The 57,067-nt window shown below is 62.8% G+C and carries 49 protein-coding genes, 1 tRNA gene and 1 pseudogene (1 of these 51 cut by a window edge); 27 read left to right on the plus strand and 24 right to left on the minus strand.

The genetic code is table 11. The annotated features are described in order from the left end of the window. Nucleotides 1-150 precede the first annotated feature (150 nt). The 4 genes from NKH63_RS23870 (at nucleotide 151) to NKH63_RS23885 (ending at nucleotide 4,148) form a co-directional block, all read left to right on the plus strand. Nucleotides 151-588, plus strand: a complete 438-nt coding sequence (locus tag NKH63_RS23870; RefSeq protein ID WP_023718398.1) for an NAD(P)H-binding protein — start codon at nucleotides 151-153, stop codon at nucleotides 586-588. A 177-nt stretch (nucleotides 589-765) separates the two neighbouring features. Then, entirely contained in the window at nucleotides 766-2,925 is a 2,160-nt protein-coding gene (locus tag NKH63_RS23875; protein ID WP_352483642.1) for a transglycosylase domain-containing protein, read from the plus strand. Nucleotides 2,926-3,022: 97 nt separating this feature from the next. Continuing rightward, on the plus strand, nucleotides 3,023-3,607 hold the full coding sequence (locus tag NKH63_RS23880) for a DUF1214 domain-containing protein (protein ID WP_023718400.1): 585 nt from the start codon (nucleotides 3,023-3,025) through the stop codon (nucleotides 3,605-3,607). Then, nucleotides 3,600-4,148, plus strand: a complete 549-nt coding sequence (locus NKH63_RS23885) for a DUF1254 domain-containing protein (RefSeq protein ID WP_023718401.1) — start codon at nucleotides 3,600-3,602, stop codon at nucleotides 4,146-4,148. Before NKH63_RS23880 ends, NKH63_RS23885 begins: the two co-directional genes overlap by 8 nt. A 14-nt stretch (nucleotides 4,149-4,162) precedes the next feature. Here NKH63_RS23885 and NKH63_RS23890 read toward each other — a convergent pair whose 3' ends face one another. Continuing rightward, the gene (locus tag NKH63_RS23890; protein ID WP_031193791.1) at nucleotides 4,163-4,354 is read right to left on the minus strand and encodes a hypothetical protein; all 192 of its coding nucleotides are present in this window, start codon (nucleotides 4,352-4,354) and stop codon (nucleotides 4,163-4,165) included. Nucleotides 4,355-4,541: 187 nt separating this feature from the next. On the opposite strand from NKH63_RS23890, the gene NKH63_RS23895 reads away from it, so the two are divergent. Then, entirely contained in the window at nucleotides 4,542-5,552 is a 1,011-nt protein-coding gene (locus NKH63_RS23895) for a DUF2336 domain-containing protein (protein WP_023718402.1), read from the plus strand. Nucleotides 5,553-5,556: 4 nt separating this feature from the next. Here the strand turns inward: NKH63_RS23895 and NKH63_RS23900 are convergent, their stop codons facing one another. The 3 genes from NKH63_RS23900 to NKH63_RS23910 all read right to left on the minus strand — a co-directional run bounded on the left by NKH63_RS23900 (nucleotide 5,557) and on the right by NKH63_RS23910 (nucleotide 8,486). Next, nucleotides 5,557-5,904 carry a DUF1491 family protein gene (locus tag NKH63_RS23900; RefSeq protein WP_023718403.1) on the minus strand — a complete coding sequence of 116 codons (348 nt, stop codon included), beginning with the start codon at nucleotides 5,902-5,904 and terminating at the stop codon, nucleotides 5,557-5,559. Between the two features lie 94 nt (nucleotides 5,905-5,998). Next, a complete protein-coding gene (locus tag NKH63_RS23905) occupies nucleotides 5,999-6,766 on the minus strand; it encodes a peptidoglycan-binding domain-containing protein (RefSeq protein WP_023718404.1) in 768 nt (255 codons plus the stop codon). Then, nucleotides 6,741-8,486, minus strand: coding sequence for an ATP-binding protein (locus tag NKH63_RS23910; protein ID WP_023718405.1), 1,746 nt, complete (start codon nucleotides 8,484-8,486; stop codon nucleotides 6,741-6,743). Before NKH63_RS23910 ends, NKH63_RS23905 begins: the two co-directional genes overlap by 26 nt. A 519-nt stretch (nucleotides 8,487-9,005) precedes the next feature. On the opposite strand from NKH63_RS23910, the gene NKH63_RS23915 reads away from it, so the two are divergent. Together NKH63_RS23915 and NKH63_RS23920 are read left to right on the plus strand one after the other, a co-directional pair. Next, nucleotides 9,006-9,374, plus strand: coding sequence for a DUF5330 domain-containing protein (locus tag NKH63_RS23915; RefSeq protein WP_352483674.1), 369 nt, complete (start codon nucleotides 9,006-9,008; stop codon nucleotides 9,372-9,374). A 113-nt stretch (nucleotides 9,375-9,487) separates the two neighbouring features. Continuing rightward, entirely contained in the window at nucleotides 9,488-9,916 is a 429-nt protein-coding gene (locus NKH63_RS23920) for a SufE family protein (protein ID WP_023718407.1), read from the plus strand. 113 nt (nucleotides 9,917-10,029) lie between these two features. Here NKH63_RS23920 and NKH63_RS23925 read toward each other — a convergent pair whose 3' ends face one another. Together NKH63_RS23925 and NKH63_RS23930 are read right to left on the minus strand one after the other, a co-directional pair. Next, nucleotides 10,030-10,455, minus strand: a complete 426-nt coding sequence (locus tag NKH63_RS23925) for a Ros/MucR family transcriptional regulator (protein WP_023677844.1) — start codon at nucleotides 10,453-10,455, stop codon at nucleotides 10,030-10,032. A gap of 413 nt (nucleotides 10,456-10,868) precedes the next feature. Beyond that, complete coding sequence (locus NKH63_RS23930; RefSeq protein WP_023718408.1) at nucleotides 10,869-11,240, minus strand: SH3 domain-containing protein; 372 nt, start codon at nucleotides 11,238-11,240, stop codon at nucleotides 10,869-10,871. Nucleotides 11,241-11,355: 115 nt separating this feature from the next. On the opposite strand from NKH63_RS23930, the gene NKH63_RS23935 reads away from it, so the two are divergent. From NKH63_RS23935 to NKH63_RS23945, 3 genes are all read left to right on the plus strand, one after another. Beyond that, entirely contained in the window at nucleotides 11,356-13,467 is a 2,112-nt protein-coding gene (locus tag NKH63_RS23935; protein WP_352918904.1) for a S9 family peptidase, read from the plus strand. A gap of 79 nt (nucleotides 13,468-13,546) precedes the next feature. Further along, complete coding sequence (locus NKH63_RS23940; RefSeq protein WP_352483644.1) at nucleotides 13,547-14,173, plus strand: LysE family translocator; 627 nt, start codon at nucleotides 13,547-13,549, stop codon at nucleotides 14,171-14,173. Between the two features lie 142 nt (nucleotides 14,174-14,315). Then, nucleotides 14,316-14,699 carry an SET domain-containing protein gene (locus tag NKH63_RS23945; protein ID WP_023718410.1) on the plus strand — a complete coding sequence of 128 codons (384 nt, stop codon included), beginning with the start codon at nucleotides 14,316-14,318 and terminating at the stop codon, nucleotides 14,697-14,699. A gap of 12 nt (nucleotides 14,700-14,711) precedes the next feature. On the opposite strand, the gene NKH63_RS23950 is transcribed toward NKH63_RS23945, so the two are convergent. The 4 genes from NKH63_RS23950 to NKH63_RS23965 all read right to left on the minus strand — a co-directional run bounded on the left by NKH63_RS23950 (nucleotide 14,712) and on the right by NKH63_RS23965 (nucleotide 17,873). Then, on the minus strand, nucleotides 14,712-15,662 hold the full coding sequence (locus NKH63_RS23950; RefSeq protein ID WP_352918906.1) for a cytochrome c: 951 nt from the start codon (nucleotides 15,660-15,662) through the stop codon (nucleotides 14,712-14,714). 9 nt (nucleotides 15,663-15,671) lie between these two features. Further along, entirely contained in the window at nucleotides 15,672-16,115 is a 444-nt protein-coding gene (locus tag NKH63_RS23955) for a c-type cytochrome (RefSeq protein WP_023718412.1), read from the minus strand. 174 nt (nucleotides 16,116-16,289) lie between these two features. Next, nucleotides 16,290-16,886: a superoxide dismutase gene (locus NKH63_RS23960; protein WP_023718413.1), complete on the minus strand. Its 597-nt coding sequence runs from the start codon at nucleotides 16,884-16,886 to the stop codon at nucleotides 16,290-16,292. 108 nt (nucleotides 16,887-16,994) lie between these two features. Beyond that, a complete protein-coding gene (locus tag NKH63_RS23965; protein ID WP_023718414.1) occupies nucleotides 16,995-17,873 on the minus strand; it encodes a branched-chain amino acid aminotransferase in 879 nt (292 codons plus the stop codon). Nucleotides 17,874-18,024: 151 nt separating this feature from the next. Here NKH63_RS23965 and NKH63_RS23970 point away from each other — a divergent pair, with 151 nt between their 5' ends. Beyond that, on the plus strand, nucleotides 18,025-18,687 hold the full coding sequence (locus NKH63_RS23970) for a haloacid dehalogenase type II (protein WP_352483645.1): 663 nt from the start codon (nucleotides 18,025-18,027) through the stop codon (nucleotides 18,685-18,687). Between the two features lie 175 nt (nucleotides 18,688-18,862). Next, nucleotides 18,863-19,687 (plus strand): L,D-transpeptidase, encoded by an 825-nt coding sequence (locus NKH63_RS23975; protein ID WP_352483646.1) that lies wholly within the window; start codon nucleotides 18,863-18,865, stop codon nucleotides 19,685-19,687. 436 nt (nucleotides 19,688-20,123) lie between these two features. Here NKH63_RS23975 and NKH63_RS23980 read toward each other — a convergent pair whose 3' ends face one another. Further along, nucleotides 20,124-20,930, minus strand: coding sequence for an alpha/beta fold hydrolase (locus tag NKH63_RS23980; protein ID WP_023718418.1), 807 nt, complete (start codon nucleotides 20,928-20,930; stop codon nucleotides 20,124-20,126). A gap of 554 nt (nucleotides 20,931-21,484) precedes the next feature. On the opposite strand from NKH63_RS23980, the gene NKH63_RS23985 reads away from it, so the two are divergent. After that, nucleotides 21,485-22,066, plus strand: a complete 582-nt coding sequence (locus NKH63_RS23985) for a dienelactone hydrolase family protein (RefSeq protein WP_023718420.1) — start codon at nucleotides 21,485-21,487, stop codon at nucleotides 22,064-22,066. Between the two features lie 608 nt (nucleotides 22,067-22,674). On the opposite strand, the gene NKH63_RS23990 is transcribed toward NKH63_RS23985, so the two are convergent. Next, on the minus strand, nucleotides 22,675-24,207 hold the full coding sequence (locus NKH63_RS23990; RefSeq protein ID WP_023718421.1) for a helicase HerA-like C-terminal domain-containing protein: 1,533 nt from the start codon (nucleotides 24,205-24,207) through the stop codon (nucleotides 22,675-22,677). Nucleotides 24,208-24,483: 276 nt separating this feature from the next. Between NKH63_RS23990 and NKH63_RS23995 the strand changes: the two genes are divergently transcribed. From NKH63_RS23995 to NKH63_RS24010, 4 genes are all read left to right on the plus strand, one after another. Beyond that, complete coding sequence (locus NKH63_RS23995; RefSeq protein ID WP_352483647.1) at nucleotides 24,484-25,926, plus strand: methylmalonyl-CoA mutase subunit beta; 1,443 nt, start codon at nucleotides 24,484-24,486, stop codon at nucleotides 25,924-25,926. Continuing rightward, a complete protein-coding gene (gene scpA / locus NKH63_RS24000; RefSeq protein WP_352483648.1) occupies nucleotides 25,923-28,046 on the plus strand; it encodes a methylmalonyl-CoA mutase in 2,124 nt (707 codons plus the stop codon). The genes NKH63_RS23995 and scpA overlap by 4 nt, the downstream gene beginning before the upstream one ends. Before the next feature lie 73 nt (nucleotides 28,047-28,119). Continuing rightward, the gene (locus NKH63_RS24005) at nucleotides 28,120-28,341 is read left to right on the plus strand and encodes an AbrB/MazE/SpoVT family DNA-binding domain-containing protein (protein ID WP_095496758.1); all 222 of its coding nucleotides are present in this window, start codon (nucleotides 28,120-28,122) and stop codon (nucleotides 28,339-28,341) included. Further along, complete coding sequence (locus tag NKH63_RS24010) at nucleotides 28,338-28,727, plus strand: type II toxin-antitoxin system death-on-curing family toxin (protein ID WP_023718426.1); 390 nt, start codon at nucleotides 28,338-28,340, stop codon at nucleotides 28,725-28,727. Before NKH63_RS24005 ends, NKH63_RS24010 begins: the two co-directional genes overlap by 4 nt. Here NKH63_RS24010 and NKH63_RS24015 read toward each other — a convergent pair. Next, nucleotides 28,724-29,197, minus strand: coding sequence for a GreA/GreB family elongation factor (locus tag NKH63_RS24015; protein ID WP_023718427.1), 474 nt, complete (start codon nucleotides 29,195-29,197; stop codon nucleotides 28,724-28,726). The genes NKH63_RS24010 and NKH63_RS24015 overlap by 4 nt on opposite strands. Nucleotides 29,198-29,319: 122 nt before the next feature. Between NKH63_RS24015 and NKH63_RS24020 the strand changes: the two are divergent. Next, nucleotides 29,320-30,695: pseudogene (locus tag NKH63_RS24020) on the plus strand (TIGR03808 family TAT-translocated repetitive protein). Here the strand turns inward: NKH63_RS24020 and NKH63_RS24025 are convergent. Next, the gene (locus NKH63_RS24025; protein ID WP_023718429.1) at nucleotides 30,688-31,692 is read right to left on the minus strand and encodes an asparaginase; all 1,005 of its coding nucleotides are present in this window, start codon (nucleotides 31,690-31,692) and stop codon (nucleotides 30,688-30,690) included. The pseudogene NKH63_RS24020 and the gene NKH63_RS24025 overlap by 8 nt on opposite strands. A gap of 130 nt (nucleotides 31,693-31,822) precedes the next feature. Next, nucleotides 31,823-32,989, minus strand: coding sequence for an acetyl-CoA acetyltransferase (locus NKH63_RS24030; protein ID WP_352483649.1), 1,167 nt, complete (start codon nucleotides 32,987-32,989; stop codon nucleotides 31,823-31,825). Between NKH63_RS24030 and NKH63_RS24035 the strand changes: the two genes are divergently transcribed. Genes NKH63_RS24035 through betB form a run of 6 tightly spaced genes read left to right on the plus strand, consistent with a single transcriptional unit; the run spans nucleotide 32,988 to nucleotide 39,511 of the window. Continuing rightward, nucleotides 32,988-33,167 carry a hypothetical protein gene (locus tag NKH63_RS24035; RefSeq protein WP_352483650.1) on the plus strand — a complete coding sequence of 60 codons (180 nt, stop codon included), beginning with the start codon at nucleotides 32,988-32,990 and terminating at the stop codon, nucleotides 33,165-33,167. The two genes, NKH63_RS24030 and NKH63_RS24035, sit on opposite strands and share 2 nt — an antisense overlap. A gap of 43 nt (nucleotides 33,168-33,210) precedes the next feature. Then, nucleotides 33,211-33,801: a choline-binding transcriptional repressor BetI gene (gene betI / locus NKH63_RS24040; protein ID WP_023718431.1), complete on the plus strand. Its 591-nt coding sequence runs from the start codon at nucleotides 33,211-33,213 to the stop codon at nucleotides 33,799-33,801. After that, on the plus strand, nucleotides 33,798-35,327 hold the full coding sequence (betC, locus tag NKH63_RS24045; RefSeq protein WP_023718432.1) for a choline-sulfatase: 1,530 nt from the start codon (nucleotides 33,798-33,800) through the stop codon (nucleotides 35,325-35,327). Before betI ends, betC begins: the two co-directional genes overlap by 4 nt. Continuing rightward, nucleotides 35,327-36,334 (plus strand): threonine/serine dehydratase family protein, encoded by a 1,008-nt coding sequence (locus tag NKH63_RS24050; protein ID WP_023718433.1) that lies wholly within the window; start codon nucleotides 35,327-35,329, stop codon nucleotides 36,332-36,334. Before betC ends, NKH63_RS24050 begins: the two co-directional genes overlap by 1 nt. 3 nt (nucleotides 36,335-36,337) lie before the next feature. Continuing rightward, nucleotides 36,338-37,990: a choline dehydrogenase gene (betA, locus tag NKH63_RS24055; protein WP_023718434.1), complete on the plus strand. Its 1,653-nt coding sequence runs from the start codon at nucleotides 36,338-36,340 to the stop codon at nucleotides 37,988-37,990. Nucleotides 37,991-38,047: 57 nt separating this feature from the next. After that, nucleotides 38,048-39,511, plus strand: a complete 1,464-nt coding sequence (gene betB, locus NKH63_RS24060) for a betaine-aldehyde dehydrogenase (RefSeq protein ID WP_023718435.1) — start codon at nucleotides 38,048-38,050, stop codon at nucleotides 39,509-39,511. Here the strand turns inward: betB and NKH63_RS24065 are convergent. After that, complete coding sequence (locus NKH63_RS24065) at nucleotides 39,475-41,745, minus strand: AGE family epimerase/isomerase (RefSeq protein ID WP_023718436.1); 2,271 nt, start codon at nucleotides 41,743-41,745, stop codon at nucleotides 39,475-39,477. The genes betB and NKH63_RS24065 overlap by 37 nt on opposite strands. A gap of 15 nt (nucleotides 41,746-41,760) precedes the next feature. After that, nucleotides 41,761-43,275: a phosphomannomutase/phosphoglucomutase gene (locus NKH63_RS24070; protein ID WP_502896356.1), complete on the minus strand. Its 1,515-nt coding sequence runs from the start codon at nucleotides 43,273-43,275 to the stop codon at nucleotides 41,761-41,763. Between the two features lie 205 nt (nucleotides 43,276-43,480). On the opposite strand from NKH63_RS24070, the gene NKH63_RS24075 reads away from it, so the two are divergent. Beyond that, nucleotides 43,481-43,557, plus strand: a tRNA-Pro gene (locus tag NKH63_RS24075). 70 nt (nucleotides 43,558-43,627) lie between these two features. On the opposite strand, the gene NKH63_RS24080 is transcribed toward NKH63_RS24075, so the two are convergent. From NKH63_RS24080 to NKH63_RS24095, 4 genes are all read right to left on the minus strand, one after another. Beyond that, the gene (locus NKH63_RS24080; RefSeq protein ID WP_023718438.1) at nucleotides 43,628-45,247 is read right to left on the minus strand and encodes an ABC transporter ATP-binding protein; all 1,620 of its coding nucleotides are present in this window, start codon (nucleotides 45,245-45,247) and stop codon (nucleotides 43,628-43,630) included. Between the two features lies 1 nt (nucleotide 45,248). Further along, on the minus strand, nucleotides 45,249-46,367 hold the full coding sequence (locus NKH63_RS24085) for an ABC transporter permease (protein ID WP_023718439.1): 1,119 nt from the start codon (nucleotides 46,365-46,367) through the stop codon (nucleotides 45,249-45,251). Next, nucleotides 46,360-47,283 (minus strand): ABC transporter permease subunit, encoded by a 924-nt coding sequence (locus NKH63_RS24090; protein WP_023718440.1) that lies wholly within the window; start codon nucleotides 47,281-47,283, stop codon nucleotides 46,360-46,362. Before NKH63_RS24090 ends, NKH63_RS24085 begins: the two co-directional genes overlap by 8 nt. 166 nt (nucleotides 47,284-47,449) lie before the next feature. Next, complete coding sequence (locus NKH63_RS24095; RefSeq protein ID WP_023718441.1) at nucleotides 47,450-49,042, minus strand: peptide ABC transporter substrate-binding protein; 1,593 nt, start codon at nucleotides 49,040-49,042, stop codon at nucleotides 47,450-47,452. A gap of 373 nt (nucleotides 49,043-49,415) precedes the next feature. On the opposite strand from NKH63_RS24095, the gene NKH63_RS24100 reads away from it, so the two are divergent. Next, nucleotides 49,416-49,895, plus strand: coding sequence for a TadE family protein (locus NKH63_RS24100; protein WP_084642568.1), 480 nt, complete (start codon nucleotides 49,416-49,418; stop codon nucleotides 49,893-49,895). 1 nt (nucleotide 49,896) lies between these two features. Beyond that, nucleotides 49,897-51,681 (plus strand): pilus assembly protein TadG-related protein, encoded by a 1,785-nt coding sequence (locus NKH63_RS24105; protein WP_023718443.1) that lies wholly within the window; start codon nucleotides 49,897-49,899, stop codon nucleotides 51,679-51,681. A gap of 13 nt (nucleotides 51,682-51,694) precedes the next feature. On the opposite strand, the gene bglA is transcribed toward NKH63_RS24105, so the two are convergent. The 3 genes from bglA to NKH63_RS24120 form a co-directional block, all read right to left on the minus strand. Further along, nucleotides 51,695-53,323, minus strand: coding sequence for a beta-galactosidase BglA (gene bglA, locus NKH63_RS24110; RefSeq protein ID WP_352483651.1), 1,629 nt, complete (start codon nucleotides 53,321-53,323; stop codon nucleotides 51,695-51,697). After that, the gene (gene glgX, locus NKH63_RS24115; RefSeq protein ID WP_023718445.1) at nucleotides 53,313-55,316 is read right to left on the minus strand and encodes a glycogen debranching protein GlgX; all 2,004 of its coding nucleotides are present in this window, start codon (nucleotides 55,314-55,316) and stop codon (nucleotides 53,313-53,315) included. The genes bglA and glgX overlap by 11 nt, the downstream gene beginning before the upstream one ends. A gap of 253 nt (nucleotides 55,317-55,569) precedes the next feature. Then, nucleotides 55,570-57,067, minus strand: the 3' portion of a protein-coding gene (locus NKH63_RS24120) for an alpha-D-glucose phosphate-specific phosphoglucomutase (protein WP_023718446.1). Its footprint extends 131 nt past the window's final position; 1,498 of the gene's 1,629 nt are visible here — the last part of the coding sequence; its start codon lies off the right edge, out of view — the gene reads right to left on this strand; its stop codon occupies nucleotides 55,570-55,572.

Consider the following 57,067-nt stretch of genomic DNA (forward strand, 5'->3'; position numbering starts at 1 on the left):
CCGAAGCCAAATGCAGCCACGAAGACCAAAGTGGCAGAGGAAAGCCGCTTCGATCGCATTCGCAGGCTTGCCGACAAGCACAGGAAAGCCGACGCCGGCACGATAGGCCGCGACCCGAAAAAGATCGCGGACAAGCGTCCCATGTGACGATTGCCAATCCTCGGCACCCCGCGCAAGCGCGGCACCAGACCCTTATCGCGTCTCGTCGCTGATCAGCGCCAGCTGAATGCGATTCTTGCCCGAACGCACAAGCGCCGTCAGTGCCTGCATGGTGCGGTCAAGCTTATCTCCGAGCGGCGGCAACTGGGGCCGCTACTTGGCGGCGTCATCGTACCGTTGGTTCTGCGCCATGAGGTGGCGGACCACGAGGTGAAGGAAAGCCTGATCGTTCAATCCAGGCTCGACTGGACCATCGTGGAGCCGCCCAGGTTGAGCAATGGAGCGGCAACGGGCGAATTCCGCCACGGCAACGGCATCCGGTCGGCGTCGCTGCTGCCGACGCTGGCGCGTGCCGACGTGGCGGCCTTCATGCTCGCCCAACTCGACGGCACCACCTACTCGCGCAGGGTAGCCAACATCCTGCGCTGACGCCTCGCAGGAGCCGTCTTCCCCTCGACGAAGCGCCCGCTATATCTTCATCGTCCTTACCTTCATCGCCCTTGTCGGCAGCACCAAAATGGACGAATAGTCTTGCAAGGTGCGCCGCCGTGAAATTGCCGGCATGCGGTTTCTCAGTTGGCGGCATCGCCGCAGCCGGATCCTGGAATGGCTAGTCCTTTGGAACCACGCAAGAGAAGAGGTCCGATCGCCGCAAGGCTGCTGGCGGTGGATGCGTGGATCGATTCCTCGGTCTACGAAATCGGCTTCAGGGCGCGTCAGTTCTGGGAAGCGGCGACCATCTTCTCGCGGCGTTTCCGCGTCGGCGGCTGGCGCCGCGGCATGATTGAACTGTTGAGTGAAGGATTTACGCTCGGTGCGGGCGGCATCGTTGTGCTTTTGGCGCTGGCCTTGCCGGCCTTTCAGATAACCGCCGGCGACTGGCGCACGCAGGGCGACTTCGCCGTCACCTTCCTCGACCGCTACGGCAACGAGATCGGCCAGCGCGGCATTATCCAGCGCGATTCGGTGCCGGTCGACGAGATGCCCGACCATGTCATCAAGGCGGTGCTGGCCACCGAGGACCGGCGCTTCTTCGACCATTACGGCATCGACGTGCTCGGCCTGTCGCGGGCGATATTCGAGAACGTACGGGCGAATTCTGTCGTCCAGGGCGGCTCGAGCATCACCCAGCAGCTGGCCAAGAACCTGTTCCTGACCAATGAGCGGACATTCGAGCGCAAGATCAAGGAAGCCTTCCTGTCGCTATGGCTCGAAGCCAATCTGTCGAAGAAGGAAATCCTGCAGCTTTACCTCGACCGCGCCTATATGGGCGGCGGCACCTTCGGCATCGAGGCGGCGGCAGATTTCTATTTCGGCAAGAGCGTCAAGGACCTGAACCTTGCCGAGGCGGCGATGCTGGCCGGCCTGTTCAAGGCACCGACCAAATATGCGCCGCACATAAACCTGCCCGCCGCCCGGGCGCGCGCCAATGTCGTGCTGTCCAACCTGGTCGATTCCGGCTTCATGACCGAAGGCCAGGTGCTGCAGGCAAGATTACACCCGGCCGAAATCGTTGATCGCGGCGAGCAGAAAAGCCCCGACTACTATCTCGATTGGGCCTTCGAAGAGGTCAAGAAGATCGCCGCCAAAGGCGGCCCGCACTCGCTTGTCGCCCACACCACCTTCGACGCCAACATCCAGAAGGCGGCCGAAGAATCGATGGAGTTCCACCTCCGCCAGTTCGGCAAGGAATACAACGTCACCGAGGGCGCCATCGTCGTCATCGAGACCAACGGCGCGGTCCGGGCGATCGTCGGCGGCCGCGACTACGGCGCCAGCCAGTTCAACCGCGCCACCAAGGCACTTCGCCAGACCGGCTCCTCGTTCAAGCCCTATGTCTATGCGACGGCGATGGAGCATGGCTTCACGCCGGATTCGGTGGTTTCCGGCGGACCCATCTCCTGGGGCAGTTGGTCGCCCCACAATTACAATGGCGGGTCGGCCGGCAAGGTGACGCTGATCACGGCGATGGCCAAATCGATCAACACCGTGCCGGTGCGGCTGGCCAAGGATTATCTCGGCATCAAGCCGATCAAGGCGATGGCCGAGGCGATGGGCGTCGAGTCGCCGCTGGAATCACACAAGACCATGGTGCTCGGCACGTCGGGCATGACCGTGATGGACCAGGCGACGGGCTACAGCGTGTTCGCCCAGAACGGCTTTGCCGGAACCCGGCACGGCGTCAGCCAACTCATCACCCGCACCGGCGAGGTGGTCTACGACTTCGCCAAGGATGCGCCGCCGCCGCACCGGGTGCTGTCGGAGCAGGCGCTCAAATACATGAACACCATGCTGGCCGCCGTTCCGGTGATCGGTACGGCCCGGCGCGCGGCCCTTCCAAACATCGTCGTCGCCGGCAAGACCGGCACGACCCAGTCCTACCGCGATGCCTGGTTTGTCGGCTTTACCGGCAACTACACGGCCGCCGTCTGGCTTGGCAATGACGACTTCACCGCGACCAACAAGATGACCGGCGGCACCCTGCCGGCCATGGTGTGGCAGCGCCTGATGCTCTATGCGCACCAGAATATCGACCTCAGACCGATCCCTGGCCTCGATCACCCCTTCGTCGATGCCGAAATCGCTGCCAAGGCCGAGGAAGCGGAAAAGAAGAGCGCCGAACAGGCAGCAGCCGATGCCGCCGCCGAGCGTCCGCCGGTGCTGTCCAGCCGGACCACCCAGACCCTGAAGGAACTCACCAAGCTGTTCCAGGCGGCACCCGTGCTCGACGCGCCCGCTGCACCGGAGACCCTCTCGGCGCTCTGAGCGGTCAATTCCACAGGGCCGCTTGCCACAAGCCCCCGCACCGCGATATCCCGAGCGACAGTCTTTCAGTCCCCGGCCTTCGGTTCCCCGGCTCCTCATGCTCAAGAATGCCTTCCTGACACTGCTTTCGCTTGCCATCGCCGTCGTCGGCGGTGGCGGCAGCGTCTGGTATGCACTGAAGCTGCAGGACGGCGTCGGCGCCATCAGGATCGGCCAATGGACCGCCTTCCCCGATATCGGCACGCCGACGGCGGATCCTTATTCGAAGGCCCGCGTGGCGCGCGAAGGCGTGCTGGCGCTCGGACAGGCGGAAGGACTGTCCTTCATCGCCGAGCGCGATTCCGGCGGCGAGCAACTCAAGCGGCAATGTGCCTACAAGATTGCGGGCGGCTTTCCCACCGCCCGGTTCTGGACCCTCTATGCCGCAGATCGGTCGCTTGGCGTGATCGAGACCGGCAAGCCGAGGCTGGCTGCGCTGCAGTCCTATCAAGTGCTGCGCGAGGCCGACAATTCGGTGATCATTTCCGTCGGCAGCCGCCCGGCGCCCGACAACTGGCTGCTGACCAGCGGCGCCGGCGGGATGTACTTCGTGCTCACGTTCTATGACACGCCGATCGCCAGCAGCACCGGCCTCTCGGACGTCACGCTGCCGCAGATCCAGAAGGTCGGCTGCAATGCGTAGCCTGCTGCATGCCGTGCTGCTCGGCCTGCTTGGCGGCGGCATCGTGCACATCATCGTGCTGCTGCTCGTCCCCGAGTTTTCCGAACGCGACGCCTGGTCGCGATTGGCCATGGCTTCGGATCTCTACAAGATGACCAGGCTCGACGCGGAAGCCGGCGGCGCGCCGGTGGTGAAATCGGTCGATCCGCTGTTTTATGCGGCGGCTTGCCGCTTCGACCTTGCCGAGGGGATGGTGCGGGTCAAGGCGCCGGGAAAGGTGCCGTTCTGGTCGATATCGGTCTATGACCGCGGCGGCCACAACATCTACTCGTTCAACGACCGCAGCGCGACCGCAGGCGTGCTCGACACCGTGGTGCTGACGCCGGCGCAGATGATCGAGGTCCGCAAGAATCTTCCCGCGGAACTGCAAGGGGCGATCTTCGTCGAAGCGCCGATAGCGGAAGGCATGTTCGTCATCCGCTCGTTCGTGCCCGACGACAGCTGGAAGCCGATCGTCTCGCGGTTTCTCGAACAGAGTTCCTGCGAACTGCAGGATTTTTAACCCACTTCCGATGCTCAGTGATGCGGTACCGGCAATGTCCCCGAAGGTCCCGGCTTATCGGGGCCGACCGGCCGCGTCTCGCCGGTCAGCGGCCGCTGCTCGTAGCGGACCCCGGGAAAGATGATCACCGCCGCCGGCGTTCCCGCGGTTTGTTGTGCTCGATTGGTTGCCGCCGTTCGCGGCACGAAAGACAGTACCATGCCCATGGTTCGCGTATTCCTCTCGGTTGCTCCGGAGCACAACGCAACGCCTCCATAGTCGATTAAGGAGGCAGTAGGTTAACGGAGCGCTAACGGATCGCCGCTAAATTGATCTTTGTTCTTGGGAAACGCGAAACCGGTACAGCCCGGCAGAGCGCAGTCCAGATCGTGTCGAGTGTCGGGCGTATCCTTCGTGTCAGCTTCGGATTTCAGGCAAATCGCAGCAGGAGCTGAATCGGGAAAGGCCGAGAGGCTGTTCCGCGCCGCGGTGTCGGCGTTCTGTTCGCTCACCCGACCTTCACGCCGCGAGATCGCGCAGCTCGAAGACCTGACGCTGCCGCTTTTCGACAATGTCTCGGTCGAATCGCGCCGCTACGTCGCGGCAGCCCTTTCCGAATGCGAATATGCACCCGCCGCGCTGGTGCGGCGGCTTTGCCAGGAGCGGGTCGATATCGCCGCTCCGCTGCTCATCCGCTCGCGTGCCCTCAGCGACGTCGACCTCATCGCGCTGATCGGGCGCCACGGGCTGCCGCATGCCCGTGCCATTGCCCGCCGTAAGGATCTCAATCAAACGATCGCGGATCTCATCAAAGTGCTCGAAAGGCCGACGCTGGTGCGGTCGCAACAGCAGCCGGAAACAACCGCCAAAGCCGCGTCCGAAAACGCCGAAGTGGTTGCGAGCGATGCCAACAGGCAAGAGGCTTCCGATGCCGCCGAAACAGTACGCCGCCGGTTGCGATCCATGATGCGCGCCGAGAGCGGCACCGCTATCGGTCCGTTCGTCGAGCCGCAAACCTATGTCAAGCTGCGCGAGACCGCGCTGACCGGCAATGCGGCATTCTTCCAGACAGCGCTCGCCGATGCGCTCGAAGTCGATTTTTCAACGGCGCGGACGCTCACCACGAGCCAAAATTACACACCGCTGCTGGCCGCCTTGCGCGCGCTCGACCTCAGCGAAGACAAGGCGTTCCTGATCACGGCCACCATCTATCCGACCGAGTTTCCGCACCCGCAGGCGATCCGCATCTTCCTCGACCGCTACCGCCTGCTGCACCGCGACGCGGCGTTGGACAGGCTCCGCGGCTGGAAGGCCGACACCGTGTCGAAAATCGTTCGCAAGCCCGGGCGCGTCGCCGCAAACGCCGACCTGCGCAAGCCGAACAGCGCCGATGTTGCCGCTGTCCCAAAGGCCCGTCGCGTCTGAAAAGTTACGGCAACTTGACCGAGATAAGCTCCTCAACGGGAATGGCGCCCGCCTCGACCTCGACCACCCAGATATCGGGATCGAATTTCTTCTCGCGCTCCAGCCGCGCGTCGAAGATGGCGGCATCGTCGCCCTCGCCGAGAAGGCTGAAGAAACGGTCGTCCGGCCTAGCCGAATCGTAGCTCGTCTGCGGCGCCGGCCCGAACAGCGCCATCTCCCCCAGCCTGCCCCGCGCCAGCACGAAAACCGCGCCGGCTTCCGTCGCGCCGCGCTTGACCACGGCGGCAAAGCCGCCGGCGCTGAAAACCCGACGCAACAGCGCCGATACCCACAGGTCGGTGGTTACCCGCATGGAGAATTCCTGGCCATGCGGCGGTCCTTACAGCATTGGCCGGAAGACTGTAACCGGTCTTTGCCGAGCGACCGGCGTGCGGCCGTCACGACCCTCAGTTGGTCAGGCCGATCTCGCGCATCTTGACGTAGACGATCTCGTCGGGCTCGCCGGTCTCGGGCAGGCCGAAAAGCGCCTGGAATTCCTTGATCGCGGCCTTGGTGCGTGCGCCGACGACGCCGTCCAATTGCATGTCGTCATTGCCGAAAGCTTTCAGTCCGGCCTGGATCTTGACGATGCGGGGATCAGGTGCCGCCGCATTTGCCGGTGCGGACGCTGGAATGGCGGCTGGAACAGCGGCCGTTTCGACCGGCCGCGGCACGGGATGCGGCACCACGGCCGCGGTCGTCGGCGTGGCACCCAGTTGATCCAGCAGAATGCTGTCGATCTCGCCGGAGGCATTCAATCCGACCTTCTGCTGATAGGCCTGGATGGCCTTGCGCGTATTCGGTCCGGGAATGCCGTCGACGGTGCCGGAATAGAAATCGAGATCCTTCAATATGCCCTGGACCTGCTCGACGACCGGGTCGCTCTTGATCGGCGCAGCCGCCGGACGCACGATGTTGATGGTGGTTTCGGGCTCGTCGCTGTCCGCCCGGGGAAAGCGCTCGATGCTCCTGGTGACGAAAAACGCGCCGGCGTGCGGAAAGGGCTGGTACCAAAGAGCGTTCGCCGAGACGTAGAACAGCGTCACCAGGAATGCGGTGGAGCCGCCGACCACAACTGGGTTGCGCGAGATCAGGCTGCCCAGAGCCATCGCTCCGTGCTCGAAGGCATTGCCGCGGCGTTTGACCGCCTTAGGCTGTTTTGCGGAGCGACCCATTGCTCTCCCCTTTGCCACCGTCCGCTCTGGCTTTGGCCGCGGACATCGGCACCACGCCGGTCTTCTCCGCCGAGTGGCCCGTCGGGCCGTTCACGGGAAGGCTGATCGTTACCGTGGTGCCCTCGCCCGGCATGCTTTCGATCGACATGGTGCCGTCGTGCAGCGCCACCAGCCCCTTCACCAGCGAAAGCCCAAGCCCGGTGCCTTCGAACCGACGGGTATAGTCGTTCTGTATCTGCATGAACGGCTTGCCGAGATTGGCAAAATCTTCCTCGGCGATGCCAATTCCGGTGTCCCGGACCCAGAAATGCAGCCGCGAGCCGATCCGCTTGGCGCCGATGACGACGTTGCCGCCTTCGGGCGTGAACTTGATCGCGTTGGAGACGAGATTGATCAGGATCTGCTGCACGGCGCGACGGTCGGCATTTATTTCACCTGCGTCCGGCGCGATCTGGGCCTGCAGATCAATGGCTTTTGCCTCGGCTTGCAGGCGCATCATCGACTGGCACATCTCGACCGCTTCGCGGAAGCGGAACGGTTCCGGTTCGGTCGCATAGGCGCCCGATTCGATCCGCGATACGTCGAGTATCGAGGTGACGACGGCAAGCAGGTGCTGGCCCGAATCCCGTACCAAGCCGACATATTCCTTCTGGCGCGGATCCTTGAAGGTGCCGAACATCTCGTGCAGCAGCATGTCCGAAAAACCGATGATGGCATTGAGCGGGGTGCGCAGCTCGTGGCTGACGACGGCAAGGAAGCGTCCTTTCGCCACCTCGGCCGAGGCAGCCGCTTCATTGGCGGCGGCAAGCTCCTGGCGCAGTCCGGCCAGTTCATCATTCTCGCGCAGAACGAGCGTGAAGACAGTCTCCTGCCCCGGCGCGCGCATCATCTCGAGCGAGAACGGCCGGTAATTGTCGGCCGTCACGCCGCTGTTCTGCGGCAGCCGGACGCGAAGGTCGAGCCGGCGCGACAGAGCGCCATCGCGCATATCGGCCAGCGCGCTGAGATACGGGACGCGATCGGACAGATGGATGCGATCGAAAAGCCCGGCGCCGAAAAGCAACTCCGGCGGCAGCCTCAGCATCGTGCGCGCCTTGGTCGAGGCGTCCAGAACCTCGCCATGCGCCGCTATTCGCAGCACGACAGCGTCGATCAGGTCTTCGAGCCGGTCGCTGCCGGCAGGATCGAGCTGTGCGTTGGCGGCGCCACGAAGTGGAGCGACACGCGGAAAGAGCGTGAGCGCCCAGGCCAGTGGTACCAGCCAGTGCCATGCGGCGATTTCGGTCTGGCCGAGCGGCAAGACGGAACCGGCGAAAGGCTGCAGCAAGACTGCGACAAGGGCCGATATGGCGCCCCAGATCACGGCACGGCGCGACTGGCCGATCCACCAGGCTTCAAACGGCAGCGCCACCGCAAGCACGGCAACCGGCGAGGCCACACCGCCGGCGGCAGCGACAAGGGCACCCAGGGCAACACTGCTCACGACCAAGGCTAGTTGGCCGGCCAGGGTGATCTTACCCGATGCAGCCACCAGCAGGGCGGCGAACCAGCAAAGGCCGAACGCGGCAAAGATCGCAGCCACAGTCACGGCCGCGCCCATGCCCGACGTGACCAGCGTCACCGCTGCACCTGCGCTGAAGAACGGAGCCGCCAGCATGACGCCAATGAACCGGCTGTGGCGGCGGCGGTCGTCCTGGCCGAGGACGGACGGATGAACCATCCGTTCGCAACCGGCGGCTATCGCGCCCGGCAACTCGGCGTATCTGGCCTTGATCGCACTCAACTCAACGCACCCGGTCGTGAACGGCCCTGCTTTGCAGGTGGCTTTTGTCGATCCGAAACTCGCATCCAGCGTTTAAGGAATGGATAAGGCTGGGCCGATCGTCCCCCGGCCGGCTGCAAATATCGGGATACCGGCGGCGAAAAACCGGGGCAATTGCCGCCATAGTAAACGGAGCGTTATCCGGACCGCCCGCGCCTGGACCTGCGGCCGAGGCCGCCAAACTGTCGCCGGTTCAAAAAATGAGCAGGAAAAACAACAGGTTGGATGGTTACCCTTTGCTGAATAAAATCTAAGTCGTTCGAGGCAAATGAATTTCAAAACGCTTCGTTTCGAATCTGCCTAAAATTTGAGGAAAACTGTTGCTTTCGGGACAAGCCGTCCTTTGCGCGTCCGTGCCAATATCGCCGTACAGGGGTCGTGCGGTTCGGATGCATGACCGTCATAAAGGACAGACAGATGGGCTTTCTGATAAGAGCTGCTTTCTGGTTTTCGCTGGTGCTTCTGGCGCTGCCGCTGGGTGTCGGCTCCGATGATGCGGGCCGTGAAAGCGTCGGACCGCTCCAGGCGCTGTTTGCCGCGCGCGAAGCCGTCGGCGACATCGCCGGCATCTGCGAGCGCAAGCCGGACGTGTGCGAGACCGGCAAATCGGCAATGCACACCATCACCGCCCGCGCAAAGGAGACCGCCAAGATCGCGACCGCCATGCTGGACGACAAGGCCGCTGAACCCGATACGGTGACGACCACCGGCAGCGTGCCCGAGGAAATCGTCTTGCCGGCGAAAGTCGATTTGCCGGCGAAAGTGCACTTGCCGGCAAAGAACTGAGACTGTTTCGGCCGAATCCATCGCTAAACCGCAGGGCGCCCCGCTCTCGGCGCCTGCGGCGTTTCTCCTCTTTTTCCGTGACGCGGCCGCGCCGGATGACTATATCCGGGGAAATGACCACGACGATCCAGACCATCCGCGACGACTTTTCCCTGCTCGACGAGTGGGAAGACCGCTATCGCTATGTGATTGAACTGGGTGAAGCGCTGCCGCCATTTCCCGACGAGCAACGCATACAAGCCAACAAGGTGCCCGGCTGCGTCAGCCAGGTCTGGCTGACCACCGAGCAAGGCGAGGGTGCCAATCCCGTTATTACCTTCAAGGGCGATTCCGACGCCCATATCGTGCGCGGCCTGGTTGCCATCATGCTGGCGCTGTTTTCGGGACGGCCCGCCAGCGAAATCCAGAGGACCGACGCAGAGGCAACGCTAAAGGCACTCGGACTTGACGAGCACCTGTCGCCGCAGCGCGCCAATGGTCTTCGCTCGATGGTCAAGCGTATCAAGCGTGACGCCGAGGCAGCGCTGAAGCAGACCGCCTGACCGGACGGCAATTACCAGCAGTATGAAGAACTGGCGGCCCGAGCTTGGTCTCCCCCCAATACAAAACGGCGCCCGAAGGCGCCGCTTGAGTGTCAAACCGGAAGAGCCGCTTGTCAGCGTCCCTTGCGCTTGCGACCGAGACCCATCTTCTTGGCGAGCTGCGAACGGGCGGCCGCATAATTGGGCGCAACCATCGGATAGCTCGGGTCCAGGTTCCACTTTTCGCGATACTGGTCGGGCGTCAGATCATAGTGGGTCATCAAGTGACGCTTGAGCGACTTGAACTTCTTGCCGTCTTCGAGACAGATGATGTAGTCGTCATGCACCGAACGCTTCGGATTTACCGCCGGCTTCTGCTTGTCGGCAGGCGGCTGCTCGGCGGCCCCGCCGACGCGCCCGAGAGCGGCATGGACATCGGCGATGAGGTTCGGCAATTCGCCGACCGGCACGGGATTGTTGCTGACATAGGCGGCCACCACATCGGCGGTGAGCTCGATCAGCGCGTCACTGTTTCTGGAAGGTGTTTCGGTAATATCCATGGCGTTCAGGCCCCAACGAGAATTGTTTCTGTTTGCGCCCGTTTCGATAGTTGGGCATCGCGCGAACTTGTGCAGGAAAAAGCCTCCGCGATTCGCGTCGCGCCATCTTAATGGGCCTGAGCGTCAAGTAAGTCAATTCGCTTCTTGCGCTCTATTCAGCGATACAAGTCAAATCTTTCATATTCAGCTTCACTCTTTCGTGCAGAGTGTAACTTTGCCGTTTTTTCTGGTCAGACCAGCATCGACTGACGCCGCGGCAAGCAGCCATTACACAGACGGCAGCAGGTAAATAGAGCTCAATGCTTGATCCTGCCCGCAGCATTACAGCCTGGCCGATCGGCGGATTCAGTAAAATCATAGGTTGCGAAGCGTTACTGTTGCTCGTGAGCCGTCGGCCGGAGCGGCGTGCTGCGTCACTGAAACGGGGTGATGTATTTTCCGTAGACCCAGCCGGTGACGAACTGGCCGCTCTGTGCCGGATCGTGCCAGACTTCGCACCAGCGATGGCGGATCTTCTGTTTCTGCTGCCAGTAGGTTTGGCTGGTCATGTCGAGCAGGTTTATCCCACCGGTGCATTTGCCGGTCATCTGCAGAACCGTCCCGTTGGGATAGGCGGCCTGCTTCTGCGAAGTTCCTGAAGGATATTTGCGCACATTGAGCGTGTCGCCGAACGGCACATTGGCCACTTGCCAAGCCGCAAAGGCAGTTGCATGAGATTGACCGGCATTGGCCAGGGTCATCGCAGCGACGGCGAGGGCCGCGGCAGTCCGAGAAAAAATATTCATTGTCCTCTCCTCCAGCCCGTCCTCTTGAGCCACCACGACAATAGATCGTAGCCCTTGAACCCGCGCTGATCGGCGTGTTCATTCGCCATTCAAGTAACTTCCACAGCGAGACGCAATGACCAGAACTCCAGTGTTTCCGACCGCCACCCCGCCGCAGCCGGAGAAGCGGCCGATCTTCGACACGCATCACGGCATGACGCGGACGGACGACTATGCCTGGCTGAGGGCCGTGAATTGGCAAGAGATGTTCAGGGACCCGTCGCTGCTCGACGGCCAGATCCGCGCCCACCTCGAAGCCGAGAATGCTTACCAGGCGGCGCTGATGGCCGATACGGTCCAACTGCAGAAACAGCTTTTCGCGGAAATGAAGGGACGCATCAAGGAAGACGATTCTTCCGTGCCGATGAAGGACGGGCCTTACGCCTACGGCTCCTCCTTCAAGCTTGGCGGCCAGCAGCCGCGTTATTTCCGCACGGCGCGCGACGGCGGCGACAAGCAGATCTTGCTCGACGGCGATGCCGAGGCCGAGGGCAAGCCCTATTTCCGCCTGGGCGGCGTCGATCATTCGGACGACCACCGCAAGCTGCTCTGGGCCTTCGACGACAAGGGTTCCGAATTCTACACGCTGCGCGTCCGCGATTTCGCCGGCGGCAACGATCTGACGGACAGGGTCCCCGACACCGGCGGCGGCGGTGTGTGGGATGCCGGCAATGACGGTTTTTTTTACACCCGCCTCGACCCCAACCACCGTCCTTCCAAAGTGCTGTTCCATGCGCTTGGCGATAGTCCTGAAAACGACCGGCTGATCTACGAGGAAACCGATCCGGGCTTCTTCATGGATGTCGGCGGCACACGCTCCAACGAGTGGATCATGATCGGCATCAACGACCATGAGACCTCGGAATATCGCATCATGAACGCCAACGAACCGTCCGCAGAGCCGAAGCTGGTTGCGGCACGCCAGACCGGCTTGCAGTACGACCTTGAGGAAGGCGGCGACATCTTCTTCATCCTCACAAATGCCGACGGCGCCAAGGACTTCAAGATCATGACGGCGCCGGCCCATGATCCGGTGCGCGCCAACTGGCAGGAACTGGTGCCGCACGAAGCGGGCCGGCTGATCCTTTCGGTAATCGGCTTCAAGGACCACATGGTCCGGCTGGAGCGCAAGGAAGGCCTGCCACGCATCGTCGTGCGCGATCGCAAGAGCGGCGAAGAGCACCTGATCTCCTTCGACGAGGAAGCCTTCTCGCTCGGCCTGTCCGGCTCCTACGAATACGACACCGAAATCATGCGCTTTTCCTATTCGTCGATGACGACGCCGGAGCAGGTCTTCGATTACAACATGCGCACCCGCGAGCGCGTGCTGCTCAAGACCCAGGAAGTGCCGTCCGGCCATGACCCGGAGCACTATGTCACGCGCCGGCTGATGGCGCCTGCCGCCGACGGCGAACTGGTGCCGATCTCGCTCCTCCACCACCGCGACACGCCGCTCGACGGATCGGCGCCTTGCCTGCTTTACGGCTACGGATCTTACGGCATAGCCGTACCCGCCGCGTTCAACACCAATTTGTTTTCGCTGGTCGACCGCGGCTTTGTCTACGCGATTGCCCATGTCCGCGGCGGCAAGGACAAGGGCTATGGCTGGTACGACGACGGCAAGCGGGCGAACAAGATGAATACGTTCACCGATTTTGTCGCTGCCGCCCACCACCTCGTCGCCGAACGCTATACGCAGCATGACCGCATCGTCGCGCAAGGCGGCTCGGCCGGCGGCATGCTGATGGGCGCGGTCGCCAACATGGCGCCGCAATGCTTCGGCGGCATCGTCGCCGAGGTTCCCTTCGTCGACGTGCTCACCACCATGCTCGACGCAAGCTTGCCGCTGACGCCGCCGGAATGGCCGGAATGGGGCAACCCGATCGCTTCGGCGGAGGATTACCGGACCATCGCCGCCTACTCGCCCTACGACAATGTCGCCGCACTCGACTATCCACCGATCCTGGCGCTGGCCGGCCTGACCGACCCGCGCGTCACCTATTGGGAGCCGGCCAAATGGGTGGCGCGGTTGCGCGACCGCAAGACAGGGGGGAATCCGGTTCTGTTCAAGATCAACATGGATTCAGGCCACGCCGGCGCCTCCGGCCGGTTTTCCAGGCTGGAGGAAATCGCGTTCACCTATGCCTTCGCGCTCAAGGTAACAGGCAAGGCCGAACCAGCCGCGTGAAGTCGGGGGAGAGCGGTCATTGCCTTCCGTTCCGAGACGTGGCTTTCATTCGCGGTAAGAGTTGCGGAGACGCCCACCAATGATCGATCTCGCCACATTGATTGCGTATGTCGCGGTTGTGCTTGGCTTTGTCTTCATCCCCGGTCCGGCCACCCTTCTGACCGTGGCGCGGGCCACCAGTTCCGGAACCAGGGTTGGCATCGCCACCGGCGCGGGGATCGCGGCCGGCGACGTGGTTCACACCTTCATGGCGATCGTCGGCATTTCGGCGATCATTGCCACGTCGGCGGCGCTTTTCAGCATCGTGAAGTACATCGGCGCAGCCTACCTCATTTATCTCGGCATTCGCGCGATCATCGAGAAAACGCCTGCCTATCCGGCCGCCGGCGCACTTGCGATCCCCGCTACCAAAGCATTTCGGCAGGCTGTTTTGACCGAGGTTCTCAACCCCAAGACCGCGCTTTTCTTCCTTGCATTTCTTCCGCAGTTCGTGCGGCCTGAAAACGGATCGGTGATGCTTCAACTGGCGACATTGGGCGTGATCTTTGTTCTGTTGGGCCTCATCAGCACGCTGGTTTTCGCCGTGGGTGCGGGCGGCCTCGGTGCATTCCTGCGCCGAAACCCGACGGTGCTGAGATGGCAAGGCAAGGCTGTCGGCGGCATCTATTGCGCCTTGGGCATCCGGCCGGCGCTGCAACAGCGCTAGGACCTCGACAGGCGACGCCGTATGAGGCTTCGGATAATGGGCAGGCACAGCTGATTTTCCGCTCGCAATTGCAAAGGCCGCGCGCTACCCAGTGCGCGGCTTTTCACAGCCGCGCCAACACACAATCACCCAGGGATCTGCCATGTTGCTCGTCGATGTCTATCTCGACAAATCGCCCATCCAGGGCATCGGCGTCTTTGCCAAAAACCACATTGCCCGCGGCACGCTGGTCTGGAAGCTCGACCCGAAATACGACCGGCGCATCGAGGTGGAGACCTACGAGCGGGAAACCGGGCCGGTCAAAACCTATCTCGACCGCTACGCCTATCCGGACCGGCGCGACCCGAATTACATCGTCTTCGAAGCCGACGATGCGCGCTACATGAACCATGCCGACAGCCCGAATTGCGACGTCTCGCAGCCGGAGGAGACCTATGCCTTGCGCGACATTGCGCCCGGCGAGGAAATGACCTGCGACTACAATCACTTCTTCGAAACCGGCTTCGACTTCCTCGGCGACCGCTGACCCAACGGCCCGTCAGCTCGCCGGCTTCTTGCGCGCCGGATAGCCGTTGGGATGCGGCGGCACGGCTTTCAGATAGGCGGCGATCGCCGCGCGGTCCTCCCGGGTCAGCACGGCCATGTTCCGTTGCACGTCGACCATCGCGCCGCCGACCGTATCGAAGTCCGGCGTGAAGCCGGTTTCGAGATAGTTGGCGATGTCGGCTTCCGACCAGTCGGCGATGCCGCCCTCGCCCGACGTGATGTTGGGCACGATGCCGCTGCCTTCCGCGGCCGCGGCGCCTGCCAGCCACTGGCTCTTCCTGGTACCGCCGGTAAGGTCCCGCGGCGTGTGGCATTCGCCGCAATGGCCGGGGCCTTCGACCAAATAGCGGCCGGCCTGCACCGGCTGTGGCGTGCCTTCGGGAAAGGAAACGACCGACTTGTCGCTCAGATAGAGCAATTTCCACAGACCAAGGCCGCGTCGGACGTTGAAGGGAAACCCCAGCGAATTGGCGGGTGCCTTGCCGGCGACCGCGGGCAAGGTCTTCAGGAACGCATAGAGATCGGCAATGTCGGCCGGCTTCATGCGCGCGTATGAAATATAGGGAAATGCTGGATAAAGATGCTCGCCCGACGGCGACACGCCCTTCAGCATGGCGTTGGCAAAGTCTTCGACCGACCAGGCGCCGATGCCGTCCTTGGTATCCTGCGAGATATTCGGCGGCACGAAGGTGCCGAATGGCGTCTTGAGCTCGAGGCCGCCGACCAGCTGAAGGCGAGCGTCGCCTTGCGAGCCAGGCTTGGCATGACAGGATGTGCAGCCGCCAGCGTAGAAGATGCGCTTGCCCCTGTCAGCGTCACCGGGGCCAAGCTGCGCCAGCGTGGCGGCACCGAGCCTGACCGGAGCCGACAGGAACCAGCCGGCAATCGCGGCGACGCCGCCCAGAACGAGGGCGGCGCCGACGAGTTTCTTCAGCAAGGGCATTGCCCGCTATCAGCCTTTTTTCACCCTGTAGCTTTGATGACAGTTGCCGCAGCCGCCGCCGATGGTGTTGAACTGTGCCTTCAACGCGTCGGCATCCGCAGGTGCCGCGGCGACCGCCGCCTTGACGTCGGCGAGGTACTTGCCTTCAGCCGTCTTGAAGCCGGCCATGTCCTGCCAGATCTTGGGAGACGCCGTGGTGTCGCCGATGTCGCTGCCCGCCGGGAACAGCGCGTCGACGCCGGCATGGAATTTCTCGGCATTGGCCTGCAGTGCCTGCAACGCCGTCAGCACCGAAGCTGCGTCGTAGGGCGTCTCGCCCTTGACCACTTTCGACAAGCCGGCGGCGATCTTGCCACGTTCCTTCATCAGGGCCTGCCGGTCAGCGACCGGGTCGGCAAATGCCGCCGAACCGGCGAAGGCGAGCATCGAGATGGCGAGGATAAGCTTTCTCATTCACTTGGCTCCATGTTGAAGGCAATTCAGGGTGCGGTCCCACCCCGATGACAAACGGCAAGGATGGCTTAAAAATTCCGACGCTTCGCCTCACGCTTGCGTGAAATTTTTGCAACTGTCGTTCTGATGCTGAAAAAGAAAAGCCCCGGTTCTGCCGGGGCTTTCTGGAACGGATCAGGCCTTTTCGTAGAGTTCGAGCACATAGTCCCAGTTGATGAGACTGTCGACGAAGGCTTCGAGATATTTCGGCCGGGCGTTGCGATAATCGATGTAGTAGGAATGTTCCCAGACATCGACGCCAAGGATCGGCGTCGCGCCATGGACGAGCGGGTTCTCGCCATTCGGCGTCTTCGAGATCGCCAGCTTGCCGTCCTTGACCGAGACCCAGGCCCAGCCCGAACCGAACTGGGTGGTGCCGGCGGCGATGAAGTCGGCCTTGAACTTGTCGTAGCCGCCAAGATCGCTGTCGACCGCTTTTTGCAAGGCGCCCGGCAGCTTGTTGCCGCCGCCGCCCTTCTTCATCCATTTCCAGAAATGGATATGATTGTAGTGCTGGGCGGCATTGTTGAAGAGCCCCGCATTCTTGCCGAAGGACTGTTTGACGGCCTCTTCGACCGACAAATCGCCCAGGCCCGCCTCGGCGGCCAGCTTGTTGCCGTTGTCGACGTAGGCCTTGTGGTGCTTGTCGTGATGATATTCCAGCGTTTCCTTGGACATATAAGGCTGCAAAGCCTCGTAATCATAGGGCAAGGCGGGCAATTCAAAAGCCATCGGTCGTACTCCCTCGTGGAAAAATCCGGTGTCGATACCGGACTAACATAGGACTGGATTGGTCTGGAACAACTCCGGAAACGAAGCGCCGGGCCGCTTTTTAGCGGGTCAGCCGGGCGAAGTCGAATGCGCCCATTCCCAATAGAGTTCGCGCGCCTTCTTGGCCACCGGCCCGGGCTGCAGATTGCGATCCTCGATACGGGTGACCGGCACGACCTTCGAGTGGTTTCCGGTCGAGAAGATTTCGTCCGCCTCCAGGAAATCGCGGATCGACAGCGTCTTTTCCGTCGTCGTGAAACCGTACTCGCCAAGCAGGGCCATGGTGCGCGCGCGAGTGATGCCGGACAGGAAGGTGCCGTTCGGCGCCGGCGTCAGGACATGGCCGTCCTTGACCAGGAAAATATTCGAGGTCCCGGTCTCGGCGACATTGCCCAGCATGTCGAGCACGAGCGCATTGTCGAAGCCGCGCATCTTGGCTTCGAGGATGGCCCTGCCGTTGTTGGGATAAAGGCAGCCGGCCTTGGCGTTAGTCGGCATGGTTTCGATTGTCGGGCGGCGGAACGGCGACACCGTCACCGAAAAACCCGCTGGCGAGATCATCGGCGATTCATAGAGGCAAAGGCAGAAACGCGTCGAGGCCGGGTCGGCCGGCACGCCCATATAGCCGCCATGCTCGGCCCAATACATCGGCCTGATGTAGACCGCTGTGTTGCCGTCGAACTTCTTCAGCCCGTCCCAGGTCAGGCCGACGATCTTGTCGGTGCTCATCGTCGGTTTCAGGCCGAGCGCGATCGCCGAGGCGTTCACCCTTGCTGCATGGCGATCGAGGTCGGGAGCGACGCCCTCGAACCAACGGGCGCCGTCGAACACGCTGGTGCCGAGCCACATGGCATGGCTGCGCGGCCCGAGGATGGCGACGTTGCCCTCATACCAGTCGCCGTCGACGAAGGTCCATGTCGCGGATTGCGCCGCAGTCGCCAGTGTCATTGCCAGGTTCCGTTCGATGCTTGTTGCGGCGCATTGGAAGATGCTTTGGCGGCCGCCGTCAACCGGTTTGGCTGAGATTTGTTGAGGCCAGCGGGCTGGCGGACTGCAATCAGCGCTTGCGCCTTGCCTTGCGCAGCCTCAAAACTGTCGCATGCACCATGCAGCTTACGTTTTCGACGCCTATGGCACGCTGTTCGACGTGCATGCGGCCGTGCGCCGTCACGCCGACCAGATCGGGCCGGACGGCCAGTTGCTGTCCGAGATCTGGCGCGCCAAGCAGCTGGAATATTCCTGGGTCAGGACGCTGATGGGGGCCTATGCCGATTTCTGGCAGCTCACCGAGCAGGCTCTCGATTTCGCCCTGCGCAAGGTTCCATCCGCCGATGCCGGGCTGAAAGCGAAGCTGCTCGAGGCCTATTGGCGGCTGGACTGCTATCCGGAGGTGCCGGCCGTGCTCAAGGCGCTCAAGGCATCGGGAGCAAGGCTGGCGATCCTGTCCAACGGTTCGCCTGAAATGCTGGAGGCGGCCGTCAAGTCCGCCGCCTTGGACCAGGTTCTGGACGACGTCTATTCCGTCGACAGCGTCAGGCGCTTCAAGACCGACCCGTCGGTCTACGACATGGTCACCACGGGCTGGCGCCTCTACCCGGACGCGGTCTCGTTCCAGTCCTCCAACCGCTGGGACGTCGCCGGCGCCACCAAATTCGGCTTCAGGACGGTGTGGATCAACCGCACCAACCAGCCTGAGGAATACCGGGATTTCCCACCGGCCCTGATCCTGCCATCCCTCGATGGTCTGATCTCCGGGGTTTGACGCCGGACATGTTGCCTGGGCGCAACAGTGACGATCCAGTCACAGCTTTGCCTTTGTTTGTCCACCCTGCGGCCAGAATTGGAACCGCCTATCGCGCCGGGCATTGCTCGGGCAACCGCGCGCAACCGGGCGCATTCATGCTTTGTTGCGATTTGAGACTTAAAAAAAGGCAATCATGTTCACACCCCCATCGTCCTCTCTGCGCCTTAGCCGTCGCGGTTTCCTCAACGCCGCAGCCCTTGGCGCCGCCTCGGTCGCGGTCTCCAGTTGCACCACGCTGTCGCAACAACCGGTCGAGCCACCGCCGCCGACCTATGTCGAGCCGGCGCTCGGCGACTATGTGACGATGTATGGGCCGATGTCGGATGGCGGCTTCGAGCTGCCGGCCATACCGGTCGACAAGATCGACCCGCAGTTCCTGCGCCAGATCGTTGACGATCCGACCGGGCAGCAGCCAGGCACCATCGTCGTCGACACCACCAATCACTTCCTCTATCTGGTGCGCCCGGGCGGCCAGGCTATCCGCTACGGTGTCGGCCTCGGCCGCGCCGGTTTCGAATGGTCGGGCGATGCCGTGGTCCAATGGAAGCAGAAATGGCCGAAATGGACGCCGCCGGACGAAATGATCTCCCGGCAGCCGGAGTTGAAACCCTACAGCGCCGAGAATGGCGGCATGCCCGGCGGGCTCAAGAACCCGCTTGGCGCGCGGGCGCTCTATCTCTTCCAAGGCAACCAGGACACGCTCTACCGCTTGCACGGTTCGCCGGAATGGCGGTCGATCGGCAAGTCGGTGTCGTCAGGCTGCGTGCGCCTGATGAACCAGGATATCATCGATCTCTACGACCGTGTGCCGAACAAGACGCCGGTCGTGGTGACGGCCGATATCGGCCAGCCGATGGTGGCGACCGCAAACCGCAAAGCCATTCCGATCGACGCCGGCGTGCCGGAAGGATCGATCCTGCTCGGCCCGATAAAAGCGGTGACGAACTCGATCTTCTGAGCTGACGGAAGCACGGGGGCGCGATTGGCTCACGGCTCCTGCTGGTTTTGCCGAGCCTCGGCTTGCCCGTGCCGGTGCCCGCCTTCAGGTCCGATGTTTACGCCGAGCAGCGGATTTTGCCGCGCTCTGTGCAGACGCCGCCGGTGGATAGCTCATGATCCAAATACGTCTTCCGAAGGCCAAGCGGTCGGATGACCGCTTTGCGCCTAATCTCGGCCGTATAGATTCGCTTTGCCGTTTCCTGAAAGCTGACGTCGCAGGCGACCGCGCTGGAGGTCGTGGTGGCGCCAGGAGCTGCCATTCCCGGCGCTTCTCCAAAACTGACCTTCGCGCTACGGCTTGAGTCGGCCCTTCTCTGCCCCTCCTGCGGAGCAGTCCTACGGCAAGCCGTGACCCGAAAGCGGACTTGCGAGCCGCCGCCGAGCGTCATCTTCCTTCAAGAAAGAACCTTGCCGAGGAAAGCACGCATCACGCCGTTGAATTGCTCTGGTCTTTGCAGGGGTGCGAAGTGGCTCACGCCGGACAGGATGATCAATTCCGCTGCCGGAATGCTCCGCGCGAGATATGCGGCATGTTCGGGCTTGATGAACTCGTCGTGCTCGCTTTGCACGATCGCAACGGGCACATGGACATGGGTCAAGTCGCCTGCAGAATAGTTAGGTTCGCTCTTCATCATCTTGCCGACCGCTTCGACAAATACATTGAATTGGTCCGGCGTGGCCGATTGGTCGGCATAGTCCTTGGCGTGCCGTCTGAAACACCGGTCGACGGTCGGAGTGGGCTCGAATTCCTTTGTGCCGCTGGGGTCCATGTTGCAGCCAAAGAAGAATACACCGGCAACCCGCTCGGGTGCGTTCATTGCGAGGATTAAAGCGATGCACGCGCCGTCGCTCCAGCCCACAACGGCCGTCTTTTCCAACTGCAGCGCGTCCATCACGGCGAGCACGTCGGATGCCATCAACTCATATGTAAAAGGCCGCTGATCGCGCGTGCTGCGGCCGTGGCCGCGGCTATCAATGAGCACGGCGCGATAGCCAGAGCTGACCAGCGTTGAAACTTGATAGCCCCAATTACCGCTATGGCCGAGGCCACCATGCAGCAGGATCACGGGAGAGCCGGACCCGTATGTCGCGTACCAAATTCGAGCGCCGTCGTGATCCACGAAGCCCTGATCGCTCGTAACGGGCAGAGGCGCAGCGCCATGGGCCTCGAAATTCTTAAGGTCGTCGTCGTGTGATTCCATGCTGATGTGACTCCAAGTAAACAGAAAGGCCTGCAAACTGCCGCTGATGCAGATCAAACCAACCGCTGACAGGAGCCAGTTGCCCAAGCGACATAACACCGAGCGACTAACTGGATCAATGTCCGCTTCGGTGCGCGCTTGCGTCATTCGTGTGTCTGCTGGGAATGACGCATTCCCACCCCAGCCAGTCCTTCGCCGTCGATTTCGGTCGTTCGGTAGCTTAGGGTTCTTGAACGAACGGACGCGCTTAAAGCGACTTTCATGGCGCTCCTTCAAGCTGCCTTTCGCGCATCGGCCGGAGTCGACCTTGGCGGAAATTCGAACCAAGACACTACCGCCGCGGTGCGTCCGTCTGGCGGACGTGGGCGCCGGAAGCATTTTCGTCGCCGCCTATCTGTTGGTGTAGATCGGCCCCCGCGTCGTCACGCCGGGAAAGACGATGCGCCGAGGCTTGTCATCATTTGGAAGTTCTTCGATGCACAGCGAAATCGCTTGCAGTTCTGCGAAGCGATTCGCAATTATCGCCGCAATCCACGTCCCACCTGGAGGCTCCCATGGCCGAGGTCCTGCTGTTCCACCACGCACAAGGGTTGACTCCCGGCGTGCGCGCGTTCGCTGACGACCTGCGGGCAGCCGGGCACACCGTGCATACGCCGGACCTGTTCGACGGACGCACATTCCAGAGTATTGACGAGGGTCTCGCCTACATCGGTGAGATCGGGTTCGACGACATGCGGGAGCGCGGCGTCCGCGTCGCCGGCGAACTGACCCCCGAGCTCGTTTACGCCGGATTCTCGTTCGGCGTGCTGCCGGCGCAGAAGCTCACACAGACACGACCCGGTGCCTGCGGAGCCCTGCTCTTCCACTCCTGTCTGCCGATTAGCGGCGAGTGGGCCTTCGGACCCTGGCCGGACGGCGTCCCGGTCCAGATCCACGGTATGGATAACGACCTGATCTTCGTCGGCGAGGGCGACATCGACGCCGCTCGCGAGATCGTGGAGAAGGTCGAGGACGCGGAGCTGTTCCTCTATCCCGGCGACCAGCACTACTTCGCCGACAGCTCGCTCCCGTCGTACGAGGCGGCTGCCAGCGCGCTGCTCACGCGGCGGGTGCTCGAGTTCTTGGACCGTGTCTAACCATGTCGGCGAGGGCCTTATTGAGGAGCAATGGCAGCTCTCGTCAAATCTCCCATAGGGTCGAAACCGCGATCACCACCCGCGGGTTCGTTCCCTGGAGGGCTTCCGGACGCCGGCCCCGGCGCACGGCACCTCCCACAGAAGGCCGGCATCTGTAATCCTCCACAAGATCTGCCAAGGCATTTACTCGAGCAAGTGGCTGCTTTGGGGTCTCGGTGCTGGTTGCCGTGAATGTCAGCTATCAGGCAGCGTAATATGCTGATGAAGGGCGGGTCAGGGTCAGGTCACGACGATGTTCGCGACGACCTGAATGTCGGCTCTCGTGTATCCCAGCCTAAGGCGGCCTGTCCGCAATCGGCCCAAAGGCCGCAGGCTGCAATGCCCGCATGTCGGTCGCTGAAGGGGCGGTAGCCGCATCCCAGAGGCGGACACTAGAGCGAGCAGGCGGGGTGGCATGTTCACTCCCAAGTCTCGGGCGCATCCCGGAGGCTCTTTACCTTATCCGCCAAATAGACGGGAGCATAGCCGCCGCCCGCTGTCCTCCAGATCTGGCTACTGGCGCTTGATGCCAAGACAGCATTTGTCAAACTCGGTGGCCCGATGCTCCCTCACCGCCCCCTGGCCAAACTCCCCAGAATACCCCGCACGATCGCCCGTCCGACCGACGAGCCGACCGAGCGCACCACGGATTTGATCGCCGCCTCCGCCACCGTCTGGCGGTTGGAAGGCCGCGGCGCGCGGCGGCCGCCAGCTGGCTGGGGATCATCATTGCCGAAGCCGGGAATGGTCCAGCGCGAACGGCCGCTCTCCTGCTGCTGCGCTTGTGCCTCCTGGGCGTCCTTGGCCTTTTTTTGCAGCATCTCGAAAGCCGATTCGCGATCGACGGTCTGGTCGTACTGTCCCGAAACCGGGCTCTCAGTGATCAGCTTGCGGCGCTCTTCGGGCGTGATGGGGCCAAGCCGCGAGGATGGCGGGCGGATCAGCGTGCGCTGTACCATGGACGGCACGCCCTTGGCTTCCAGCGTGGAGACGAGTGCCTCGCCGGTGCCGAGTTGCGTGATCACGGTTGCACAGTCGAAATCGGGATTGGGCCTGAACGTCTCGGCCGCCGTCTTGACGGCCTTCTGTTCGCGCGGCGTATAGGCACGCAGTGCGTGCTGCACGCGGTTGCCCAACTGCGCCAGCACCGTTTCAGGGATATCCAGCGGATTTTGCGTGACGAAATAAACGCCGACGCCCTTCGAACGGATCAGCCGGACCACCTGTTCGACGCGGTCGATCAGCACCTTCGGCGCGTCGTCGAACAGAAGATGCGCCTCGTCGAAGAAGAAGACCAGCTTCGGCTTGTCCGGGTCGCCGACCTCGGGCAGTTCCTCGAACAGTTCCGACATCAGCCACAGAAGGAACGTCGCATAGAGCCGCGGATTCATCATCAGTTTGTCGGCGGCGAGCACGCTGATGGCGCCGCGTCCATCGCGCGTGGTGCGCATGATGTCGGCGATCCGCAATGCCGGCTCGCCGAAGAAATTGGCAGCGCCCTGCTGCTCCAGGACCAGCAGCGTGCGCTGGATCGCGCCGACCGAAGGTTTCGTCACATTGCCGTAGCGGGCGCCGATCTCTTCGGCGCGGTCGGCGATGTTGGCAAGCAGTGACTGCAGGTCCTTCAAGTCGAGCAGCAAAAGGCCTTCCTCGTCGGCGATGCGGAAGGCGATGTTCATAATGCCTTCCTGCGCCTCGGAGAGGTTCATCAGCCGCGACAGAAGCAGCGGCCCCATCTCCGAGATGGTGGCGCGGATCGGGTGACCCTGCTCGCCGAACAGATCCCAGAAGATGACCGGAAATTCCTGGAACTCATAGGGATCGAGCTTGACCTGCTCGGCCCGCTTGACCAGAAAATCCTGCGCTGTGCCCATCATGGCGATACCCGACAGATCGCCCTTGATGTCGGCGCAGAATACCGGCACGCCGGCATTGGAGAAACCCTCGGCCAATATCTGCAGGGTCACCGTCTTGCCGGTGCCGGTCGCGCCGGTGACCAGGCCGTGACGATTGCCATATTGCAGCAAAAGCCGTTCCGGCCGCTGATAGCTGTCGTCCGGCTTGCGGCTGGCTCCCATGAAGATACTGGTGTCGTCGGCCATGTGTCCGGTCTCCGCAAACCTATAGGGTTGAATGCCCTGATCCCCTTGAAGAAAAGGGAGGCCCGCCGCAGGTATAGTGAGGCCATTGCGCAGCGACAATGGGCATCCTCGAAAATGGCTTTTGGAGCTTGCGGAACCTGCCCATGTTTGGCAATCGGTTGACGGTCACCGTCACGGAAGGCGAGTTGCACGGCATGTGTGCTGCATTGTGATATGGGACCGGGGACCGTAGACTGACATAGTAGGCTGACACGGCCACTAGAACGAGGAGAACGGATGGGCGCCGGTGCCTTGACCCATGATGCCGACCTTCCGAGCGCCGACCGGCAACGATGGCTGGCGCTGGCGGAGAAGGCGCTGGCCGGCGGTTCCTTCGAGGAAAAGCTCGTCTCGCATACGGACGACGCCATCCGCATCGAGCCGCTCTACGAGCGTTCGGTGACCGTCGAGCCTGTCGTGCGCGCCAACCCGGGATCACCGTGGATCGTCAGCCAGCGTATCGACGATCCGGACATAGGCCGCGCCAGGGCGCAGGCGCTGGAAGACGTCGCGCAGGGTGCTACCGGACTGTCGCTTGTCTTCGAAGGCGCGCCGAACGCCTTCGGCTATGGCTTGCCGAGGACGGCCGAGGCGCTGGAGAGCGTGCTCGACGGCGTGCCGCTCAACCGCATCCAGATCCGCATCGATGCCCATCCCTGGAGCCGCGCCGTGGCCGACTGGCTGGTGGCGTTCTTGACCAAGCGCCGCTCCGACCCGGCAAAGCTCAACCTCTCCTTCGGCATCGATCCGGCGGCGATATTTGCCGGGACCGGCAGGCTGCGCATGTCGATCGAAGCTTTGCAGGCATCGATGCCGCAGTCGCTCGCACATTTCTTTTCGATGGGGGTGCCCGGCGTGCTGCTGGAAGCCGACGGGCGGGTGTTCCACAATGCCGGCGCAACCGAGGCGCAGGAGCTTGGCACGATGCTCGCCTCGGCAGTCTCCTATTTGAGGCTGTTCGAGAAGGCGCGCCAGCCGCTTGTCTATGCGGCGCCGCATATCGGTTTTGCGCTCAGCGTCGACCAGGACCAGTTCGTGTCGACGGCCAAGGTCAGGGCGTTGCGGAGACTGTGGGCGCGTGTCCAGGAGGCCTGCTCGATACCGCCCTCCACCGCCAGCATCCATGCCGAAACCTCCTTCAGGATGATGACGGCGGCCGACCCGGAAACCAACATCCTGCGCACCACCATCGCCGCTTTTGCCGCTGCCGCCGGCGGGGCGGATTCGATCGCCATCCTGCCGCATACCATCGCGCACGGCCTGCCCGCGGGTTTTGCACGCCGCGTTGCCCGCAACGCGCAACTGATCATGGCCAATGAAAGCCACATCGACCACGTCGCCGATCCGGCTTGCGGTTCGGGCGCCGTCGAAACCCTGACTGCGGAGCTCTGCGCGGCGGCCTGGCAGGAGTTCCAGCAGATCGAGGCGGAAGGCGGCGTGCTGACCAGCCTCGAACAAGGCCACGTCCAGAGACGCGTGCAGGCAGCTTCCGCCCGCCGCAACGCTGCCTACCAGGCGGGCGAACGGGCGATCGTCGGCACGACGCTGCACCCGTCGAAGACCGAGCGTCCGGTCGAGACGCTGGCGGCGGAGCGGCGGCCTGCCTTCACCGAAGGCGTTGCGGTGTGCGAGCCGCTGTTTCCGATCCGCATCGATCAGTCGATCGGAGCCGTGCCATGATCCCGGATTTCAGCCAGATCGCCTGGTCGCCGCCACGGCGGGCGCCGGTCGAGGTCAAAGGCCAGCGGATGACGCCGGAAGGCATCGCCGTCAAGCATCTCTACAACCAGGGCGATCTCAAGGGCTTGCCGCATCTCGATACCTATCCGGGCCTGCCGCCCTTCGTGCGCGGCCCCTATCCGACGATGTATGTCCAGCAACCCTGGACGATCCGGCAATATGCCGGCTTCTCGACGGCCGAAGAGTCCAACGCCTTCTACCGGCGCAACCTTGCCGCCGGCCAGAAAGGCCTGTCGGTCGCCTTCGATCTCGCCACGCATCGCGGCTACGACAGCGACCATCCGCGCGTCGCTGGCGATGTCGGAATGGCCGGCGTCGCCATCGATTCCATTCTCGACATGCGCCAGCTGTTCGAGGGCATCCCGCTTAACGAGATGACGGTATCGATGACGATGAACGGCGCGGTGCTGCCGATCATGGCGCTCTATATCGTGGCGGCGGAGGAACAGGGCGTCGCGCAGAAGGACCTCACTGGGACCATTCAGAACGACATCCTGAAAGAGTTCATGGTGCGCAACACCTACATCTATCCGCCCAAACCTTCGATGCGGATCGTGTCGGACATTTTTTCCTACACGTCGACGCATATGCCGAAGTTCAATTCGATCTCGATCTCCGGCTACCACATGCAGGAGGCGGGAGCGACGGCGGACCTCGAGCTCGCCTACACGATTGCCGACGGTATCGAATATGCCCGCGCCGGCGTCGCGGCCGGCCTCGACATCGACCGTTTCGCGCCGCGCCTCTCGTTTTTCTGGGCGATCGGCATGAATTTCTTCATGGAAGTCGCGAAGCTGAGAGCAGCGCGCCTTTTGTGGGCCAGCCTGATGCTGAAGAACTTTTCGCCGAAGGACGAGCGCTCGCTGTCGCTGCGCACCCATTGCCAGACTTCGGGCTGGTCGCTGACGGCGCAGGACCCCTACAACAACATCATCCGCACCATGATAGAGGCGATGGCGGCGACTCAAGGCCACACGCAGTCGCTGCACACCAATTCCTTCGACGAGGCAATGGCGCTGCCGACCGATCATTCGGCCCGCATCGCCCGCAACACACAGCTCATCCTGCAGAAGGAATCCGGCACGACCCGGAGCATCGACCCGTGGGGCGGCTCTGCCTATGTCGAGCGGCTGACGCATGATCTGGCGGCGCGCGCGCTCGCCCATATGGAGGAGGTCGAGAGCCTCGGGGGCATGGCCGCGGCGATCGAAAAGGGCCTACCGAAGCTGCGCATCGAAGAGGCTGCCGCGCGCACCCAGGCGCGCATCGATTCCGGCGAACAGATCGTGGTCGGCGTCAATGCCCACCGTCCCGGCACGGACATCGAAGTCGACGTGCTGAGGATCGACAACGCGGAAGTCAGGGCGCGGCAATTGTCGAAGCTGCAGCGGCTGAAAGGCACGCGTGACGTCGCCGCCGTCGAGAGCGCGCTCGATGCGCTGACCCGTGCTGCCGGGAGTAACGAAAACCTGCTGGAATTCGCCATCCGGGCGGCGCGCGCCAATGCCACGGTCGGCGAGATTTCGCTGGCGCTGGAAAAGGTCTTCGGCCGCCATGTCGCCTCGGTGCAGACGATCTCCGGCGTCTATCGCAACGCGCTTGGCGACAATCCGGTGGTCGACCGGTTGCAGGACAAGGTCGTAGCGTTCGAGGAGAAGTCCGGCGGCAAGCCGCGTATTCTGGTCGCCAAGATGGGGCAAGACGGCCATGATCGCGGCCAGAAAGTGATCGCCACCGCCTTTGCCGATCTCGGCTTCGACGTCACCGTTGGGCCGATGTTCCAGACGCCGGACGAGATCGCCAAGCTGGCGGTCGAGCATGACGTGCACATCGTCGGCGCCTCGTCGTTGGCGGCAGGCCATTTGACGCTCATTCCCGAACTCAAACAGGCGCTGAAGAAGCTCGGCCGCGACGACATGCTGATCGTCGCCGGCGGCGTCATTCCACCGAAGGATTACGATGCAGTCCGGCAGGCAGGCGCAGCGGAGATCTTCCCGCCCGGCACGGTCATCCCGGAAGCGGCGGAGCGGCTGATGGATCGGCTGCTGCAGGCGGGCTGACGCTTTGTTATAATGCCCGTTGCAACGACCGACACGCTGAGTTATAATCGGCGTTGCAACAGGATGTCTCACCATGAACACGACCATTCGCAAGATCGGCAATTCCGAAGGCGTGATCCTACCGAGGGAGCTTCTCGATCGTCTGAACCTGAAGGCCGGCGACCAGCTTCAAATCGTTGAAACAGGTGACGGTCTTGCGCTGAAGCCGGTGGACGACAGCTTCGAGCGGCAAATGAAAGCTGCCCGCGAGGTCATGGACAAATACAAGGTCGCGCTTCAGAAGCTCGCCGAATGAGCTGGGAGTTTCTGACGCGGCGTGCAGTCGAAGCGATGCACGCCGAGCAGTTGCGCCGACACGGCGGAGCACAAGGCTTGAGGGATGAAAATGCCATTGAATCGGCGCTCGCCCGTGCGGAGAACAAAGCCAACTACGGAGACCCGTCGGTTGAAGAACTCGCCGCCGTCTATGTCTTCGGCATCGCCCGAAATCATGCCTTTGTCGACGGCAACAAACGCACCGCCATTGTCGCTGCCGGCGCATTTCTGATTGTGAATGGTTATGCCCTGTCGGCCAATGACGGCATGCTTTACGAATTCGTCATGGGCGTCGCCGCCGGCGAAATCGACGAGGCCGGTGCCGCGGCGTTCTTCCGCGACCATGTCGTCAAGCTCGAAGACTAACTATCGGAGAGCTTGACGATCTCCCATTCCTTGCCGTTAACCACGGCAATTTCGCCGACCTTCTTGCCGAACAGCGCCATCGCCATCGGCGACATATGGGAAATTGACCCTTTGGCCGGGTTGGCCTCATCCTCGCCGACGATCTTCCAGTGCACCTTCTTGCCGTCGTCGCTCTCCAGTGTGACGCCCATACCGAAGCGAACCATGTCGCTGCCCGGTTCCGGCACCGAAAGCTCGGCGCTTTCACGCCGCGCCGTCCAATAGCGGAGATCACGCGACACCAGCGCGATGCGCTCGCGGTCGGCCCTCTTTTCGGCTCTGCCCAGTTCGTCGCGCAGAGCGGCCACCTCCGCATCGATCAGCGCCAGGCCGTGTTCCGTCACCAGATTGCGGTGATGGCTGATCGGCCGCTCGCCGATGCCGGCAATGGCGTTTTCGCTGTCTTCCTCGCGGGTGAAGGCCCTGCTCATCCGATGAACTTAGGCCCGGCGCGACGACTCCACAAGCCATAGCCGGCAAACCCGACCTCGGGGCCGATCCCGTCTGGCACGAATCCTGCCGCGTGAGCGTTGGACGCAAGGGATCTGTGCCGATGTTGAACAGAAGAACGCTGCTTACGCAGACCGCCGGCTTTGCCGTCATGGGGCTTTCGCTCGGCAAGGCAGCGGCGGAAAACCTGCCCGGCATCGACAAAGCCGCGATGCGCGGGGCGATCAATGCGACCGATCTCGGCGTCCGGCCCGGCGCGCTTGAGGACCAGAGCAAGGCTTTCACCAAGCTGCTGCGCGAAGCGCACGTTCGCGACATGCCGGTGTTCCTGCCGCCGGGGACCTATATCGTTTCCAACCTGTCGCTGCCCGGCCGCGTTCGCCTGTCCGGCGTGGCGGGCGCATCGCGGATCGTCTATGGCGGCAACGGCCATCTCATCATGGCGGAACAGGCCGAGCATATCGAACTCAGTGGACTGGTGTTCGACGGCAGCAACCACTGGATGGGCGATTATACGCAAGGCCTGCTCGATCTGCGCCGCATCGCCCATCTCGTCGTCGACAATTGCCAGCTTACCGGCAGCGGCAAGAACGGTCTGGCGCTCGAACACGCCTCGGGCCGTATCGAACGCTCGGAGATATCCGATGCGGCCGATGCCGGCATCTATTCGGTCGAGGCCGATGGCCTGGAAATATCAGGCAATAGCGTCTCCGACTGCGCCAATGGCGGCATTCTGGTGCACCGCTGGCAGGCGGCGGAAGATGGTACCATCGTCAGCGGCAACCGCGTCGAACGCATCCAGGCGCGCAGCGGCGGAACCGGCCAGAACGGCAACGGCATCAATGCCTTCTGCGCCGGCAATGTCATCATCTCCGGCAATATTGTTTCGGATTGCGCGTTTTCGGCTATCCGCGCCAACAGTGCCAGCAATTTGCAGATCACCGGCAACACCTGCTCGCGCTCGGGCGAAACGGCCGTGTATTCCGAATTCTCATTCGAAGGCGCCATCATCAGCAACAACATCGTCGATAGTGCTGCGAACGGTATTTCGATCGTCAATTTCAACGAAGGCGGCCGCATGGGGGTCTGCTCCGGCAACATCGTCCGCAACCTGTCGACCAGCGGCCCCTACCCTGCCGATGCGCCCGGCTTCGGCGTCGGCATCAGCGTCGAGGCAGACACCACCGTTTCCGGCAATGTCGTTGAGAATGCGCCGCTCTACGGCATGCAGATCGGCTGGGGACCGTTCATGCGCAATGTGGTCGCCACGGGAAACGTCATCCGCAAGGCGGGGACCGGTATCGTCGTCACCGTGGTCGAAAGTGCCGGGACGGCAATCATCTCCGACAATGTCATCGACGGAGTCCAGAACGGCGCGATCGTCGGCCAGCGCTGGGCCGAGCCGGTGACCGGCGACCTCGCCGCGTCAGGCAATGCCGGCTATGCGCATTTGACCGTGAGCGCAATCACGTCAGTTGAGGGCGGCGGTGGGCCGGAGCGCGCCGACTTTGGCGCCGATCCGGCTTTCGATAGGCGGATTTGCCTGTTCGATCAGCTTTGCCGCCAGCGGCTGGTCTGCGTGCAAAAGCTTTAACAGCACGGCCGCGAGCATGACTTCAGTTGCGCGGCCGGCGCCGTCGTCGCATTTCAGCGCGATGCCAAGGCCAAGCTCTGGAAGGGCGGCACAATGGACGCCCTCGGCGCCCCCCTTGGCAAAGATCCGGCCAGGCGCGGCCTCCATCATCGCGACGTCGGACCTGCCAGTGCCGGCGACGAAAAACGGCTCGGCCATGCAGGCGGAAAGCAGCCGCTTCGCCGCCCGGGCGCGCACCGGCTCGAAGCTGGCGCCTGTCGCCATGCGGGCAAAGCCAAGCGCAAAGCTGCGCAGCGGCACGGCATAGGTCGGAATCGAGCAACCGTCAGTGCCACGGTGATCGGCGTCATGGGCAGCACCGGTCACCGCCTGCATCGCTTCGCGCACCATCTCCTGCGAAGCATGGCCAGCCTTGACGTAACCGCGATGGGCGATGCCGCTGTGAACGCAGGTGCATAGGAAGCCTGAGTGCTTGCCGGAACAATTGTTGTGCAGCGCGTTCGGCACGCTGCCGGCGCGGGCAAGCGCCAGCGTCGCCCCATGGCTCGACGGCCAATGCGCGCCGCATTCGAGTGCCGTCTCGTCCAGGCCGGCCTTCGCCAGCATAGCCCTCGCGAGCTCGACATGTGGCGGCTCGCCGGAATGCGAGGCGCAGGCCAGTGCCAGCTCCCGGTCACCGAAGCCGTAGCCATCGGCAGCGCCGCTCTCGACCAGCGGCAACGCCTGGATCGCCTTGACCGCCGAACGCGGGAACACCGGTTGTGCCGTGTCGCCGATCTCCCAGACAGGCTTGCCGTCGGCGTCGAAGACGGCAACAGCGCCGCGATGCGCGCTCTCGACGATAGCGCCGCGCAAAACTTCGACCAGAACCGGATTTGTCATGAATTCCCCGCTAGCGCATGATCTCGAAACTCGGAATCAATTTTCGAAAAGGATCATGCGCAAAATCAAAGCGATATAGCGCCCTTTTGCGCGCGCGAAGCGGCGCGCGCGCTGTAATGCGGGGCCGCTTTTATCTGATCCGGTCGAGAATGGAAACGTAGTTGGCGACCGCCGCGCCGCCCATGTTGAAGATGCCGCCGAGCTTTGCTCCCGGCACCTGGATTCCGCCCGCCTCGCCGACGAGTTGCATGGCGGTAAGCACATGCATCGATACGCCGGTGGCACCGATCGGGTGGCCCTTGGCCTTCAGCCCGCCGGACGGATTGACCGGCAGCCTTCCGTCTTTCGCCGTATCGCCATCCAAGGCCAGCTTGGCGCCCTCGCCCGGCTTGGCCAGGCCCATCGCCTCATACTCGATCAGCTCGGCGATGGTGAAACAGTCATGCGTCTCGACGAAGGACAGGTCGCCGAGCGTCACGCCGGCCTGCTTCAGCGCCTGATTCCAGGCCTGCTCGCAACCTTCGAACGCGAGGATGTCGCGCTTCGACATCGGCAGGAAATCCTGCACATGCTCATTGGCGCGGAAGGCGACGGCGCGGCGCATCTTCAGCGCCGTCGCCGTGTCGGCGAGGACAAGGGCGGCGGCGCCGTCCGAAACCAGCGAGCAGTCTGTGCGCTTCAGCGGACCGGCGACGAAGGGGTTTTTTTCGCTTTCCTGCCGGCAGAACTCGTAGCCGAAATCCTTGCGCATCTGCGCGTAGGGATTGTCGACGCCGTTCTTATGGTTCTTGGCGGCGATCATCGCCAGCGCATCCGACTGGTCGCCGTAGCGCTGGAAATAGGCTTGAGCGATCTTGCCGAAGACGCCAGCGAAGCCTGCCGGCGTGTCACCATCCTCCGGCAGATACGAGGCCTTGAGCAGGTTCTTGCCGATCTCAGGACCGGGCGTCGTCGTCATCTGCTCGGCGCCGACCACCAGCACGATACGGGCGGCATTTGCGTCGATGGCGCGGATGCCTTGCCTGACCGCCGCCGAGCCGGTGGCGCAGGCGTTCTCGACGCGGGTCGCCGGCTTGAAGCGCAGCCGGTCGTCTGCCTGGAGGACCAGGCTCGCGGTGAAATCCTGGGCGGAAAACCCGGCGTTGAAGTGGCCGAGCACGATCTCGTCGACGTCATCTGGACCGATGCCGGCATGATCGAGCGCCTCGACCGCCACCTTGGTGATCAGGCCCTCCAGCGTCTCGCCTTCGAGCTTGCCGAAGCGCGAATGCGCCCAACCGACGATGCATGCTGTCATGGCGATCTCCATCCTGCAGGCCCGGCTGCGCGATGTCGCGGCCGCTCGGCATTGTTCAAGGATGAACCGTTCCGCCGGTTTCGTGAAGGGGCCAGAACCGCACAATCGCTTGATCTTGATATCTGGTCATAACGCCTGGCATTTGCCAGCAAATCAGGCTGAATTTTTTGTTGATTGATGCGTCAATAAAAAATAAACTTACCCAACAGGCCGGAGCAAGAATGCCGAAACTCGGAATGGAGCCGTTGCGCCGCAAGGCGCTCATCGACGCAACGATCTCGGCGATCGGCGAGCGCGGTTCGCTTGATGTCACGATGTCGGAAATCGCCGGGCGCGCCGGCGTGTCCTCGGCGCTTGCCCACCATTATTTCGGCGCCAAGGACGAATTGCTGTTGGCGACGATGCGGCACATCCTGAGCGGGCTCACCGCCGATACGCGGCGCGCGCTTCGCACGGCCGGCACGGCGCGCCAGCGCGTCTCGGCAGTGGTCGCGGTCAATTTCTCCGACGTCCAGTTCCAGCCGGAAACGATCGCCGCCTGGCTCGCCTTCTATGTCGAGGCGCAGAAATCGGCAGCACTTCGCCGGCTGCTCAAGGTCTATGCACGGCGGCTGCATTCCAATCTGCTTAGCGGGCTGACCGGTATCCTGCCGAGAAGCGAGGCCGACCGGGTTGCCGAAGCGACGGCGGCGCTGATCGACGGGCTCTATATCAGGCGCGCGCTGAAGGACGGCGTGCCCGATGCCGCGACCGCGATCGCACTGGTTGAGGACTATCTCGAAATGAAGCTTAGCGGACGGCAGAAGCAGTGACATCCAAGCGACCCAACATCCTGATCGTCATGGTCGATCAGCTCAACGGAACGCTGTTTCCAGACGGGCCGGCAGACTTCCTGCACGCGCCACATCTGAAGGCGCTCGCCGCGCGTTCGGCGCGTTTTTGCAACAACTACACCGCCTCGCCGCTCTGCGCGCCGGGCCGCGCCGCATTCATGAGCGGCCAATTGCCGTCACGCACCGGGGTCTATGACAACGCCGCCGAATTCACCTCGTCGATCCCGACCTTTGCCCATCATCTGCGCGCCGCCGGCTATCACACCTGCCTCTCTGGCAAGATGCATTTCGTCGGGCCGGACCAGTTGCACGGCTTCGAGGAACGGCTGACCACCGACATCTATCCGGCCGATTTCGGCTGGACGCCGGACTATCGCAAGCCCGGCGAGCGGATCGACTGGTGGTATCACAATCTGGGCTCAGTGAGCGGTGCCGGAACTGCCGAAATCACCAACCAGCTGGAGTATGACGACGAGGTCGCCTTCCATGCGGTGCAGAAGCTCTACGATCTTGCCCGCGTCTCCGACGACGTCGCACATCGGCCCTGGTGCTTGACGGTTTCCTTCACCCATCCGCACGATCCCTACGTCGCACGGCGGCGCTACTGGGACCTCTACGAGGATTGCCCGGCGCTCGAGCCCGAGATCGGCTTCATTCCCTACGACAGGCAGGACCCGCATTCGCAGCGGCTCTACCGCGCCAGCGACTATGATAGCTTTGACATCACCGCGGAGCAGATCCGCCGCGCGCGGCGCGGCTATTTCGCCAATATCTCCTATCTCGACGACAAGCTCGGCGAGTTGCTGTCGGTGCTCGAGCGCACGCACATGCTCGACGACACGGTCATCCTGTTCTGCTCGGACCACGGCGACATGCTCGGCGAGCGCGGCCTATGGTTCAAGATGTGCTTCTTCGAAGGTTCGGCGCGGGTGCCGCTGATGATCGCCGGCAAGAGCATACGCACCGGGCTGATCGACACGCCGGTCTCCAACCTCGACGTGACGCCGACGCTTTGCGATCTCGCCGGCATCGACATCAGCGCGATTGCGCCGTGGACCGACGGCCAGTCGCTACTGCCGCTGCTGAACGGAAGGAAACGCTCCGCGCCGGTGCTGATGGAATATGCAGCCGAAGGCTCGAACGCGCCGATGGTGGCGATGCGCGAGGGCCGCTACAAATTCATCCATTGCGAGATCGATCCGCCGCAACTGTTTGATCTTGAATCGGATCCGCTGGAATTGACCAACCTCGCCGCCGATCCGGCCAATGCGGCTTTGGTCGCGGCTTTCACCGGCAAGGTGCGGGAGCGCTGGGACATGGCGGCGTTCGATGCCGCGGTGCGTGCCAGCCAGGCACGCCGCTGGGTGGTCTACCCGGCGCTGCGCAACGGCACCCACTACCCTTGGGAATTCCAGCCGCTGCAGAAAGCATCGGAGCGCTACATGCGCAATCACATGAACCTCGACCTGCTCGAAGAGCAGAAGCGCTTTCCGCGAGGCAAATGATGGCAGACAGTCTCGTCCCCTCGCTCGACCATCTCAGGCAGGCCTATGCCGCCACCTCCAAGGCGACGCAGATCACGCCGCTGCTGGAATCGGCGGCACTCGCCCGCGAGACCGGCGCCGCCCGCTTCTTCGTCAAGGCCGAGTCGCTGCAATGGGCAGGATCGTTCAAGGTGCGCGGCGCCTACTGGCGGCTGAAGCGGCTGTCGCCTGACGAAGCCAAAAAGGGCGTCGTCGCCTATTCCTCCGGCAATTTCGCGCAAGGGCTGGCGGCGGCGGGCCAGGCGCTCGGCATTCCTGTCACCATCGTCATGCCGATCGACGCGCCGGCCGCCAAGCGCGACGCCACATCGGGCTACGGCGCGCACGTCGTGCTGACCGACCATGGCGAGCGCGCGCGTGAGGAAGTCGCTGCCGCCAGGGCGCGCGAGATCGCCGCGAGCGAAGGCCTGGCGCTGCTGCACCCGTTCGACGATCCGGAGATCGTCGCCGGCCAGGCCGGTGCCGGGCTGGAGGCACTCGACCAGCTCGCCGCCAGGCAAACCGAGGCCGATCTCTTGTTCTGCTCGGTCGGCGGCGGCGGCCTGATCGGCGGTGTTTCGCTGGCCTTCCACTACCTGTCGCCAGCCACGAAGATCATCGGCGTCGAGCCGGAAGGTTTTGACGGCATGGGCTCGTCGCTGGCACATGGCGCCATCGAAACCATGCCGATCGGGCCGAAATCGATCTGCGACGGGCTGATGTCGCGGCGGCCTGGCGACGCGCCGTTCGCAGCGGTGAAGACCGCCGGCGTTCGCGGCGTCACCGTCGACGATGCTTCGGTGCGGCGCGCTATGCGGATCGCCTTCGAGCGGCTGAAGCTGGTGCTCGAGCCTTCGGGCGCTGCTTCACTCGCGGCGTTGCTCGGCGGCAAGGTCGACGTGACCGGCAAGACCGTTCTCGTAGTGGCAACCGGCGGCAACGTCTCGCTGGCCGATTTCATTGCGCATATGAACCATGGGCGCGCATGAACCATGCTTGAAGCGGATTTCGTCATCATCGGCTCCGGCTCGGCCGGCTCGGCCATGGCCTACCGGCTGTCGGAGGACGGCAAGCATTCGGTGATCGTCATCGAATATGGCGGCAGCGATATCGGGCCGCTGATCCAGATGCCGTCGGCGCTGTCGATCCCGCTCAACATGAGCCTCTACGACTGGGGCTTTGCCAGCGAGCCGGAGCCGCATCTCGGCGGCCGCGTGCTGGCAACGCCTCGCGGCAAGGTCATCGGCGGCTCATCCTCGATCAACGGCATGGTCTATGTGCGCGGCCATGCCCGCGACTTCGACCATTGGGCCGAACAGGGCGCGGCCGGCTGGGGCTTCGCAGACGTGCTCCCGTACTTCAAGCGAATGGAGGACAGCAATGGCGGCGAGAATGGCTGGCGCGGCCATGGCGGCCCGCTGACTGTGCAGCGCGGCTCGCGGACCAATCCACTCTACGGCGCCTTTGTCGAGGCAGGCCGTCAGGCCGGTTTCGAGCTAACCGATGATTACAATGGCGCGAAGCAGGAAGGTTTTGGGCCGATGGAGCAGACCATTCGTGGCGGTCGCCGCTGGTCGGCGGCGAGCGCCTATCTCAGGCCGGCACTCAGGCGGAAAAATGTCAGCTTGGTCAAGGGGTTCGCCCGACGGGTAATCATCGAGAATCAACGCGCCACCGGAGTCGAGATCGAAGCGCGCAAGCGGATTCAGGTGATCAGAGCGCGGCGTGAGGTGATCGTTGCCGCGTCCTCGATCAACTCGCCCAAGATCCTGATGCTGTCCGGCATCGGCCCCGGCCAGCACCTCAAAGAGAACGGCATTCCGGTGATTGTCGACCGGCCCGGCGTCGGCCGCAATCTGCAGGACCACATGGAACTCTACATCCAGCAGGAATCGACAAAGCCGATCACGCTGAACTCCATCTTGAACCCGTTCTCGAAGGCATTGATCGGCGCGCAGTGGCTGTTCTTCAAGTCCGGCCTCGGCGCCACCAATCATTTCGAGGCGGCCGCCTTTGTGCGCTCGCGCGCCGGCGTCGATTATCCCGATATCCAGTATCACTTCATACCGGCAGCAGTCCGCTATGACGGCAAGGCGGCGGCGAAGGCGCATGGCTTCCAGGCGCATGTCGGGCCGATGCGGTCGAAGTCGCGCGGTTCGGTCACGCTGCGCTCGCCCGATCCCAAATCGAAGCCGGTGATCCGCTTCAACTACATGTCGCATCCGGACGACTGGACGGAGTTCCGCCACTGCATCCGGCTGACCCGTGAGATCTTCGGGCAAGCGGCCTTCGATCCTTACCGCGGCAAGGAACTGTCGCCGGGTTCGCACGTACAATCGGACGACGAGCTCGACGCCTTCATCCGCGACCACGCCGAAAGCGCCTATCACCCTTGCGGCACCTGCAAGATGGGCCGTGCCGACGATGCGATGAGCGTCGTCGATCCGGAATGCCGCGTCATCGGCGTCGAAGGGCTGCGGGTCGCCGATTCCTCGATCTTCCCGCGCGTCACCAATGGCAATCTCAACGCGCCGTCGATCATGACTGGCGAGAAGGCCGCCGACCACGTTCTCGGGCGCTCGCCGCTGGCGCCGTCCAACCAGGAACCATGGATCAATCCGCGCTGGCAGGCGTCGGACAGATAGGCCATGATCCGGCGGACGCACATTCCGCCTGCCGCGAAAGACGATTGGAGAACAGTCATGCGCGCCCAGCCAACGGCATCGCATTATGTCAACGGCCGCTATATCGACGACGAGCGCGGCGCGCCGCTGCCGGTCATCTATCCGGCGACCGGCGAGACCATTGCCATGCTGCGCTCGGCGACGCCGAACGTGCTTGAACTCGCGATCGAAGCCGCGCGTGCGGCACAGCCGGCCTGGGCACGGCTGAAGCCGGTCGAGCGCGGCCGCATACTGCGCCGTGCCGCCGACATTTTGCGCGCCCGCAATGCCGATTTGGCGCGTATCGAGACGCTCGACACCGGCAAGCCGATCCAGGAGACGCTGGTTGCGGACGCCCCTTCGGCGGCGGATTGCCTCGAATATTTCGGCGGCGCGGTCGCCGCCTTTAATGGCGAGGCCGTCGATCTCGGCGGTCCCTTTGCCTATACCAGGCGCGAGGCGCTCGGCGTCTGCGTCGGCATCGGCGCGTGGAACTACCCGATCCAGATCGCCGGCTGGAAATCCGCACCCGCCCTCGCCATGGGCAATGCGATGGTGTTCAAACCGTCGGAAAACACGCCGCTTTCAGCGCTGGCGCTCGCCGAAATCTACACCGAGGCCGGGCTGCCCGACGGGCTGTTCAATGTCGTGCAAGGTTTTGGCGATGTCGGCGCCGGCCTTGTCGGCCATGAGGTCGTCGCCAAAGTCTCGGTGACCGGCTCAGTGCCGACCGGCCGCAAGGTGCTGTCGCTCGCCGGCTCGAAGATGAAGCACGCGACGATGGAGCTCGGCGGCAAGTCGCCGCTGATCGTCTTCGAAGACGCCAACCTCGAAAACGCCATCGGCGGCGCGATGCTCGGCAATTTCTATTCGACCGGTCAGATCTGCTCCAACGGCACACGGGTCTTCGTGCAGCGCAGCATCCATGACCGTTTCGTCGAAAGGCTGACCGAGCGGACCAAGAAAATCCGCATCGGCGACCCGCTCGACCAGGACACGCAGATGGGGCCGCTGGTCTCGAAGGCGCAGCACGACAAGGTCGTCTCATACATCGAGGCCGGCAAGCAGGATGGTGCGGTGCTCGCCTGCGGCGGCAATGTGCCTTCGCTGCAGGGTTTTCAGGGCGGCTTCTTCGTCGAGCCGACGGTGTTCACCGGTGTCACCGACACGATGCGCATCGCCCGCGAGGAGATTTTCGGGCCTGTCATGAGCGTGCTGAAGTTCGACAGCGAGGACGAGGTGATCGAGCGCGCCAACGACACCGAATTCGGCCTCGCTGCAGGCGTGTTCACGCGCGACCTGGCGCGCGCCCACCGTGTCATCGCCGAATTGCAGGCCGGCACCTGCTGGATCAACGCCTACAATCTGACGCCGGTCGAAATCCCGTTCGGCGGCTTCAAGCAGTCCGGCATCGGCCGCGAGAATTCGCTCGCGGCATTGGCACTCTATTCGCAGCTAAAGTCGGTCTACGTCGAGACCGGTGATGTCGCCAGCCCGTACTGATCCTTGCGGGCCGTACCGTCCAGATACTGCGTCAGCGCACAGACCAGATGGTAGAAGATGCTGGCCGGCACCTCGCTTGCCAGCGAGCGGCCACGCTCGTCGATGCGGTCGATCCACAGGCCGAGCGGTGCCGGATTGATGTGCCAGCGGAACAGCCGGCCGACACGCGCCTCGATTTCCGGCTTCAGGTCGGGACCGCCCGAGCCGTCCAGCGCGATCGCTGCCTTGATTGCTTCGGCCTGCGGCCAACTGCGCGAGACGCGGTCGAGCGGCAGCCCTTGCCGCGAGACGGCGCCGTAGGCGAGGCCTGTGGCGCGGTTCAGGCCATTGGCAATCGCCGACGCGTAGAGTTTCCTGGCGAGGCCGGTCAAGCCGCTTTGGCCGCTGCGGCCCGCGAAGTCGACCAGCAGCGAGGCCCATTCGAAATGATGGCCCGGTTCGGTCCACGTGCCTTTCTCGCCAGGGGCTGGCCGCCATTCATTGTCGAAATACTCACCCAGCGTCCAGCTTTCCGGGTCGAAGAAATGGCTGCGGAACAGATCGACGATGCGCGCGGCGCGGCGAAGATAGGCGCGCTCGCCGGTCGCCTGATGCCAGGCCAAAAACGCCTCGAGCAGATGCATGTGCGGGTTGGAGCGGCGTTCGCCCTCGCCGCTCGAGGTCTCGCGGAAGCCGGTCAGGCGTTCGTCCTCGAGATGCGCGTCGATGAACGCAAAGGTCTCCTCGCCAAGCCGCAATGCATCCGGATTGCCGCACATATGGGCATGCGCCAGCGCCAGAAGCACGCAGGAATGGTCATAGGCATCCTCGGCGGCATCGGCGACGGTGCCGTCGACGTTGAGCGTGCGCACCCAGCCGCCATTATCGGTGCGGCCGTTCCTGGCCATGAATTCGAGGCCGTGGCTAATCAGCCGATCGGCCGGGCCGTTCCAGCCGCGCGCCTTGGCGACGGCGAAGGCATAGATCTGCCTGGCCTGCGTGCGCATGCGCTTGGGTTTCATCAGCGGGGTGGCGTCGAAACCGAGCGCCTCATGGAACCCGCCATGGCGCTCATCGACGCCGATCGTCGACCACAGCGGCACCGTCTCCTCGAACAGCCAATGGTGCACGCGGCGTTGCCAGGCGCCGCTTTCGATGACGCGATCGTCGGCGGGCGTGAACCTGGTCTCCAGGCGGCCGCTCTTTTCGAGCTGCTCGACGATCTTCTTGACGTTCTGGCTGTGGCTGACCGGCGCGACGAAAGTGGCGTCGGCGGTCGAGACGATGGCGACGTCCTTCAGGCCAATGGCCGACAGCAGGCGGCCGTCGCTGCGGATATAGGAGTTCTCGCAATCGATGGCGACGACGTCGCCGACAATGACGTTGCCCTGCTTGTCGGACGGCCCGACATCGAGCAGCGATTGCCAGGAACCGAGATCGTTCCAGCGAAAGCCGGCCGGCACCATGGCGATGCCGCTGGCGCGCTCCATGATCGCATAGTCGATCGATGTCGAAGGGATGGCGGCATAGAGCTCCAGAGGCATGTAGAGGCCGGAAAGATCCGATGTCGCAGCCTGGTAGGCAGCCTCTGTGGCGCTCCAGATGTCTGGCTGGAAAGCCATGAACGCGTCGCGCATGGCACTGGCGCGAAACAGGAAGATGCCGGTGTTCCAGTAGAAATTGCCGGCCTCAAGATAGCTCTGCGCGGTGGCGAGATCGGGTTTTTCGACGAAACGCGAGACATCGCAGATGCCATCGCGCTCGCCGGCCACCTCGATGTAGCCATACCCGGTCTCCGGTTGGGTGGGCTTGATGCCGAACACCACCAGCCTGCCTTCGCGCGCCGCCGCCGTGCCGGCCTCGACGCTCCGCCAGAATTGCTGCGCGGTCGCGATCTCATGGTCGGACGGCACCACCAGCACCAGGCTGTCGCCGAATTCGGACAAAGTGCGCAGGCTTGCCAAAGCGACGGCCGCGGCAGTGTTGCGTCCGGTCGGCTCGAACAGCGGGCCGCCGCCGGAAAGCTCGTGGCCGGCAATGTCGGCATGAACGCGGTCGGCGTGCCTTTCCGAGGCAATCAGGAAAACCGGCGTTTCGCCTTCCGGCCGCGCAGTCAGCCGGCGTAGCGTCTTGGCCAGCATCGAGCCGTCGCCGGAGAAATCATGGAACTGCTTGGGATTGTCCTCGCGCGACAGCGGCCACAGCCGCGAGCCGATGCCGCCGCTCATCACAAAACTGACGATCCGTTCGGTCATGAAAATAAGTCCCGCTCAAAAGGTCTGATTGTAGGCGCCGACTTCCGGGCTGCGGCGCAGCACCGCGTCGACGGCTTCGAACATCTGGCGACGCCGCTCGGACGATACCGGGCTTTCGACCACCACCACAAGCTCCGGCTTGTTCGATGATGCCCGCACCAGCCCCCAAGTACCATCCTCCGCCACGACCCTGACGCCGTTGACGGTGATCAGCTCGGCGATCTTCTGGCCGGCGAAGACTGCGCCCTCGTCCTTCATCTTGCGAACATCGCCTACGACCCGCTCGACGACGCCGTATTTGAGCTCGTCGGCGCAGTGTGGCGACATGGTCGGCGTGCCGAACGTCAGCGGCAGATCGCGGTAGAGGTCGGCCATGCTGCTTTGCGGGCTGCGATCCAGCATCTGGCATATAGCAATGGCCGTGACCAGGCCATCGTCATAACCGCGGCCAATCGGCGGATTGAAGAAGAAGTGGCCCGATTTCTCAAAACCGGCGACAGCGCCGAGTTCGGCGACGCGCCGTTTGATGTAGGAATGACCGGTTTTCCAATAGTCGGTGACCGCGCCATTTTCCCGCAACACCTTGTCGGTCATGAACAATCCGGTCGACTTGACGTCGACGACGAAAGTCGAGCCGGGATAGAGGTGTGAGATGTCGCGCGCAAGCATGACGCCGACCTTGTCGGCGAAGATCTCGTTGCCTTCATTGTCGACCACGCCGCAGCGGTCGCCGTCGCCGTCGAAGCCGAGCCCAACATCGGCGCCAGTTTCCAGCACCTTGTCGCGAATGGCGTGCAGCATCTTCATGTCTTCGGGGTTGGGATTGTAATTCGGAAACGCATGATCGAGCGCGACGTCGAGCGGAATCACCTCGCAGCCGATCCTTTTCAGTGCCTCGGGAGCGAAAGCCCCGGCGGTGCCGTTGCCGCAGGCGGCCACCACCTTGAGCTTCCTCGAGATACGCTTTCCCGCTGTCAGATCGTCGAGGTAGGTTTTGCGGAAATCCGCAACGAAGTCATAGGAGCCGCCACCGACAAGGTCGAAATCGCCTGAGAGCACGATCGCCTTCAGCGCGCTCATCTCCTCCGTACCAAAAGTCAGCGGGCGCGCCGCGCCCATCTTGACGCCGGTCCAGCCATTCTCGTTATGCGAGGCGGTGACCATGGCGACGGACGGCGTGTCGAGCGCGAATTGGGCGAAATAGGCCATCGGCGACAAGGCCAGCCCGACATCCTTGACCCGCGCGCCGGCGGCCATCAGCCCGGAAACCAGCGCCAGCTTGATGGCAAGCGAATAAGAGCGGAAATCGTGACCGGTGACGATGTCGGGTCCGGCACCCAGACGGCGGATCAGCGTGCCGAGCCCCATGCCGAGCGCCTGGACGCCGATCAGATTGAGCTCCGGCGGCTCGTTCGAACCGGGATGGCCAAACCACCAGCGCGCATCATATTCGCGAAACCCGGATGGCTTGATCAACGCCGAGGTTTCGAACTCAAAAGTGTTTGGTTTGACATCGCTAACGATCTTCATCGACAAGGCTGCAACTCCAGGCGGCTGAATCAGATGCTTCGAGGCAAGTGGACGGTTACCTAGAAGCCCCTTTAAGCCGTGTTTGTGCGACAGGAAACTGAAACCTGTATGACGTAGCGGCTAAAGCGAAAGAAATGCGACGGAAGCGCTGCCATTGGCGCTTGCAGTAACCAAATGCGGCGGCTATAAGCCCGCGGTCTGGTCACGGAGTGTAGCGCAGCCTGGTAGCGCACATCGTTCGGGACGATGGGGTCGCAGGTTCAAATCCTGCCACTCCGACCAGAAAAAACAGCGGCTTAGCTGTTCTTGTTCCCGAAACAACCACCTTCCGCCGCAGTTCTGACCAATCGCGCTATGCGCTCAGGCGAAATCGCGTCACATCGATGGCCGCGGCCATCAGTGTCTGCGTATAGGTTGCCTGCGGATTGCTGAAGATCGCCTCGGACGGCCCCTCCTCGACGATCTTGCCCTGCTTCATGACGATGATGTAGTCGGCCATGGCGCGCACGACCGCGAGATCGTGGCTGATGAACAGATAGGACAGTTCGTGGTCGGCCTGCAGCTTGCGCAGCAATTCGACGATCTGCTTCTGCACGGAGCGGTCCAGCGCCGAGGTCGGCTCGTCCAGCACCACCACTTTCGGCTTCAGTATCATGGCGCGCGCAATGGCGATGCGCTGCCGCTGACCACCGGAGAATTCGTGCGGATAGCGGTTGCGCGTGTTCGGGTCGAGCCCGACTTCGAGCAAGGCATCGACGGCGCGGAGATCGCGCTGCCTGCCCGACAGATTGGGCTCGTGGACCAGGAGCCCTTCGGTGATGATCTGGCCGACGGTCATGCGCGGCGACAGCGAGCCGAACGGGTCCTGGAAGACCAGCTGCAATTCGCGCCGCAGCGGCCGCATCGCCTGGCGGTCGGCGTGGGAGATGTCGCGGTCGCCAAGCCGGATGATGCCGTCGCTGGGCAGGAGCCGCAGCAAGGCGCGGCCGAGCGTCGACTTTCCCGAACCGGATTCGCCGACGATGCCGATGGTCTGGTTGCGCTTCAGCCGGATCGAAATGCTATCGACAGCGCGCAATATCAGCGGTTCTCCACCAAGAAAGCCGCCGCCGATCTTGAAGGTCACTTCGACGTTCCTGCCTTCGAGCAGGACGGGGGCATTCGGAGGCGGCGGGGCCTTGGTGCCGGTCGGCTCGGCGGCAAGCAACATCTTGGTGTAGGCGTGCTGCGGGTTGACGAAGATTGCTTCCGCCTCGCCCTCCTCGACGACCTCGCCATAGCGCATCACATAGACCCGGTCGGCAAAGCGCCTGACGATTCCGAGATCGTGGGTGATGAAGACGATCGCCATGCCGAGCTTGCGCTGCAGTTCGGCGAGCAGCATGAGGATCTGCGCCTGGATGGTCACGTCGAGCGCCGTCGTCGGCTCGTCGGCGATCAATATGTCGGGGTCATTGGCCAGCGCCATGGCAATCATGACGCGCTGGCGCTGACCGCCCGACATCTCGTGCGGATAGGATTTCATCCGCCGCTCCGGATCTGGAATATGGACCAGCCGCAGCAGCTTGAGCGCCTCTTCGCGCGCCTCGGCGGCGCCAAGCCCGCGATGCTTGCGGATCGGTTCGATCAACTGGCTACCGATCGAATAGAGCGGGTCGAGCGAAGTCATCGGCTCCTGGAAGATCATGCTGATCTTGCGGCCGCGGATCTTGTTGAGCTCGGGCTTGCTCAGGGTCAAAAGATTGCGGCCGCGGTAGTCGACGCTCCCGGTGGCTTCGCCGTTCGAGGCCAGCAGGCTCATCGCCGCCATCATCGTCTGGCTCTTGCCGGAGCCGGATTCGCCGACGACGGCTACCGTCTCGCCTGATTTAACATGGATATTGATGCCCTTCACCGCCTCCACCACGCCGTCGAGCGTGCGGAAGCGGACGCGAAGATCCTTGACGCTGAGAATGGTTTCGGAAGCAGCCATCTCAACGATCCCTCGGGTCGAGCGCGTCGCGCAGCCCATCGCCGACGAAATTCAGCGCGAACAATGTCGAGACGAGAAAGAAGGCCGGGAACAAAAGCAGCCAGTTGGCCGAGCCGATATTCTGGGCGCCGACCGAAATCAGCACGCCCCAGCTGGTCATCGGCTCCTGGACGCCGAGCCCGAGGAACGACAAAAAACTCTCCAGGATGATGACCTGCGGCACCAGCAGCGTCATGTAGATCACCACCGGCCCGAGCAAATTGGGGATCACATGGCGCAGCAGAATGCCGCGCTGCCCGACGCCCATCGCCTCCGCCGCCTGGACATATTCCTGCCGGCGGATCGATAGCGCCTGTCCGCGCACGATGCGCGCCATGTCGAGCCACAGCACGGCGCCGACGGCCAGGAACATCAGCACGAAGTTCCTGCCGAAGAACACCACCAGCATGATGACGAAGAAGATGAACGGCAAAGAATAAAGCACGTCGACGATACGCATCATCACCTCGTCGACCCTGCCGCCGGCAAAGCCGGCGGTGGCGCCATAGAGCACGCCGATCACCACCGCCACAATGCCGGCAAGCAGGCCGATGGCCAGCGATATGCGCCCGGCCATCAGCGTTCGCGACAGGAGATCGCGGCCGGTATTGTCGGTGCCGAACAGGAAATATTGCTGCTTGATCGATGCACTCATCACCATTTCGAGACCGTCCGGCGATTTGCTCTCGATCTTTGTGTCATCGAAGGTATCGGAACGATCAAGGTAGCGAATGTTGCGGTCGTCGATCGGCTTGGACGATCTGACGGTAACGAACACACGGCTGCCCTCCTGCCGCCACTCCTTGATGTCGACGCGCATACGCCTGATCGCCTCGTCGAGAGCGCCTTCGATCATGTCGGCCTTTGGATAGGCGGAGAAGCTCGGCGGCGTGCGGACATAGTCGCCATAGATGGTGGTGTATTGGTGCGGCACGAAAGAGGGTCCAAACACGCTGATGACGGCGATGAAGGCAAGATAATAGAGGCTGAACATGGCCGCGCGGTTGGCCTTGAGGCGCGCCCACGCATCCCCCCACAGGGATCGGCCGACGACCGGTGCTGCAACTGCGATATCAGTCATAGCGCACCCTCGGATCAACGACACCATAGAGGACGTCGACGATCAGGTTGAAGACAATGGTGAAGAGCGCGATGACCACCACCGTCCCCATCACCAGTGTGTAGTCGCGATTGAGTGCGGCAACGACAAAATGGCGGCCGATGCCCGGGATAGAGAAGATGGTCTCGACGATGATCGAGCCGGTGAGAAGGGCTGCGGCCGCCGGACCGGTGAAGGAGACGATCGGCAGGATGGCGCCGCGCAGCGCATGCTTGACGACGACCGACCAGTTCGACAACCCAAGCGCGCGGGCGGTGCGGATGTGATGCGAGTGCAGCGATTCGATCATCGAGCCGCGCATCAATCGAGCGACGATGGCGATCTGCGGCAGAGCGAGCGTCAGCACCGGGCCGACCTTATTGATGACGGCTCCATCGCCCCAGCCGCCGATCGGCAGCAGCTTCCAGGTCAATCCGAATACAAGCTGGATCACCGGAGCGATGACGAAGGTCGGAATGGTGCTGCCGGCGGTCGCCAACGCGATCACCGAATAGTCGGCAAGCTTGTTCTGGTTGAGCGCGGCAACAGTGCCGAGCACGCTGCCGAGAAGCAGCGCCAGAACGAGCGCCGAAGCGCCGAGTTGGATCGAGATAGGCAGGCCTTCCCTGAACAACTCGCCGACGGTGAAATCCGGCATGTTGTAGCTGGGGCCGAAATTGCCGCGCAGAAGATTGCCTAAATAATGGAGGTACTGCAGCCAGAGCGGGTCGTTGAGCCCGAACTGGGCTTCGAGATTGGCCCTGATCTCGGGGCTCAGGCCCCGCTCCTGGTTGAACGGGCCGCCCGGCGCGACGCGTATCAGGAAGAACGCTATGGTCACGATGACGAACAGCGTCGGGATGGCGGTCAGCAGCCGCCGAAATACGTAACGCAGCATCGGTGCCCCGCTTGATCCAGAGCAGCGCGCGTCCAACTGGACGATTGCGCTCTAGCCTTCAAATCTTCGCACCGACATTGTCGAAAATCGAATCCGGTTCCCGGGCCGATGCGATGGCAAACCAGCGCCGCCGCGCATCGAGTTGCGCGGCGGCCTGGCTAAGGGATCAGTCCTTGCTGATGAAGCGGGACGGATGGATGTCCATCACATTGTCGTCGAAGCCGTGCAGCTTCGAGGAAACGATGTCGTGGTAGCTGTAGTAGAGAAGCGGGATGTTACCGACATCGTCGACGAGGATGCGCTCGGCCTTGGCGAGTTCCTTCATGCGCTCTTCGGGCTTGCCGCCGGCGGCGGCGGCCTTGTCCATGGCCTCTTCGTATTTCGGGCTGACGTAGCTCGAATAGTTGTTGCCGCTGGCCTTGCGGGTGATGCCAAGGAAGGTTTCCGGATCCTTGTAGTCGGCGATCCACGCGGCACGCGCCACATCATAGTCGCCCTTCTGCTCAAGGAAGGAGTAGTGGGTCTTGGTATCGGTGTTGAGCAGCGTGACCTCGACGCCAAGCGGCTTCAGCTGTTCCTGGATGGCGACAGCGGTGTTCTTGTGGTTTTCCGAGGTGTTGTAGCGGATCTGCATCTTCAACGGATGCTCGGGCGTATAGCCGAGCTTCTCCAGGATTTTCTTGGCTTCATCCTCGCGGTCGATCTGCGGCATGTCAGCGTATTTGGCCAGTGCCGGCGTGTAGCCCTCGATGCCCGGAGGCACCATCGAATAGCCGGGCAGCATCGAATTCTGCCAGACTTTTTCGGCGAGAAAGTCGCGATCGATCGCCATCGAGATGGCGTTGCGCAGTTCGACATTGTCCCACGGCGCCTTGTCGGTCTTGATCGCATAATAGTAGGTGCCGAGATATGGCCCGACACGGACCTGGTCGCCGAATTTGGACTTGAGATCGGCGAGCTGTTCCGTCGGCAGGTCACCGTAACTGTCGAATTCGCCGGCCTCGAAGCGCTTCATCGCAGACGAGCGATCCTCGGTCGGGATGTAGTTGACCACGTCTAACTTGACGCTGGCGGCGTCCCAGAATTTCGGATTCTTCACCAGCTTGAGATGGTCGTTGGGAATCCACTCCGCCGCTGTAAAGGCCCCGTTGGAGACCAGCTTGCCTGCCTTGATCCAGTCGGCGCCAAGCTTTTCGATGGACGCCTTGTTAACCGGAAAGGTCGCCTGATGGGTCAGCATCTCCAGGAAGTAAGGCGTTGGCGCCTTGAGGGTGACTTCGAGGGTATTTGCGTCAATCGCCTTGACGCCCATATCCTCCGGCTTTCCCTTCTTGGTGTTGACTTCCTCGGCACCCTTCACCGGATAGAGCATGGAAGCGTATTCGGCAGCGGTGGCCGGATCTTCCAGCCGACGGAACGAATAAACGAAGTCGTCCGCCGTCACCGGGCTGCCATCCGACCAGAGGCCGTCCTTGCGCAGCTTGAAGGTGTAGACAGTGCCGTCGTCGGACACCGTCCAGCTTTCGGCTGCGCCCGGAATGAGGTTCGTCTTCTGGTCATGCATGACGAGGCCCTGGAACAGGTCGCGTATGATATCGGCTTCGTAGACCGTCGAGGTCTTGTGCGGATCGAGCGTCTCCGCTTCGGCGGCGGCTCCGCGGTTGTAGACGGTTTCGGCGAAAGCCGGCGTGTAGAACGTACCGGCGGCCAAGACCATGGTCGTGGCGAGTACCGTCGCCTTCAGCACATGTTTCAGCATGGAGTTCTCCCTAATGACGTCGCCCTTCAGCTACGTCTCTAAGTGTTGACGCCCCGAAACCGATTGGCTGGTTCCTTTCGAGCGCGCAGCCGGTTCCCTTTCCGGCAGCTGGTGGCCAAACAGTAACGTGGAGATTTTTTATTTCAACAGACTCTCGGGGTCACCCAAAGTAAGGGGGCCGGGGCAGCCGCTTTGCGAACCGCCAATCAATGATCGAAAGCATGAGTTTGGCTGGGTTTCCTGGCCAGAACGCCGATAATCTGGCTGATCATTTCAGTTTACCGGAATGTATTAATTGGTTCTTAGGCAACCAAGGGTTACAAATCCCGATGGGTTCGGCACATCGACCTTTATGGTCCAACGGGCAAGGGCAATGAACAAGATAGACAGTAATACTGTCACATTAAAGCGTAAAATATTGCGCCCAATAAGGGCAAATCTACGCAAAATTGGAGAAGAATCCGGAACTTCCGCGGTCGAATTCGCCCTGCTTTCCCCGATCTTTATCCTGCTCGTACTCGGAATGGTTGCATATGGTATCTATTTTGGTGCAAGCAACTCGTTGCAGCAAATCGCCGCCGATGCCGCCCGTACTGCAATTGCCGGATTGAACCAAACCGAGCGCCAGGCGCTGGTGGCGGGTTTCGTCAAAAACAATGCCAGTGGATACCCGTTCGTCGATTCCGGCAAGCTGACCTATCAGGCGACGGACAGCACGGCCGACGGAAATCAGTTCGTCGTGTCGATCCAGTACGATGCCAGCAACCTGCCGATCTGGAACCTGTTGCCCAGCCTTGCGATGCCGCAAACCACGATCTCGCGCAGGTCTACCATCAGGATTGGAGGCATTTGAAATGTCGCAGTTCTTGCTGAGGGGCATCGGGCGGATCGCTCGCTCCATCGTTGGCGACAAGAAGGCGAACTTTGCCGTCATGACGGCGCTGATAGCGCCATTCGCGCTGGGGCTGGCGGCCTTCGCTGTCGACGAAGGTTCGATCTACACGGAGCGCAGGGAAGCCCAGGCGATGACCGATCTGGCGGCGATCACCGCGGCGTCGAACATCAACAATATGGAAGCCGCGGCGGTAACCACGCTCAGTGACAACCGAATGCCCGGCATCATTGTTCAAAAGCCGGGTGAGACAATCGTTCCCACGGTTGGGAAAACCGTCGTGTCCGTCACCGGCGGCCGATACTCAGCGGCGTCCTCGGTCGGGGTCGACAAGCGCTTCGAAGCCGGTAAAACGCCTTACAACGCCGTTCGCGTCACTCTACACAAAATCCCCGCCCGGTATTTCGCCAGTTCGCTCATCCCTACTCCGGTTGTCGGCACCGAAGCCATTGCCAGCATGACGCCGCAAGCGATGTTCTCGGTCGGATCCAGGCTTCTCAGCGTCAACGGCGGCATCCTCAACGCGCTTCTCAGTAAGCTGCTGGGCGGAAACATCTCGCTCAGCGTCATGGACTACAACGCGCTGATTTCGGCCGACGTCAACGTGCTTTCGTTCGTCGATGCCCTTGCGGTGCAGTTGCAACTGACCGGCGTCAGCTATTCCGAAGTGCTGGCCTCGAAAGCGACGGTAGGCCAGATCGCGACCGCCATGGCCAATGCTTCGGGGACGGGCAGCGCCAGCAAACTTGTCCTACAGACAATCGCGTCGAGGGCTACCAACACGGCCAAGATACCGCTCAATCATCTTGTCGACCTTGGTTCGATCGGCAAGCTCGGCCTCGGACAAAAGTCTCCAGGCTTTTCCGTCGACGCAAGCGCGATGGGCATGCTGGGTGCCGCCGCCTCGCTGGCCAATGGCTCAAACCAGGTCCAGGTCGATCTCGGCGCCACTATTCCGGGACTTACCTCCACCACGCTCGCCGTCGCCATCGGTGAACCGATGCAATATTCACCCTGGCTGGCCGTCGGGGAAAAAGGCACCGTGGTGCGCACTGCGCAGACACGAATCAAGCTGGTCACCACAGTCGGCATCGGCAATTCCAATCTCGGCGGCGGCATCAGTCTGCTATCCGTCAACCTGCCTCTGCATGTCGAAGTCGCCTATGCGGAAGCCAAACTAACCGACATCAGCTGCCCGACGGGCCGGCCGGATAGCATCAAGGTCTCGATCGCCGCGCAGCCTGGCGTGGCCTCGCTGCACCTTGCCGCCAGCGACGCCGACAACAACCCATCGGCCTTCGCCGATTTCAGCAATCCGCAATCGTTCTCCGATGCCACGATTGCACAGGTAAGCGTGAAGCTCCTGCTGCTCACCCTCAATCTGCTCGATGTGAAGGGTTCTTCAGCACTTGCGATCACCAACAACGATCCGACCACATTGACGTTCGACAGCACCGATATCGCCAACAAGACGATAAAGACGGTTTCGACGAAGAACCTGACGCAATCGCTCACCACGTCACTGGTCAGCGGGCTGTCGCTCTCGGTCAATGCGCTGGGCCTCGGGCTGGACGTGACGGCTCTGCTCGGAACGGTGAAGCCGGCGGTGGTAACGGTTCTGAACGGCGTGACGGCGCCTGTCGACGCACTGGTTTATAACGTTCTTGCAGCGCTTGGCGTGCATGTCGGCGAGGCCGATGTCCGGGTTGTCGGCGCGACTTGCGGGCGCTCCGTACTCGTTCAATGAGATCAAATAGAGATCAGCCGATCCGGCCGAGAAAGCAGCCGAGCGGCGGCAGGGATAGAGCTCCTTCCTGCAAGACGCCGGTAGTACTGCCAAGATCTATCGGCTCTATCACATCCAGATCCGGCGGCGATTGCCAGCCGGCCGGCTCATCGGCAAAATTGAAGACGCAGAGCAGCTTTTCGTCACCGCCTTCGCGAATGAAGGCAAGGACGTCGCCCTCAGCATCGAGAAACCGGATCGAGCCTCGAACCAGCGCCGGATGCTGCTTGCGCAAGGCCAGCATCGCCCGGTAGCTCGCCAGGACGGAGGTTTGCTCGCCGTCCTGGACATCGACCGCGCGGGCGCGATGGTTTGCCGGGACCGGAAGCCACGGCTTGCCGGTTGAAAAGCCGGCATTATCGGCGCCAGCCTCCCAGACCATCGGCGTGCGGCACCCATCCCGCCCCTTGATCTCCGGCCAGAAGCGGATGCCGAAAGGATCGCGCAAATCCTCGAACGCCAGTTCGGCCTCCTCCAGCCCGAGCTCCTCGCCCTGATAGAGGCAGATCGACCCGCGCAGGCAAGAAAGCAGCACGATTGAGAATTTCGCCACGCTGTCCGGATCGCCGCCCGGCCTTGTCCAGCGGCTGACATGGCGCACGACATCGTGGTTGGAGAATGCCCAGCAAACCCAGCCGTCGAACACCGTACTCTCGAAGGCCTCGACACAACCGCGCACATGCGCCGCGGAGAATTGCGGGCCAAGCAGGTCGAACGTGTAGGACATTTGGAGCTTGTCGCCGCCGCCCGTGTAGGCGGCAAGTGTCTGCAACGAACGGCTTTCGTCACCAATCTCGCCGACCGCGGCGCGGCCTTCGTACTCGTTAAGCAACGCCCGGAAGCGCCTGAGAAAAGCCAGGTTTTCCGGCTGCGTCTTGTCGAACAGATGCTCCTGGTAAAAATAGGGGCTGGTTGCCGTATTGGTGCCGGCGACGCTTTCCGCCAAAGGCGGGTTGCTGCGGAGCCAGCGGTCGTGGACGTAATAGTTGACGGTATCCAGCCGGAAACCGTCGACGCCACGCTCGAGCCAGAACCGCACCGTTTCCAGCAAGGCGTCCTGCACCTGCGGATTGTGGAAATTCAGGTCCGGCTGCGAGGCGAGGAAATTATGCAGGTAATATTGCCTGCGCGTTGCGTCCCATTCCCAGGCGGGGCCGCCGAAAAGCGACAGCCAGTTGTTGGGCGCGGTGCCGTCGGGCTTCGCATCGGCCCAGACGTACCAGTCGGCCTTGGCGTTATCGCGGCTCGTGCGGCTTTCGACGAACCATTCGTGCCGATCCGACGAATGTGACAAGACCTGGTCGATGATCACTTTCAGGCCGAGCCGGTGCGCCTCTGCAATCAGCGCGTCGAAATCCTCTGATGTGCCGAACATCGGATCGACGGCGCAGTAATCCGATACGTCGTAGCCCATGTCGGCCATTGGCGACTTGAAGAAAGGCGACAGCCAAACGGCGTCGACACCGAGCGATGCGACATTGGCCAGCCTCGAGGTGATGCCGAGGAGATCGCCGCTACCGTCGCCTGTCGTGTCCTGGAAGGAGCGCGGGTAGATCTGGTAGATGACGCAGCCGCGCCACCATTGGGCATTGTCAGCCATCATGGCTCTCCCCTGCGCCCGCCTGCGCGGCCCTGCTTTCGATCATGAATATGACCGTTCGCCCCAAAACCGGCCGTGAGATATCGCCACTATCCGTTTCGATGGCTGGGCACCAATGAAAACCCGCCCGTTCCGGCAGCGTGAACATGCAGGCCCGACGGTCACCATTGATGATCACGGCAAGGCGACCGTCCTCATCGCCGAGAACCATGACCAGCCGATGCCGCCTAGGATCGTGCCAGGCTGCTTCGTCGAGCGGCACGCCGGTTTCGCTCAGCCAGACGACGTCAGCTATTTCCGAGCCGGCCGCAGGCTCGCCGGTGAGAAAGCTTGCGTCCAAAAGCGCCGGCGCGGCACGACGCATCTTGGCGAGCAGAGCCGTGTACCGCTCCAGCGCCCGGTCGCGCCCGGCCCAGTCGAGCCAGGTGATGTCATTGTCCTGCGCGTAGGCGTTGTTGTTGCCGCGCTGCGTGCGGCCGAATTCGTCGCCGGCCGTCAGCATGATCGTGCCGCGCGAGGCAAAGAGCGTCGCCAGCAGTGCGCGTTGGTCATCGAAACGGGCCGTAACGATTGACTGGTCGTCGGTCTGGCCCTCGACGCCATTGTTCCAGGACAGGTTGTCGTCGTGGCCGTCGCGGTTCTGTTCGCCATTGGCCTCGTTGTGCTTGTGTTCATAGGCAACGATGTCGGCCAGTGTCATCCCGTCATGTGCGGCGATGAAATTGATGCTGCGGACCGTTGCCTGGCCTGGTTTGGCAAAGACATCGGACGACCCCGCAAGCCGCGTCGCCAGCGCACCGATCATGCCGCCGTCGCCGCGCCAGAAGCGGCGGATATCATCACGGTATTTGTCGTTCCATTCGAGGAAGGGCGGCGGAAAATTGCCGAGCTGATAGCCATCCGGTCCGATGTCCCAGGGCTCAGCGACCAGCACACGGTCGGCAAGAACTGGGTCGTTGCGAATGGCGTTCAGCAGCGGCGCATCGGCGTCGAAAACGCCGTCGACGCGGCCAAGGATCGGCGCCAGGTCAAAGCGGAACCCGTCGACACCGGCGTGCTGGACAAAGTGGCGAAGCGTGTCGAGGACCATTTCCCGGACGACCGGATGATCGCAGGCAACCATATTGCCGGTTCCGGTGTCATTGACCAGAGCGCCGTCGGCCTCGTGCCGGTAGTAGGCGCGGTTGTCGAGCCCGCGCAGCGACAATGTCGGGCCGAGCCGGTCGCTTTCGCCGGTGTGGTTGAACACCAGGTCGAGAATGGTACCGATGCCGGCCTCGCGCAGCGCGGCGACCGTTTCGCGCAGCTCAGCCAGACCGCCGGGCGCCAGTCGCGGATCCAGCGCCATGAAGGTCACGGGATTGTAGCCCCAGGCGTTGCCCAGCCCGAGCGGCGGCAAATGCCGTTCGTCGATCGATGCAGTCACCGGCATCAACTCCACGGCTGCAACGCCGAGTTTTTGCAGATGCTCGACAACAAGAGGATGAGCGAGGGCTGCAATGGTGCCGCGTTGCTTCTCGGGAATGTCGGGATGCAGCTTTGTGAAGGCGCGCACCTGCACCTCGTAGATGAGGCCGCCGGGCCTAAACAGAGGCGGCAAGGCGGGCAAGGGTTCCGGCAAGGCGCCGGCAATGGCCTTCGGCATCAGCGACGCCGTGTCGCCCCCCTCGCCCTGGCGTGCGGCGAGCCGGCCGTCATAGGCATAGGGTCTGTCGATCTCGACGGCATAGGGATCGGCCAGCAGCTTGTCGGGATCGAACCAGAGCCCCTGTTCCGGCGCGTAGTCGCCATCGGCGCGGAACCCGTATCGGGTGCCGGCGGCGAGACCGGCAACAAAAAGCGTATGCACGCCGTCGCCCTCGGGCTGCAGTTCAAGCCGGTCGATCTCGCGCCTTCCTCGCTCGTCGAAAATCGAGACCCAGATGCGCCGAGCCGACGAGGACCATACGGCGAAGCGAATGCCTTCTTTGGTGATGGTTGCGCCGAGTTGGCTCACGCGCGCTCACAGCAGCAGGTCGTAGACAGTTTGAGGCGTTGCCAGGTTAGCTCCCCCTTCTCCCCTTGTGGGAGAAGGTGTCGCCGAAGGCGACGGATGAGGGGTGCTCCAGCTTGGCGCGGACGGCATTCCTTCCAACACCCCTCATCCGTCTCGGCGCTTCGCGCCGATCCACCGCCCGGGGGCGAGCCACGGGTCTCGCCCCGTCCTTCGGACCCCACAAGGGGAGAAGGAAAGGCGCGCCGCTCCAAGCTCACGTAATCACGCTCGGCTTGGCGCGGCCGGTATGGCTGCGAATCCCGGCAATGTCGTCGGCCGCCGCAATCAGATCGGCAAGCGCCTCCTGGGTGTCGAGATCGTGGCGGCTCTTGTCTGGCTCGTAGCGCTCGAAATAAAGGCGCAGCGTCGCGCCCGAGGTGCCGGTGCCGGACAGGCGGAAGACGACGCGCGAGCCGCCTTCGAACAATACTCTTATGCCCTGGTTCTTGCTGACCGAGCCGTCGACCGGATCGTGATAGGCGAAATCGTCGGCGCTGGCGATTGTCATGCCGCGCACGCTGGTGCCCGGCAGCGAGCCAAGTTTGCCGCGCAGTTCGTCGACAAGCGCATTGGCGCGATCGGTCTCGACCTCCTCGTAATCGTGGCGCGAATAGTAGTTGCGCCCATAGGCCGCCCAATGCTCGGTGACGATCTGCCTGGCGCTTTCGCCGCGCGCGGCAAGGATGTTGAGCCACAAAAGCACGGCCCACAGGCCGTCCTTTTCGCGGACATGATTGGAGCCGGTCCCCGCACTCTCCTCGCCGCAGATCGTCGCCATGCCGGCATCGAGCAGATTGCCGAAAAACTTCCAGCCGGTTGGCGTTTCATAGATGCCGATGCCGAGCTTTTCGGCGACCCGGTCGGCAGCACCGCTGGTCGGCATCGAACGGGCGATGCCTTTCAGCCCGGCCTTGTAACCCGGAGCCAGATGGGCATTGGCGGCGAGCATCGCCACCGAATCCGACGGGGTGATGAAAATGCCCTTGCCGATGATCAGGTTGCGGTCGCCGTCGCCGTCGGAGGCCGCGCCAAAGTCGGGCGCATCCGGCCCCATCATCTCGTCGTAGAGGTGTTTTGCATGCACCAGATTGGGATCGGGATGGTGGCCGCCGAAATCCGGCAGCGGGATAAAATTACGAGCGGTGCCGTTCGGCGCCCCTAGCCGGTTTTCGAGGATCTCCTTGGCATAGGGGCCGGTCACCGCATGCATGGCGTCGAAGCGCATGCGGAAGCCTGATTTGAACAACGCCCGCAAGGCATTGAAATCGAACAGGCTTTCCATCAGTTCGGCATAGTCGGCGACCGGATCGATGATCTCGACGGTCATGTCTCCTGCCTCGACCGTGCCGATCGTGTCGATGTCGACCGGTCGGATATCGGCGATCTTGAAGCTCGAAATCACCTTGGTTTTTTCGAAGATCGCGTCGGTCAGCTTTTCCGGCGCCGGGCCGCCATTGCCGGCATTGTACTTGATGCCGAAATCCTCATGCGGGCCACCCGGATTGTGGCTGGCGGACAGGATGATGCCGCCGAAGGTCTTGTATTTGCGGATGACATGCGAAGCGGCCGGCGTGGATAAGATACCGCCCTGCCCGACCATCACCTTGCCAAAGCCGTTTGCCGCGGCCATGGCGATGGCCTTCTGGATGACCTCGCGGTTATAAAAGCGGCCGTCGCCGCCGATCACCAGGGTCTTGCCTTCGAACCCGTCC

Source organism: Mesorhizobium sp. M0960, assembly GCF_040319055.1.
Lineage (GTDB): Bacteria > Pseudomonadota > Alphaproteobacteria > Rhizobiales > Rhizobiaceae > Mesorhizobium.

Coding starts and splice junctions, on each gene's coding strand:
- NKH63_RS23880 (WP_023718400.1), top strand. CDS start 3,023: ATGCTCAAGAATGCCTTCCTGACACTGCTTTCGCTTGCCATCGCCGTC.
- NKH63_RS23915 (WP_352483674.1), top strand. CDS start 9,006: ATGGGCTTTCTGATAAGAGCTGCTTTCTGGTTTTCGCTGGTGCTTCTG.
- NKH63_RS23955 (WP_023718412.1), bottom strand. CDS start 16,115: ATGAGAAAGCTTATCCTCGCCATCTCGATGCTCGCCTTCGCCGGTTCG.
- NKH63_RS24090 (WP_023718440.1), bottom strand. CDS start 47,283: ATGCTGCGTTACGTATTTCGGCGGCTGCTGACCGCCATCCCGACGCTG.
- NKH63_RS24025 (WP_023718429.1), bottom strand. CDS start 31,692: ATGACAAATCCGGTTCTGGTCGAAGTTTTGCGCGGCGCTATCGTCGAG.
- NKH63_RS23925 (WP_023677844.1), bottom strand. CDS start 10,455: ATGGATATTACCGAAACACCTTCCAGAAACAGTGACGCGCTGATCGAG.
- NKH63_RS24015 (WP_023718427.1), bottom strand. CDS start 29,197: ATGAGCAGGGCCTTCACCCGCGAGGAAGACAGCGAAAACGCCATTGCC.
- NKH63_RS23950 (WP_352918906.1), bottom strand. CDS start 15,662: ATGCCCTTGCTGAAGAAACTCGTCGGCGCCGCCCTCGTTCTGGGCGGC.
- NKH63_RS23920 (WP_023718407.1), top strand. CDS start 9,488: ATGACCACGACGATCCAGACCATCCGCGACGACTTTTCCCTGCTCGAC.
- NKH63_RS23905 (WP_023718404.1), bottom strand. CDS start 6,766: ATGGGTCGCTCCGCAAAACAGCCTAAGGCGGTCAAACGCCGCGGCAAT.
- NKH63_RS24035 (WP_352483650.1), top strand. CDS start 32,988: ATGGCGATCTCCATCCTGCAGGCCCGGCTGCGCGATGTCGCGGCCGCT.
- NKH63_RS23980 (WP_023718418.1), bottom strand. CDS start 20,930: ATGGAATCACACGACGACGACCTTAAGAATTTCGAGGCCCATGGCGCT.
- betI (WP_023718431.1), top strand. CDS start 33,211: ATGCCGAAACTCGGAATGGAGCCGTTGCGCCGCAAGGCGCTCATCGAC.
- NKH63_RS24005 (WP_095496758.1), top strand. CDS start 28,120: ATGAACACGACCATTCGCAAGATCGGCAATTCCGAAGGCGTGATCCTA.
- NKH63_RS24100 (WP_084642568.1), top strand. CDS start 49,416: ATGAACAAGATAGACAGTAATACTGTCACATTAAAGCGTAAAATATTG.
- NKH63_RS23960 (WP_023718413.1), bottom strand. CDS start 16,886: ATGGCTTTTGAATTGCCCGCCTTGCCCTATGATTACGAGGCTTTGCAG.
- betB (WP_023718435.1), top strand. CDS start 38,048: ATGCGCGCCCAGCCAACGGCATCGCATTATGTCAACGGCCGCTATATC.
- scpA (WP_352483648.1), top strand. CDS start 25,923: ATGATCCCGGATTTCAGCCAGATCGCCTGGTCGCCGCCACGGCGGGCG.
- bglA (WP_352483651.1), bottom strand. CDS start 53,323: ATGATGGCTGACAATGCCCAATGGTGGCGCGGCTGCGTCATCTACCAG.
- NKH63_RS24105 (WP_023718443.1), top strand. CDS start 49,897: ATGTCGCAGTTCTTGCTGAGGGGCATCGGGCGGATCGCTCGCTCCATC.
- NKH63_RS23910 (WP_023718405.1), bottom strand. CDS start 8,486: ATGGTTCATCCGTCCGTCCTCGGCCAGGACGACCGCCGCCGCCACAGC.
- NKH63_RS23940 (WP_352483644.1), top strand. CDS start 13,547: ATGATCGATCTCGCCACATTGATTGCGTATGTCGCGGTTGTGCTTGGC.
- NKH63_RS23945 (WP_023718410.1), top strand. CDS start 14,316: ATGTTGCTCGTCGATGTCTATCTCGACAAATCGCCCATCCAGGGCATC.
- NKH63_RS23990 (WP_023718421.1), bottom strand. CDS start 24,207: ATGGCCGACGACACCAGTATCTTCATGGGAGCCAGCCGCAAGCCGGAC.
- NKH63_RS23875 (WP_352483642.1), top strand. CDS start 766: ATGGCTAGTCCTTTGGAACCACGCAAGAGAAGAGGTCCGATCGCCGCA.
- NKH63_RS24010 (WP_023718426.1), top strand. CDS start 28,338: ATGAGCTGGGAGTTTCTGACGCGGCGTGCAGTCGAAGCGATGCACGCC.
- NKH63_RS23885 (WP_023718401.1), top strand. CDS start 3,600: ATGCGTAGCCTGCTGCATGCCGTGCTGCTCGGCCTGCTTGGCGGCGGC.
- betA (WP_023718434.1), top strand. CDS start 36,338: ATGCTTGAAGCGGATTTCGTCATCATCGGCTCCGGCTCGGCCGGCTCG.
- NKH63_RS24050 (WP_023718433.1), top strand. CDS start 35,327: ATGGCAGACAGTCTCGTCCCCTCGCTCGACCATCTCAGGCAGGCCTAT.
- NKH63_RS23985 (WP_023718420.1), top strand. CDS start 21,485: ATGGCCGAGGTCCTGCTGTTCCACCACGCACAAGGGTTGACTCCCGGC.
- NKH63_RS24030 (WP_352483649.1), bottom strand. CDS start 32,989: ATGACAGCATGCATCGTCGGTTGGGCGCATTCGCGCTTCGGCAAGCTC.
- NKH63_RS23965 (WP_023718414.1), bottom strand. CDS start 17,873: ATGACACTGGCGACTGCGGCGCAATCCGCGACATGGACCTTCGTCGAC.
- NKH63_RS24085 (WP_023718439.1), bottom strand. CDS start 46,367: ATGACTGATATCGCAGTTGCAGCACCGGTCGTCGGCCGATCCCTGTGG.
- NKH63_RS23890 (WP_031193791.1), bottom strand. CDS start 4,354: ATGGGCATGGTACTGTCTTTCGTGCCGCGAACGGCGGCAACCAATCGA.
- NKH63_RS23995 (WP_352483647.1), top strand. CDS start 24,484: ATGGGCGCCGGTGCCTTGACCCATGATGCCGACCTTCCGAGCGCCGAC.
- NKH63_RS23900 (WP_023718403.1), bottom strand. CDS start 5,904: ATGCGGGTAACCACCGACCTGTGGGTATCGGCGCTGTTGCGTCGGGTT.
- NKH63_RS24065 (WP_023718436.1), bottom strand. CDS start 41,745: ATGACCGAACGGATCGTCAGTTTTGTGATGAGCGGCGGCATCGGCTCG.
- NKH63_RS24080 (WP_023718438.1), bottom strand. CDS start 45,247: ATGGCTGCTTCCGAAACCATTCTCAGCGTCAAGGATCTTCGCGTCCGC.
- NKH63_RS23935 (WP_352918904.1), top strand. CDS start 11,356: ATGACCAGAACTCCAGTGTTTCCGACCGCCACCCCGCCGCAGCCGGAG.
- NKH63_RS24070 (WP_502896356.1), bottom strand. CDS start 43,275: ATGAAGATCGTTAGCGATGTCAAACCAAACACTTTTGAGTTCGAAACC.
- NKH63_RS24095 (WP_023718441.1), bottom strand. CDS start 49,042: ATGCTGAAACATGTGCTGAAGGCGACGGTACTCGCCACGACCATGGTC.
- NKH63_RS23975 (WP_352483646.1), top strand. CDS start 18,863: ATGTTCACACCCCCATCGTCCTCTCTGCGCCTTAGCCGTCGCGGTTTC.
- NKH63_RS23930 (WP_023718408.1), bottom strand. CDS start 11,240: ATGAATATTTTTTCTCGGACTGCCGCGGCCCTCGCCGTCGCTGCGATG.
- NKH63_RS23970 (WP_352483645.1), top strand. CDS start 18,025: ATGCACCATGCAGCTTACGTTTTCGACGCCTATGGCACGCTGTTCGAC.